Origin of the sequence: Bradyrhizobium xenonodulans (assembly GCF_027594865.1) — a bacterium.
Taxonomy (GTDB): domain Bacteria; phylum Pseudomonadota; class Alphaproteobacteria; order Rhizobiales; family Xanthobacteraceae; genus Bradyrhizobium; species Bradyrhizobium xenonodulans.
In genome coordinates, this window is record NZ_CP089391.1 from 2,954,231 (window position 1) to 3,011,901 (window position 57,671).

At 61.9% G+C, this 57,671-nt stretch carries 48 protein-coding genes and 1 pseudogene (2 of these 49 running past the window's edge); 31 read left to right on the forward strand and 18 right to left on the reverse strand.

What is annotated here, in order from left to right:
• From I3J27_RS13610 to I3J27_RS13630, 5 genes are all read left to right on the forward strand, one after another.
• A protein-coding gene (locus I3J27_RS13610) for a carbon-nitrogen hydrolase family protein (RefSeq protein ID WP_270169964.1) crosses the window boundary here: on the forward strand, positions 1 to 964 show its 3' portion. Its footprint begins 53 nt before the window's first position; 964 of the gene's 1,017 nt are visible here — the last part of the coding sequence; its start codon lies beyond the left edge, outside the window; it ends in the stop codon at positions 962 to 964.
• Positions 965 to 1,221: 257 nt separating this feature from the next.
• On the forward strand, positions 1,222 to 2,328 hold the full coding sequence (locus tag I3J27_RS13615) for a cupin domain-containing protein (RefSeq protein WP_270169966.1): 1,107 nt from the start codon (positions 1,222 to 1,224) through the stop codon (positions 2,326 to 2,328).
• Between the two features lie 37 nt (positions 2,329 to 2,365).
• Positions 2,366 to 3,274: a fumarylacetoacetate hydrolase family protein gene (locus I3J27_RS13620; RefSeq protein ID WP_270169968.1), complete on the forward strand. Its 909-nt coding sequence runs from the start codon at positions 2,366 to 2,368 to the stop codon at positions 3,272 to 3,274.
• Positions 3,274 to 3,711 (forward strand): acyl-CoA thioesterase, encoded by a 438-nt coding sequence (locus tag I3J27_RS13625; RefSeq protein WP_270169970.1) that lies wholly within the window; start codon positions 3,274 to 3,276, stop codon positions 3,709 to 3,711. Before I3J27_RS13620 ends, I3J27_RS13625 begins: the two co-directional genes overlap by 1 nt.
• Entirely contained in the window at positions 3,708 to 4,415 is a 708-nt protein-coding gene (locus I3J27_RS13630) for an EthD family reductase (RefSeq protein WP_270169972.1), read from the forward strand. The genes I3J27_RS13625 and I3J27_RS13630 overlap by 4 nt, the downstream gene beginning before the upstream one ends.
• 221 nt (positions 4,416 to 4,636) lie before the next feature.
• On the opposite strand, the gene dapD is transcribed toward I3J27_RS13630, so the two are convergent.
• The 6 genes from dapD to I3J27_RS13660 all read right to left on the reverse strand — a co-directional run bounded on the left by dapD (position 4,637) and on the right by I3J27_RS13660 (position 11,072).
• Positions 4,637 to 5,608: a 2,3,4,5-tetrahydropyridine-2,6-dicarboxylate N-succinyltransferase gene (dapD, locus tag I3J27_RS13635; protein WP_270169974.1), complete on the reverse strand. Its 972-nt coding sequence runs from the start codon at positions 5,606 to 5,608 to the stop codon at positions 4,637 to 4,639.
• Between the two features lie 31 nt (positions 5,609 to 5,639).
• Entirely contained in the window at positions 5,640 to 6,068 is a 429-nt protein-coding gene (locus I3J27_RS13640) for a GNAT family N-acetyltransferase (RefSeq protein ID WP_270169977.1), read from the reverse strand.
• A 301-nt stretch (positions 6,069 to 6,369) separates the two neighbouring features.
• Complete coding sequence (locus I3J27_RS13645) at positions 6,370 to 7,083, reverse strand: ABC transporter ATP-binding protein (RefSeq protein WP_270169983.1); 714 nt, start codon at positions 7,081 to 7,083, stop codon at positions 6,370 to 6,372.
• Positions 7,080 to 8,849, reverse strand: a complete 1,770-nt coding sequence (locus tag I3J27_RS13650) for a branched-chain amino acid ABC transporter ATP-binding protein/permease (RefSeq protein WP_270169985.1) — start codon at positions 8,847 to 8,849, stop codon at positions 7,080 to 7,082. The genes I3J27_RS13645 and I3J27_RS13650 overlap by 4 nt, the downstream gene beginning before the upstream one ends.
• On the reverse strand, positions 8,846 to 9,889 hold the full coding sequence (locus I3J27_RS13655; RefSeq protein WP_270169987.1) for a branched-chain amino acid ABC transporter permease: 1,044 nt from the start codon (positions 9,887 to 9,889) through the stop codon (positions 8,846 to 8,848). The genes I3J27_RS13650 and I3J27_RS13655 overlap by 4 nt, the downstream gene beginning before the upstream one ends.
• Before the next feature lie 34 nt (positions 9,890 to 9,923).
• Positions 9,924 to 11,072 (reverse strand): ABC transporter substrate-binding protein, encoded by a 1,149-nt coding sequence (locus tag I3J27_RS13660; RefSeq protein ID WP_270169989.1) that lies wholly within the window; start codon positions 11,070 to 11,072, stop codon positions 9,924 to 9,926.
• A 392-nt stretch (positions 11,073 to 11,464) separates the two neighbouring features.
• Between I3J27_RS13660 and I3J27_RS13665 the strand changes: the two genes are divergently transcribed.
• From I3J27_RS13665 to I3J27_RS13700, 8 genes are all read left to right on the forward strand, one after another.
• Positions 11,465 to 11,692, forward strand: a complete 228-nt coding sequence (locus I3J27_RS13665) for a hypothetical protein (protein ID WP_270169991.1) — start codon at positions 11,465 to 11,467, stop codon at positions 11,690 to 11,692.
• The gene (locus tag I3J27_RS13670; protein WP_270169993.1) at positions 11,664 to 12,446 is read left to right on the forward strand and encodes an aspartate/glutamate racemase family protein; all 783 of its coding nucleotides are present in this window, start codon (positions 11,664 to 11,666) and stop codon (positions 12,444 to 12,446) included. The genes I3J27_RS13665 and I3J27_RS13670 overlap by 29 nt, the downstream gene beginning before the upstream one ends.
• 31 nt (positions 12,447 to 12,477) lie before the next feature.
• On the forward strand, positions 12,478 to 12,906 hold the full coding sequence (locus I3J27_RS13675; RefSeq protein ID WP_370691951.1) for an organic hydroperoxide resistance protein: 429 nt from the start codon (positions 12,478 to 12,480) through the stop codon (positions 12,904 to 12,906).
• A gap of 51 nt (positions 12,907 to 12,957) precedes the next feature.
• Positions 12,958 to 14,097, forward strand: a complete 1,140-nt coding sequence (locus I3J27_RS13680) for a thiolase family protein (protein ID WP_270172738.1) — start codon at positions 12,958 to 12,960, stop codon at positions 14,095 to 14,097.
• Positions 14,094 to 15,335: an SDR family NAD(P)-dependent oxidoreductase gene (locus I3J27_RS13685; RefSeq protein ID WP_270169995.1), complete on the forward strand. Its 1,242-nt coding sequence runs from the start codon at positions 14,094 to 14,096 to the stop codon at positions 15,333 to 15,335. Before I3J27_RS13680 ends, I3J27_RS13685 begins: the two co-directional genes overlap by 4 nt.
• 34 nt (positions 15,336 to 15,369) lie before the next feature.
• On the forward strand, positions 15,370 to 16,152 hold the full coding sequence (locus I3J27_RS13690) for a cyclase family protein (RefSeq protein WP_270169997.1): 783 nt from the start codon (positions 15,370 to 15,372) through the stop codon (positions 16,150 to 16,152).
• Between the two features lie 61 nt (positions 16,153 to 16,213).
• Positions 16,214 to 17,371: an ABC transporter substrate-binding protein gene (locus I3J27_RS13695; protein ID WP_270169999.1), complete on the forward strand. Its 1,158-nt coding sequence runs from the start codon at positions 16,214 to 16,216 to the stop codon at positions 17,369 to 17,371.
• An 11-nt stretch (positions 17,372 to 17,382) separates the two neighbouring features.
• A complete protein-coding gene (locus tag I3J27_RS13700; protein WP_270170003.1) occupies positions 17,383 to 19,029 on the forward strand; it encodes an ATP-dependent acyl-CoA ligase in 1,647 nt (548 codons plus the stop codon).
• 12 nt (positions 19,030 to 19,041) lie between these two features.
• Here the strand turns inward: I3J27_RS13700 and I3J27_RS13705 are convergent, their stop codons facing one another.
• Positions 19,042 to 19,548 carry a MarR family winged helix-turn-helix transcriptional regulator gene (locus tag I3J27_RS13705; protein ID WP_270170005.1) on the reverse strand — a complete coding sequence of 169 codons (507 nt, stop codon included), beginning with the start codon at positions 19,546 to 19,548 and terminating at the stop codon, positions 19,042 to 19,044.
• Positions 19,549 to 19,855: 307 nt separating this feature from the next.
• Between I3J27_RS13705 and I3J27_RS13710 the strand changes: the two genes are divergently transcribed.
• The 3 genes from I3J27_RS13710 to I3J27_RS13720 are packed head-to-tail and all read left to right on the forward strand — an operon-like array spanning position 19,856 to position 23,821.
• Entirely contained in the window at positions 19,856 to 22,174 is a 2,319-nt protein-coding gene (locus I3J27_RS13710; protein WP_270170007.1) for a bifunctional salicylyl-CoA 5-hydroxylase/oxidoreductase, read from the forward strand.
• Between the two features lie 16 nt (positions 22,175 to 22,190).
• Complete coding sequence (locus tag I3J27_RS13715; protein WP_270170009.1) at positions 22,191 to 23,369, forward strand: acyl-CoA dehydrogenase family protein; 1,179 nt, start codon at positions 22,191 to 22,193, stop codon at positions 23,367 to 23,369.
• 20 nt (positions 23,370 to 23,389) lie between these two features.
• A complete protein-coding gene (locus I3J27_RS13720; protein ID WP_270170012.1) occupies positions 23,390 to 23,821 on the forward strand; it encodes a RidA family protein in 432 nt (143 codons plus the stop codon).
• A gap of 293 nt (positions 23,822 to 24,114) precedes the next feature.
• On the opposite strand, the gene aptA is transcribed toward I3J27_RS13720, so the two are convergent.
• Together aptA and I3J27_RS13730 are read right to left on the reverse strand one after the other, a co-directional pair.
• Complete coding sequence (gene aptA, locus I3J27_RS13725) at positions 24,115 to 25,455, reverse strand: omega-aminotransferase AptA (RefSeq protein ID WP_370691978.1); 1,341 nt, start codon at positions 25,453 to 25,455, stop codon at positions 24,115 to 24,117.
• 24 nt (positions 25,456 to 25,479) lie between these two features.
• The gene (locus I3J27_RS13730) at positions 25,480 to 26,394 is read right to left on the reverse strand and encodes a GntR family transcriptional regulator (protein WP_270170021.1); all 915 of its coding nucleotides are present in this window, start codon (positions 26,392 to 26,394) and stop codon (positions 25,480 to 25,482) included.
• Between the two features lie 100 nt (positions 26,395 to 26,494).
• Here I3J27_RS13730 and I3J27_RS13735 point away from each other — a divergent pair, with 100 nt between their 5' ends.
• From I3J27_RS13735 to I3J27_RS13760, 6 genes and pseudogenes are all read left to right on the forward strand, one after another.
• Complete coding sequence (locus tag I3J27_RS13735) at positions 26,495 to 27,655, forward strand: C45 family autoproteolytic acyltransferase/hydrolase (protein WP_270170023.1); 1,161 nt, start codon at positions 26,495 to 26,497, stop codon at positions 27,653 to 27,655.
• Positions 27,655 to 29,220: an ABC transporter substrate-binding protein gene (locus I3J27_RS13740; protein WP_270170026.1), complete on the forward strand. Its 1,566-nt coding sequence runs from the start codon at positions 27,655 to 27,657 to the stop codon at positions 29,218 to 29,220. Before I3J27_RS13735 ends, I3J27_RS13740 begins: the two co-directional genes overlap by 1 nt.
• 9 nt (positions 29,221 to 29,229) lie before the next feature.
• Positions 29,230 to 30,174, forward strand: a complete 945-nt coding sequence (locus tag I3J27_RS13745; protein ID WP_270170028.1) for an ABC transporter permease — start codon at positions 29,230 to 29,232, stop codon at positions 30,172 to 30,174.
• The gene (locus I3J27_RS13750; RefSeq protein ID WP_270170030.1) at positions 30,171 to 30,983 is read left to right on the forward strand and encodes an ABC transporter permease; all 813 of its coding nucleotides are present in this window, start codon (positions 30,171 to 30,173) and stop codon (positions 30,981 to 30,983) included. The genes I3J27_RS13745 and I3J27_RS13750 overlap by 4 nt, the downstream gene beginning before the upstream one ends.
• A complete protein-coding gene (locus I3J27_RS13755; protein ID WP_270170032.1) occupies positions 30,980 to 32,587 on the forward strand; it encodes an ABC transporter ATP-binding protein in 1,608 nt (535 codons plus the stop codon). Before I3J27_RS13750 ends, I3J27_RS13755 begins: the two co-directional genes overlap by 4 nt.
• 84 nt (positions 32,588 to 32,671) lie before the next feature.
• Positions 32,672 to 32,898 (forward strand): annotated as a pseudogene (locus I3J27_RS13760) (SDR family oxidoreductase); the annotation flags it as partial.
• 204 nt (positions 32,899 to 33,102) lie between these two features.
• On the opposite strand, the gene I3J27_RS39185 reads toward I3J27_RS13760, so the two are convergent.
• From I3J27_RS39185 to I3J27_RS13785, 5 genes are all read right to left on the reverse strand, one after another.
• A complete protein-coding gene (locus I3J27_RS39185) occupies positions 33,103 to 33,630 on the reverse strand; it encodes a hypothetical protein (protein WP_270170034.1) in 528 nt (175 codons plus the stop codon).
• 726 nt (positions 33,631 to 34,356) lie between these two features.
• Positions 34,357 to 34,956, reverse strand: coding sequence for a DsrE family protein (locus tag I3J27_RS13770; protein ID WP_270170036.1), 600 nt, complete (start codon positions 34,954 to 34,956; stop codon positions 34,357 to 34,359).
• 36 nt (positions 34,957 to 34,992) lie between these two features.
• The gene (locus tag I3J27_RS13775; protein ID WP_270170038.1) at positions 34,993 to 35,601 is read right to left on the reverse strand and encodes a hypothetical protein; all 609 of its coding nucleotides are present in this window, start codon (positions 35,599 to 35,601) and stop codon (positions 34,993 to 34,995) included.
• An 8-nt stretch (positions 35,602 to 35,609) separates the two neighbouring features.
• Positions 35,610 to 36,653 (reverse strand): TAXI family TRAP transporter solute-binding subunit, encoded by a 1,044-nt coding sequence (locus tag I3J27_RS13780; RefSeq protein WP_270170040.1) that lies wholly within the window; start codon positions 36,651 to 36,653, stop codon positions 35,610 to 35,612.
• A gap of 91 nt (positions 36,654 to 36,744) precedes the next feature.
• On the reverse strand, positions 36,745 to 39,213 hold the full coding sequence (locus tag I3J27_RS13785; RefSeq protein ID WP_270170042.1) for a hypothetical protein: 2,469 nt from the start codon (positions 39,211 to 39,213) through the stop codon (positions 36,745 to 36,747).
• A gap of 985 nt (positions 39,214 to 40,198) precedes the next feature.
• Between I3J27_RS13785 and I3J27_RS13790 the strand changes: the two genes are divergently transcribed.
• A complete protein-coding gene (locus I3J27_RS13790) occupies positions 40,199 to 40,579 on the forward strand; it encodes a VanZ family protein (protein WP_370691952.1) in 381 nt (126 codons plus the stop codon).
• Between the two features lie 464 nt (positions 40,580 to 41,043).
• Here I3J27_RS13790 and galE (I3J27_RS13795) read toward each other — a convergent pair whose 3' ends face one another.
• The 3 genes from galE (I3J27_RS13795) to I3J27_RS13805 form a co-directional block, all read right to left on the reverse strand.
• Positions 41,044 to 42,102, reverse strand: a complete 1,059-nt coding sequence (gene galE, locus I3J27_RS13795; RefSeq protein ID WP_270172742.1) for a UDP-glucose 4-epimerase GalE — start codon at positions 42,100 to 42,102, stop codon at positions 41,044 to 41,046.
• Positions 42,103 to 42,196: 94 nt separating this feature from the next.
• Positions 42,197 to 43,234: a UDP-glucose 4-epimerase GalE gene (galE, locus tag I3J27_RS13800; protein WP_270170044.1), complete on the reverse strand. Its 1,038-nt coding sequence runs from the start codon at positions 43,232 to 43,234 to the stop codon at positions 42,197 to 42,199.
• 170 nt (positions 43,235 to 43,404) lie between these two features.
• Positions 43,405 to 44,817 carry a polysaccharide biosynthesis/export family protein gene (locus tag I3J27_RS13805; protein ID WP_270170047.1) on the reverse strand — a complete coding sequence of 471 codons (1,413 nt, stop codon included), beginning with the start codon at positions 44,815 to 44,817 and terminating at the stop codon, positions 43,405 to 43,407.
• A gap of 326 nt (positions 44,818 to 45,143) precedes the next feature.
• On the opposite strand from I3J27_RS13805, the gene I3J27_RS13810 reads away from it, so the two are divergent.
• From I3J27_RS13810 to I3J27_RS13845, 8 genes are all read left to right on the forward strand, one after another.
• The gene (locus I3J27_RS13810; protein ID WP_270170049.1) at positions 45,144 to 46,637 is read left to right on the forward strand and encodes an undecaprenyl-phosphate glucose phosphotransferase; all 1,494 of its coding nucleotides are present in this window, start codon (positions 45,144 to 45,146) and stop codon (positions 46,635 to 46,637) included.
• Between the two features lie 245 nt (positions 46,638 to 46,882).
• On the forward strand, positions 46,883 to 47,914 hold the full coding sequence (locus I3J27_RS13815; RefSeq protein WP_270170051.1) for a Wzz/FepE/Etk N-terminal domain-containing protein: 1,032 nt from the start codon (positions 46,883 to 46,885) through the stop codon (positions 47,912 to 47,914).
• Between the two features lie 253 nt (positions 47,915 to 48,167).
• Complete coding sequence (locus I3J27_RS13820; protein WP_270170053.1) at positions 48,168 to 49,391, forward strand: glycosyltransferase; 1,224 nt, start codon at positions 48,168 to 48,170, stop codon at positions 49,389 to 49,391.
• A gap of 399 nt (positions 49,392 to 49,790) precedes the next feature.
• A complete protein-coding gene (locus tag I3J27_RS13825) occupies positions 49,791 to 50,543 on the forward strand; it encodes an FkbM family methyltransferase (RefSeq protein WP_270170055.1) in 753 nt (250 codons plus the stop codon).
• A gap of 347 nt (positions 50,544 to 50,890) precedes the next feature.
• On the forward strand, positions 50,891 to 52,453 hold the full coding sequence (locus I3J27_RS13830; protein WP_270170058.1) for a lipopolysaccharide biosynthesis protein: 1,563 nt from the start codon (positions 50,891 to 50,893) through the stop codon (positions 52,451 to 52,453).
• Positions 52,450 to 53,406: a hypothetical protein gene (locus I3J27_RS13835; RefSeq protein WP_270170060.1), complete on the forward strand. Its 957-nt coding sequence runs from the start codon at positions 52,450 to 52,452 to the stop codon at positions 53,404 to 53,406. The genes I3J27_RS13830 and I3J27_RS13835 overlap by 4 nt, the downstream gene beginning before the upstream one ends.
• A gap of 373 nt (positions 53,407 to 53,779) precedes the next feature.
• Positions 53,780 to 54,940, forward strand: coding sequence for a glycosyltransferase family 4 protein (locus I3J27_RS13840; protein WP_270170062.1), 1,161 nt, complete (start codon positions 53,780 to 53,782; stop codon positions 54,938 to 54,940).
• A gap of 53 nt (positions 54,941 to 54,993) precedes the next feature.
• Positions 54,994 to 56,355 carry an O-antigen ligase family protein gene (locus tag I3J27_RS13845; protein WP_270170064.1) on the forward strand — a complete coding sequence of 454 codons (1,362 nt, stop codon included), beginning with the start codon at positions 54,994 to 54,996 and terminating at the stop codon, positions 56,353 to 56,355.
• Positions 56,356 to 56,982: 627 nt separating this feature from the next.
• On the opposite strand, the gene I3J27_RS13850 is transcribed toward I3J27_RS13845, so the two are convergent.
• A protein-coding gene (locus I3J27_RS13850) for a polysaccharide lyase family 20 protein (RefSeq protein WP_270170066.1) crosses the window boundary here: on the reverse strand, positions 56,983 to 57,671 show its 3' portion. The gene runs 151 nt beyond the window's last position; the window shows 689 of its 840 coding nt (coding positions 152-840); its start codon lies beyond the right edge, outside the window — the gene reads right to left on this strand; its stop codon occupies positions 56,983 to 56,985.

The window sequence follows — 57,671 nt, forward strand, 5'->3', positions numbered from 1 at the left end:
TCTCAACCCGAGCGCGACCGCCGACAAGGCGGCTTCACTGGTCCGTGAGGCAGCCGGCAACGGTGCCAAGCTCGTCGCGTTCCCCGAGGTGTTCGTTCCCGGCTATCCCTATTGGAACTGGATCACCGATCCCGTCACGGGCAGCGCGTGGTTCGAAAAGCTTGCCAAGGCGTCGGTGCTGGTGCCGGGTCCGGAGATCGACATCGTCCGGAAGGCCGCGCGCGATGCCCGCTGCCATGTCGTGCTCGGTGTCAACGAGCGCAGCCCGGTCTCGCTCGGCGCGATCTACAACACGCTGGTCTTCATCGGCCCGGATGGCGCGCTGCTCGGCAAGCATCGCAAGCTGGTGCCGACCTGGGCGGAGAAGCTGACCTGGACCGGCGGTGACGGATCGAGCCTGCGCGTCTATGATACCGGGATCGGACCTCTCGGCGCGCTGGCCTGCGGTGAGAACACCAACACGCTGGCGCGCTTTGCGCTGCTCGGCCAGGGTGAGCTCGTGCATGTCGCCAGCTACATCTCGCTTCCCGTCGCGCCTCCCGACTACGACATGGCGGAGGCGATCAAGCTGCGCGCGATCGCCCATTCCTTTGAAGGCAAGATTTTTACGGTCGTCTCCTGCTCGACCGTGTCAGAGGAGATCATCGCGGCGATGGAGACCGTGGTTCCCGATGCGCGGGCGCGCCTGCAGCGCAAGTCGAGCGCGTTCTCCGGCATCATCGGGCCTGATGGCCGCGTGGTCGGGGAGTCCCTGATCGACGACGAGGGCATCGTCTATGCCGATATCGACCTCGAGCGCTGCATCCAGCCGAAGCAGATGCATGACATCGTCGGGCACTACAACCGGTTCGACATTTTCGACCTCCGGGTCAACCGCCGGCCGCTGACGCCGCTGGACCTCGCGGACGGTGAGGGCGATGCTGCGGGGCAGGGCTTCACGCCGATCCCGCTGAGATCGGAATGATGATTTGGGATGCAAGCCGCAAAGAAGGCGCGCTCCCTCCCCCGCTCGCGGGGGAGGGTTGGGGAGAGGGTGTCTCCGCAATCGAGAACTCCCTAGAAGAGAAAGCCCTCACCCGGCGCGCGGGACGATGCTTCGCATCGCCCGGAACGCGCCGACCTCTCCCGCAAGCGAGAGAGGTGAAGCACCCGCGGGCCAATCCATTCAACCAACTCACTTTGCTCTAGCTGAAGCGACAAGATAAAACTTTGGAGGACAGCATGCGTGAGAACGTGATCGGCCGGGCCAATGTCGAGGACACCCCCGAGCTCAAGGCCTATTACAAGGATCTCGAGAAGTACGAAGCCGGCGCGCTCTGGACCGTCGCCAACAAGATCGAGCCGTGGGCGCCGCAATCGGCATCGGTTCCCGTGCTCTGGCGCTACAAGGATCTGCGCGAGCACGTGCTGCGTTCGGTCGAGCTGGTGTCGCCGGAAAAGGCGGGACGGCGGGTGATCTATTTGAACAATCCCGGCCGCCGCGAGGTGTCGGCCGCGGTGGGCTGGCTCTATTCGGGGCTCCAGGTGATGCATCCCGGTGAAGTCGCCACCGCGCACGCGCACTCGGCCTCCGCGCTCCGCTTCATCATGGAAGGCGCTGGCGCCTACACCATCGTCGACGGTCACAAGATGACACTCGGGGCGCGCGATTTCGTGCTCACGCCGAACGGCACCTGGCATGAGCACGGTGTCGACGGCGACGGCTCGGTCTGCATCTGGCAGGACGGGCTCGACATTCCGCTCGTCAATGCGCTGGAGGCCAATTTTTTCGCGGTCCACCCGAAGATCCAGCAGGAGGAGTCCGGCTACCCCGTGGACGGCACGACCAAGACCTGGGGCAATCCCGGTCTGCGGCCGGCCGGTTCGAAATGGTCGAAGGGCTATTCACCCATGTTCAAATATGAGTGGGAGCCGACCTACGAGTCCTTGCAGAAATATGCCGCAGCGACCGACGGCTCGCCCTACGACGGCATTCTCATGAACTATGTCAATCCGGTCACCGGCGGGCACGTGATGCAGACCATTGGCGCCAGCATGCAGCTGCTGCGGCCGGGCGAGACGACGAAGTCGCACCGGCACACCGGCAGCTTCCTCTACCAGGTCGCCAAGGGCCGGGGTTATTCGATCATCGCCGGCAAGCGTCTGGATTGGGAGGAGCGCGACATCTTCTGCGTGCCGTCCTGGGCCTGGCACGAGCACGGCAATGCGTCTGCGAGCGAGGATGCCTGCCTGTTCTGCTTCAACGATCTCCCCGTCATCGAAGGCCTCGGCTTCTACCGGGAGGAGGCCTATGGCGACAATGCTGGCCACCAGCCGGTGGCCGCCTGACATTTTCACAGAACCGAAAGAGCCGGATAAAGCTGCCATGCGTCTTGTCACCTACATCACGGGCTCCAGCGGGCCCCGTCTCGGGGTTCTCGTCAGCGGATTGGTCGTCGACATCGAGCGCCTCGGCGCGTCGCATGGCCTTGCCTGGCCGGGCGACATGCTGTCGTTCATCGACAACAGCGTGACCTTGCTGCCGGCGCTGCGAGACTGTCTGGAGAGCGCCAACGACCGCCTGCCGACCGGCTCCGCCGTTCCGGTCGAGGATGTGAAGCTGCAGGCGCCGATCCCGCGCCCGCGCAAGAACATTTTTGGTATCGGGCTGAACTACCGTGAGCATATCGCGGAATCCGCCAAGAGCCTGGATACCAGCAAGGAGCTGCCGAAGCAGCCGGTGGTGTTCTCGAAGCCGCCGACGTCGGTGATCGGCCCGGGCGCCGCAATTCATCATAACGCGAAGATGACGCAACAGCTCGACTGGGAGGTCGAGCTCGCCGTCATCATCGGCAAGACCGCGACGCGCATCCCGGTGGAGAAGGCGATGGACCACGTCTTCGGCTATTCGGTGATGATCGACATCTCCGCGCGCGACAATCGCCGCGCCGGCCAGTGGATCTTCTCCAAGGGCATGGACACCTACGCGCCGTTCGGCCCCTGCATCGTCACCGCGGACGAGATTCCCGATCCGCATGACCTCCGGCTGTGGCTGACCAAGAACGGCGTCATGAAGCAGGACTCCAACACCAAATACATGATCTTCGATATCCCGGTCCTGATTGCCGACATCTCGTCGGGAATGACGCTGGAGCCCGGCGACATCATCGCGACAGGGACGCCCGAAGGCGTCGGCGCCGGGATGAGCCCGCAGGAATGGCTGTGGCCGGGCGACGTCGTCGAAGCCGGCGTCGATGGTGTCGGTGTCATCAGGCACCCGGTCGTCGCGATCTGATGACGAGTTTCTCGTTCGATCGCGAGCTCAGGTTCGGAGACTGCGACCCCTCCGGGATCGCGTATTTCCCGTCGTACCTGAACATCCTCAATGGTGTCGTCGAGGATTTCTGGGCAGGCATCGGTTTTCCCTGGCCGGAATTGATCACGGTCCGGAAGATCGGGACGCCCACGGTACACCTCACATGCGACTTCTCCCGGCCGTCGATGTTCGGCGATCTCCTGACGTTCAGCTTGCGCATCGTCCGGGTCGGCGGATCGTCCCTCCATCTGGAGCATGTCATTTCGGCTGCGAATGGCCCGCGCTGGCGCGCGCGCCAGATCCTTGCCGCGACATCGCTGGTGGATCACCATGCGATCCCCTGGCCCGATGACATCAGAGCCGCCCTGATGGCGCATGTGAGCGTAGGCGAGGGCGCCGAGGCAGCGCCAGCATGATCTCGCTCTTCATGACATTCTCCGATTCCACAGGCGAACGGCGCATTCTTCCCGACGAAGTCGGCGCCGTCGCAGAGCTGGTCGGATCGATCCCGGATATGACCGAGGGCTTGCTGTTCACGCCGCTCGAACAGTCGGTCGACCATCCCTACAAGGCCGATGGCTCCGGGCCCGTGTTTGCGCTCCAGCTGCGGTTTCCCGACCTGTTCGCCTGCGAGGCCGCGATGGACCGCGGCAGTGTCCTTGCCAACCTCGCGACCGGTACCGGACTATCCGGCCTCACTGGCCGCGACGTCACGCACCAGGTGATGCTGACGCGCGCATTTCCCGTCGATGTCGCAGATGATCCGGCAGGAACGACTACGCCGTGCAGTTACCTCGTCCACTATCCCGGTCCGGCCGAAGACATGAACGCCTGGAACCTGCATTATCTGGAGCACCATCCGTCGATCATGCGGACCTTCCCGAATGTCCGCGGAATCGAGATCTACACCCGCATCGACTGGGTCGACCGGCTGCCGTCGCAGCGCGTCGAGTACATGCAGCGCAACAAGCTGGTGTTCGACAGCCCGCAGGCCCTCGCGCACGCGCTCGCCTCCGACGTGATCAAGCACATGCGCGCGGACTTCGTGAAGTTTCCGCCGTTTGCAGGCGGCAACAAGCATTTTCCGATGCTAACGCGGGTAGTGCGAGCTGGGGCCTAAAGCGGAGTGGTTTTCGGTTGAATCGAGCGGCCGCGGGGTCGTTCACCTCTCCCGCTTGCGGGAGAGGTCGGCGCGTTCCGGGCGATGCGAAGCATCGTCCCGCGCGCCGGGTGAGGGCCATCTCCTCTGGAAGATTGTCCCAGACACCCTCTACTCGCCCGCGCAAGCGGGGAAGGGAGCGCACCCGTCGTTGCAGCATTCGAACCTGATCTCATCATGCTCTAGTCATGAAGTTGCGAGTTGAGGCCGTCCCAATTCGATCTACGTCTGGTTGCCTCGAGAGCGCCGCTCTGGGAATTACGACGAAAAAGAAGACCGTTCCGTCCCGAGAGTTCCTTCGCTTTCAACACTCGTCCATCTTCCAAAAGGATGCGCGCGCCTGCCGTGACATAACAGCCTGCTTCGACGACACAATCGTCACCCAATGAAATTCCGATACCGGCGTTGGCTCCGATCAGGCAGCGCTCACCGACCGCAATCCTCTCTTTCCCTCCGCCCGACAGAGTGCCCATGATCGACGCTCCGCCACCGACGTCGCTGCCGCTTCCCACAACCACACCGGCGCTGATCCGGCCTTCGACCATGCAGGGCCCGAGCGTCCCCGCATTGAAATTGCAAAAGCCTTCATGCATGACGGTCGTGCCCGGAGCCAGATAGGCTCCGAGCCGGACGCGATCCGCATCTGCAATTCTCACGTCCGCAGGCGTCACGTAATCGGTCATGCGCGGAAACTTGTCCATGCCTGTCACCTCAAACGCCAGGCCGCGCCTTCGCGCGACCATTCGCGCTTCCTGGACACGCGAGCATTCACAGGGACCAGGGGTCGTCCAGGCCACGTTGGGCAACAGATTGAAAATGCCTTCGAGGTTCAGGCAATTAGGCTGGACCAGCCGGTGGCTCAGGAGATGGAGTCGAAGATACGCGTCGTGCACATCCGTCGGCGCAGATGCAAGGGAGCCGACTTCAGTGCGAATGGAAACGATATCGACATTGCGGACGTCGTCGTGTCGCGCATATCCGGCTGCCGACTCGCCCAACGATCTGACGATCTCGTCGCTCGTCAGCCGTACCGTTGCCGCCTTGTCGGCTTCCGCAACCAAGCTTAGCCGAAGAAACCAGGAATCCAGCACGCGACCGTCTGCGGCAATCGTCGCAAATCCCTCGCCTCTCGCGCCCCTCAACTCAATCACCATTTGAACTTCTCCCACGACGGCTCTACATGGCTCAAGGCCGAAGTTTCTTGCGCATCATCACGTGCGATATGCCAGCATCGTCGAAGACCGCTCCTTCCTCGATGTACCCAAGTCGCCTGTAAAACTCGCGTGCGGTGAATTGCGCTGCGAGAATGATCTCCTGGGCACCGTCGCGGGAGACCGCGGTCGCGGCGAACTCCATCAACTCTCGACCGAGCCCGGCTTTCCGTGAATGCGCCGATACCGCCATCCTGCCGATCTTCGCCGTGCGGTCATGGCGCACAATGCGTAGCGTCCCGACGACGTGGCCGTCGGAAAGAGCGGCAAGATGCGCGGCGACGTTGTCGTACTCATCGACTTCAAGTTCTTCCGGGACGCCTTGCTCAATGACGAACACTTCCCGTCGCAAGGCGTATACCGCCGACATAAGCGGATCTGTAGCCCGGATCTCAACTATCATCGTCAACTTCCGGGTCCTCTTATCCGCCTGCTTTAGCGACCTATCATCGACCACTGCAATTTTTGTGGACACTGTCTCCCTGGTCCGCCCAGTCGGCAGTAGCGAGGCGGACCGGATACAAGTGGCGGCGCAGGCGAGGCCCACACGGGCGATGATGACATCATGCCACTGTTTTGCCCGACGGGTCAAACCAAGTTCGAAAAATCCGTAGGTGCAGCGCCGAGGCCGCCAAGCCATTGATATCGCTATCGCCGGCTACTGTGCATGGGGTTGTTTCGATGGTTTTGTCGTTCGGCTTGTCTCAGTGTCCGCCAAGATAAGCGGTGATCAGCCTGGGATCGTGGATGAGGTCTTTCGCGGGACCCGACTGCACGACCTCGCCGGTCTCCAGCACATAGCCGTAATCGGCCGTCTCCAGCGCGGCGCGTGCGTTCTGCTCGACCAGCAGGATCGAGACGCCGAGATCGCGCAAGGAGGCGATGGTGCGGAAGATCTCGCGCACGATCAGCGGTGCGAGGCCAAGGCTCGGCTCGTCGAGCATCAGCAGTTTCGGCTTGGCCATCAGCGCGCGCCCAAGTGCGAGCATCTGACGCTCACCGCCGGAGAGCGTGCCGGCGGCCTGGCGCTGCCGCTCCTTCAGGCGCGGGAAGCGGTCATAGACCTCGTCGAGCGTTGTCTGCACGCCCGAGCGGTCGCGCAGGCTGTAGGAGCCGAGCAGAAGGTTGTCGGCGACCGTCATGTCGGAAAACAGCTCGCGCTTTTCCGGGACGAGGCAGAGCCGGCGCTCGACGCGGTCCTCGACCGACATCCTGCCGATGTCGCTGCCTTGGAAGGCCATGCGGCCGCGCGAGGCGAGCAGGCCGATCGCCGCCATCAGCAGCGTGGTCTGGCCGGCGCCGTTCGGGCCGATGACGGTGACGATCTGGCCTTCCTCGACCGACAGCGAGACGTTGCGGACCGCTTCGACATTGTCATAGCAGACGGTGACGTCAGTCATGGAAAACATCTCGCTCACGCGACGCCTCCGAGATAGGCCTCTTGGACGCGCTCGTCGCTGCGGATCGCCGCCGGCGCTCCCTCGCAGAGCTTCGAGCCGAAATCGAGCACGACGATGCGGTCGACCAGCGACATCACGAACTCCATGTCATGCTCGACGATCAGGATGGTCAGATGGTCCGCGCGCAGCGACCTCAAGAGCTCGGCCAGCCGCAGCTTCTCCTGGCGGCGCAGGCCCGCGGCCGGCTCGTCCAGCACCAGCAGCGTCGGGTCCGCTGCCAGCGCACGCGCGATCTCCAGGATACGCTGATTGCCGAGCGGCAGATTGCCGGCGAGCTCGAACGGCTTGTCGCCGAGCCCGACGCGTTCGAGCTGCATCAAGGCCTCGTGCCGGGCACTGGCTTCCTCGCGCTGGTTGAGGCGGAACGCACCGGCGAGCAGGCCCGCACCGGTGCGGGCGTAGGTGCCGAGCATGACGTTTTCCAGGAGGCTCATGCGCGGCCTGAGCTTCACATGCTGGAAGGTCCGCGCGATGCCGGCCTTGGCGATGCGCGATTGCGCATCGCGCGTGATCGGCCGTCCCGCAAAGACGATCTCGCCCTTGTTGACCCGGAGCGCGCCGGTCAGGCAGTTGAACATTGTGCTCTTGCCGGCGCCGTTGGGGCCGATCACAGCGAGGATCTCGCCCGACCGCACCTCGAAGCTGACCTTGTTCACCGCAATGAGGCCGCCGAAGCGGCGCTCGGCGCCGTCGACCTTCAGCAGCAGTTCACCCGGCGTCGGCTGCGCGCGGCGGGGAAGGGGCGGTGCGGGCTGCGGGCGCTCGCGCTGGATCTTCGGCAGATAGCGCGCGACGAACGGCACGATGCCCTGCCGCGCCCATTGCAGGAACAGGATGAACAGCGCGGAGAAGGCGACGATCTCGAGCTGCCCCGACGCGCCCTTCGCGATCAGCGGCAGATAGTCCTGCACGCTGTTCTTGAGCAAGGTGACGATGGCGGCGCCCACGACGCCGCCGAGCAGGCTGCCGGCGCCGCCGACCATCGACATCATCAGATATTCGATGCCCATGCCGGCATCGAACGGACCTGGGCTGATGAAGCGGCTCATATGGGCGTAGAGCCAGCCCGAGAGCGAGGCGAGGAAGGCCGCGATCACGAAGGTCACGAGCTTGATCCGGAAGGCATTGATGCCAAGGCTCTCGACCAGCGTGTTGCCGCCGCGCAGCGCGCGCATGGCGCGGCCGATCCTGGAGTCCAGGAGGTTGTAGCCAAGGAACAGAACCGCAGCGACGATGCCCCAGATCAGGAAATAGATCTGCGCACTCGAGACCAGCGCGAACGAGCCGATGCTGATCGGCGGGATCGACGAGATGCCGTTGAAACGGCCAAGCCCCTCGACGTTGCCGAACAGGAAGCCGATGGCAAGGCCCCAGGCGACCGTCGAGAGCGAGAGGAAGTGCCCCTGAAGCCGCAGGGTGACGACGCCGAGGATCGCGGCGACACCGCAGGTCAGCACCACGCCGAACAGAAGGCCAAGCCACGGCGAATAGCCGTTGAGGGCCGACACCCAGGCCGTCGCATAGGCCGCGACGCCGACGAAGGCGGCCTGTCCGAACGACACGATGCCGCCGACACCGGTGAGGAGAGCAAGGCCGATGGCGACGAGCGAATAGATGCCGATATAGTTCATCAGCGTGATGCTGAACGGGCTGAGCACGAAGGGCGCCAGCGCCAGGCACGCTACCGCAGCCAGCGCAGCAAGCTGAACATGAAGTCGCGTCATTCCTCGATCTCCTCCTCGGAATGCAACGAGGCGAGGGATCGCCAGATCAAGATCGGAATCAGGAGTGAGAACACGATGACGTCCTTCAGCGCGCTGCTCTCGAACGACGCGAAGCTCTCGAGGATGCCGACGCCGACGGCGCCGATCGCCGCGCCGGGATAGCTGGTCATGCCGCCGACGATGGCACCGACGAACGCCTTGAGGCCGATCAGGAAGCCGGAATCGTAAAACACCGTATTGACGGGCGCGATCAGGATGCCGGAGACGCCGGCCATCAGCGATCCCAGCAGATAGGCGATCGTGCCGGCACGCGCGGGGCGGATTCCCATCAGCCGCGATCCGGTGCGGTTGACGGCGGTGGCGCGCAGGGATTTGCCGACCAGCGTGAAGTCGAAGAAGAGGTAGAGCAGACCGCTGAAGACGAGGGCTGCGATCACGATCAGCATGGTCTGGCCCGAGATCAGCACGCCGGCGAATTCGGTCGAGAGCGACGTCAGCGGCTCGGTTCGGACGCCTTCGGGTCCGAAGAACAAGAGGCCGAGACCGACCAGTGCGAAGTGCAAGGCCACCGAGACCGTCAGCAGCAGCAGCACGGTGCCGTCGGCGATCGGGCGGAAGACGATCCGATCGAGGAGTGGGGCGATCGGCGTGATCAGCATCAAGGCGAGCACGAGCCGGATGGCGAGGGGCGGATCGACACGCATGGCAAGCCAGGCGGCGCCGACCACGGCGAGGGGAAGCACGAGGTAGAAGAGCAGCGCGCGCGGCAGCAGGCGAAGCTCCCCATTGCGCAGGAGCGAGATGATTTCGATCACCGTCGCAAGGCAGGCCAGGATCACGACCAGCGCGCCCGTGCCCGGAAAGCGCTTGGCGTCGAGCGCGGCCAGCGTCAGCGCCGTGAATGCGGCGATGTCGCCAAAGGGGATGAAGATGACCCGCGTCACCGTGAAGATGAGGACGGTTCCGATCGCCACCAGCGCATAGACTGCGCCGGTGGCGATCCCGTCGATCGCAAGGATGGCTGCGATGTCGCTCGTCATTGAGACGCCGTTCCCCCGTTCTGATGGTCTGCGCTTACGGCGTGTACTTCCAGGCGCCTCCGGTGAGGCGCACCACGACCAGCGCGCGCTCGTCGACGCCGGTCACCGCGCCCGGCTTGAAATTGTAGATGGCATGCACGCCCGGCAGCTCCTTGGTGCTGAGGATCGCATCGCGGAGCGCCGTGCGGAATTCGGCCGTGCCGGGCTTTGCGGTCTTCAGCGCGCGCTCGGCGGCATTGGCGAAGATCAGCCAGGCGTCGAAGGAGTAGGCGGAGAAGCCGTCGGTGGTCGGGATGTTGTGGGTCTTCTGGTAGACCGCGCGGAAATCCAGCGCGATCTTCTTGGCGAAGTGCTCGTCGGGAAGCTGCTCGGCCACGATCACCGGGCCGGCGGAGACCTGGATGCCGTCCGCCGCCTTGCCGCCGACATTGACGAAATCCGGATTGACCAGCGCCACCGTGCCGTAGGTGTTTCCCTTGAAGCCGCGCTCGGCGAGGCTGAGCAGCGGCAGCGCGCCCTGCGTGCCCGACCCGCCGTCCAGCACGGCATCGGGACGCGCGGCCATGACCTTGAGAATTTGCGCGGTCACCGAGGTGTCGGTGCGGGCGTAGCGCTCGTTGGTCTGGATCTTGATGTCGCCGGCTGCTTCAGCCGCCTTGGCGCCGTTATAGACGAGATCGCCCCAAGCGTCCGAGAAGCCGATATAGCCGATGTTCTTCATGCCGTCGCGCTTCATGCGGTCGGCGATGATCTTGACCAGGAGCGAGGCCGGCTGCGGCACCGAGATCACCCACTGCTCGGGCGTTTCAGGCAGCTTGCCGATCGGCGAGACCGCGATCATCGGCACCTTCAATTCGCTCGCCACCGCGGCCATGGCGATGGTCGACGGCGCGGTGGCGGTCCCGATCAGCAGGTCCACCTTCTCTTCTTCCACCAGCTTGCGCGCGTTGCGGGTCGCGGCCGAGGGATCGGAGCCGTCGTCGAGCTGGATCAGGCGGATGGTCTCGCCGTTGATCGTCTTCTTGTATTCATAGGCGGCGTTGATGCCCCGGCCATAGGGAATGCCGATCGAGGAGCCGTTACCGCTCAGCGACGTGACGAAGCCGATGGTGATGTCGGCCTGCGCGGCCGGCGCCGCCAGGACGCCGGCAGCGAGTGCGAGGAAGCTCAGAGTCTTTCGCATGTGCGTTCTCCTCCGTTGATGCTGGATACGACAAACCGATTGAAAGCAATGCTGCAGCGCCAAAGGCCGGGCGCGGCCGAAAAGAGTTCGCTCGGCCGGGCGTCAGCAACCATGGCGACGCGTGCCGCTCAAATCGCGGGCCCATCGGCGGAAACCGGCGGGCGCCTCTCGATGCGATGGGAATTGACTGCCGCAGTCGCGATGCGCGACCGGCGATGCTGCTGCTGCGGGCTGTTCAAGCCCGACGACTGTCCACGCGATCGAGTCTCTCAAAAGCGGTGCCCTGCAACATCATTGTCTTGGCCATCGGCCGCGACCGATGGAGGATTACTTAAAGCCTAAAGTATTCCCGGCGGGGCCGTCAACACGTGTCACGGCACCGTCAGAAAAAAATGTTGTTGCATACAATTCCATCAGACTTCGCCATTTCCTTGATCTCTTTGTCCCGCGAAAGGGGCCTCCTCGCCGCGTTGCGCGAGCGCCTTGCGCTCATGCCGCTGCGCACATTTGACGGCTCAATTAGTTTATGGTTGAAATATATCGTGGCAGCCGACGGCCGATCCTGCGACGGATCGCTCGAGGAGAAGGACGATGCGCATCTTCTGGCAGAGCTTCGTTGATGCGAGCGTGAATGCGCCCTACATGGCGCTGCTGTCGGAATACCTCAACGCGATCGCAGCGCCCGGGACGACGGTCCACGTCGAAGGCATTTCGCCGCCGGACCGTGAGTTCGGACGGCTCGCCGAACTGCGCTGTGCCGTCCAGGCCATCGACAACGGCATCGCGGCAGAGGAGGCGGGATTCGACGCCTTCGTCATGGGACACTTCCAGGATCCCGGCCTCTACGAGCTTCGCTCGGCGCTCGCCATTCCCGTGATCGGGACCGGCGAAGCGACGCTGCTTGCGGCATCGCAACTCGGCCGGCGCCTGGGTCTTGTCACGCTCGATCCCGTTTTCGAAGTTTGGCACCTTGAGCAGGCGGAACGTTACGGCCTCGGTGACCGCATCGCTCACGTGACCGGCATGGGCTGCAAGCCCGAGGATTTTGCCGATGCGTTCGCAGGCGACGAGGCGGCCCAGGCCCGCATGATCAAGGATTTCGTCGCCTGCGCGCTGCCGCTGACGGAGCGCGGCGCCGATGTGGTGATCCCTGCCGGTGTTCTTCCCGGTCTCTTGATCGGACGGGAGCATGGCCTGAGGGTCGGGCACGCGCCTGTCGTCAATTGCGCGGCCGTTGCGCTCAAGAGCGCCGAGATGTGGGTGCAGCTCAGGCGCCTCAACGGCACCGAGCCCAGCCGCGGCCCGAGCTTCAGTCGCGCCAGCGATCTGGCCCGCAGCGATTTTCGCGCAATGCTCGCCCGCAACAAGCGTTAGGACGGCAGCGCCGAACTTTGGAGATCGAGACATGATGACCCCCGAAAAGATCCTGTACGAGACCGAGGTGACGGCCACCGGTGGCCGCGACGGCAAGGCCGCCAGCGCGGACGGTCTCCTGTCGGTCTCGCTGTCCTTGCCGAAATCGATGGGCGGTCCCGGCGGCGAGGGGACCAATCCGGAGCAGCTGTTTGCGGCCGGCTATGCCGCGTGCTTTCTCGGCGCGGTCAAGCTGGTGGCGCGCACGCGGAAGATGGTGCCGTCCGCCGAACCGTCGGTGACGGCGAAGGTCGCTATGGGGCCAGTCCCCGTCGGCTATGCGCTCGCCGTCGAGTTGAAGGTCAACCTGCCCGGGATCGAGAGGGCCGTCGCCGAGGAGGTCGTCGCCGGTGCGCACGAGCGTTGTCCCTATTCGAACGCGACACGCGGCAATATCGAGGTCAGGCTGACGGTGATCTGAGGCGCGCGACCAGTGAACAAATTCCAGCGCACACCCTACGACGGCATCGTGATGGCGGCTCCCGTCACGATTCCCTATGTGCGCTATTCCATCGAGAGCGCGCAATGGTGGATCGGTCGTGCCCTCGGTGCGCTGGTCGCGCAGGCCGGCATCAAGGCGTCCGATATCGACGGCCTCTGCGTCTCCAGTTTCACCATGGGCACCGACAGCGGCATCGGGCTGACGCAACACTTCGGGCTCTGCGTCCGGTGGCTGGATACGATCCCGCTTGGCGGAGCCAGCGCCATTGCAGGCTTGCGGAAGGCCGCGCGCGCGGTCCAGGCCGGCGACGCCGACATCGTCGCCTGCGTGGCGGGCGACACCAATCACGTCGATTCCTTCCGCCTGACGCTCGAGAATTTCTCGCGCTTCAACCAGGACGCCGTCTATCCCTATGGCGCGGGCGGCGCCAATGCGAGCTTCGCGCTGATTGCGCGCAACTACATGCGGGCCTTCGGCGTCACGCGCGAGGACGTCGGCAGGATCGCGGTCGCCCAGCGCGCCAATGCGCTGCGCAATCCGCATGCCCTGATGAAGGCGCCGCTGACGCTGGAGCAATATCTGGCGGCCCGACCGATTTCCGATCCGATCCACCTTTTTGATTGCGTGATGCCCTGCGCCGGTGCCGAAGCCTTTCTGGTGATGCGCGAAGAGACCGCCGCATCGCTCGGACTACCCGCCGCGCGGCTGCTCTCGACGATCGAGCGGCACAACGCCTTTGCCGACGACCCGATGCAGGTGCGCGGCGGCTGGGCGATGGACATCGATGAGCTCTATGCCATGGCGGGCGTGAGAGCTGACGACCTCGATATCGTGCAGACCTATGACGACTATCCCATCATCACCATGATGCAGTTCGAGGACCTCGGCTTCTGCAGCAAGGGTGAGGGCGCCGAATTCGTCCGTGCGCACGATCTCACCATTGACGGCGACTTCCCGCACAACACCTCTGGCGGCCAGCTCTCCGTCGGGCAAGCGGGCGCTGCCGGCGCCTATCTTGGTCTCGTCGAGGGACTGCGGCAGGTCCTGGGAACCGCGGGCCCCACGCAAGTCAGCAATGCGCGCCTCGGCTTGGCTTCGGGGTTCGGTATGATCAACTATGACCGCGGCCTCGCCTCGGGTGCCGCGATCTTTGCAGGGCCTTCACGATGATCGATCCGATCAAGCCGCCCCGCCGCAAGAACCCGCTGCTGCGGACGCCGCTTCCGGCGTCGCCCCCGAGGCCGCGCAGCCGGACATCACATGGGTTTACGCGGGCGGCTGCCGAGGGGCGCTTCATGCTGCAGCGCTGCGAGGCCTGCGGCGCTTTCGCTTATCCGGCGCGGGACGCTTGCCCGTCCTGCCTGTCGCCGAACCTCGCATTCACTGACGCGCCACGCCAAGGCGCGCTTCTCGCCGAGACGACGGCGCGCGTTCCGAGCGACGTCTATTTCCGCGAACGGGTGCCCTGGCGGATCGGTCTCGTCAAGATGGATTGCGGCCCGACGATCGTTGCGCATCTCCATGCCGACTGCGCCGAGGGCGCGCCGGTCCGCATGTCGTTTCAGCTCGACAAGAGCGGTCAGGCGGTGGCGTTTGCCCGACCCGAGGGGGAGACTCCCAACATGGCAGACGACAGGCAGTGGCGGGAAATGACGGCCGATCCGAAATTCCGGCGGGTGCTCGTCACCAACGGCCGCAGCGTGATCGGTCAGGAGGCCGTCGTGGCGTTGAAGGCTGCGGGCGCCAAGACCGTGTTCGTTGGCGTGGCCGAACCCTGGCGGCCGTTTTCCGGCGAGGATCTGCTGCGCCGGCAGGAGGGCGTTGAGGTCGTCACGCTCGACGCAGCCGACGAGAAATCTGCTGCCGACCTTGCCGCCGACATCGGCGGCAAGGTGGATATCCTCGTCAATACGACGGAGTATGTGCGCGCGGGTGGCCTGCTTGATCGCAAGGGGACGAGCATCGCGCGGGACGAGATCGACCAGGCCTATCTCGGCTTCATCAATCTCGCACAGGCCTTCGGGCCCGCGATGCGGATGCGCGGCGCCGACGGCATCAACAACAGCGTCGCCTGGGTCAACATCCTGTCGGTCTACGCGCTGGCGAACTGGCCCGCCTTTGGCGCCTACTCGGCCTCGCAGGCGGCCTGCCTGTCGTTGTCGCACTGCCTTCGCGCGGAGTTGCGGCCGGGCGGCATCAAGGTCATGAATCTCTTCACCGGGCCGGTCGATACCGAATGGTTCCAGACCGTGCCGCCGCCGAAGGTCGCGCCGCGCGCAATCGCACAGGCGATTGTGTCGGGGCTCAGGGGCGGCCTTGAAGAGACGTATGTCGGGGACGTCGCCGAAGAAATTCGGCAGCGTCTCGCGGCCAATCCGAAAGCGCTCGAGCGCGAGCTCGACAAATGACGGGCGGATTTCAACCAAGCCGGAGGACGTGACAATGCAAAGCAAAAATCTCCTGGAGCTGGCCGGTGCGATTTCCTCCGGCGCGGTGCGCGTCGTCGATCTGACCTTCACGCTCAGTCCGGATTTTCCGGTCATCGTGCTGCCGCCGGAGTTCGGCCAAGCGGCGCCGGTCCGTATCCAGGAAATCTCGCGATATGATGGTCGCGGCCCGGCCTGGTATTGGAATAACGTGACGTTCGGCGAGCACACCGGCACGCATTTCGACGCGCCGATCCACTGGTTCACAGGCAAGGACCTGCCGAACAATGCCGTCGACACGATGCCGGCCAAGGACATGATCGCTCCAGCCTGCGTCATCGACTGCTCCGCGGAGGCCGCGCAGGATCCCGACTTCGTGCTGACGGTGCCGATCGTCGAGGCCTGGGAAGCGAAGCATGGCCGCATCCCCGCGCGTCACTGGGTGTTGCTGCGGACCGACTGGTCCAAGAAGGGCTGGCGCGACTATTCCAATTTGCGGGATGACGGCGCGCACACGCCGGGGCCGAACCCGGCCGTCATGAAGTGGCTGGTGGAGGAGCGCGGCATCATCGGCTTCGGCACCGAGACCATCGGCACCGATGCCGGCCAGGCCGGACATTTCGAGCCGCCATATCCCGCGCATCACTTCCTTCATGCTGCAGGCCGCTACGGCCTGCAATGCCTTTGCAATGTGGATCAGCTGCCGGCCACCGGCGCCGTCATCGTGGCTTCACCCCTGAAAATCCAGAACGGTTCCGGCAGTCCGCTCCGGGTCATCGCACTGGTCGGGTCGAACTGACCAGGGCATGGCGCTTGCCGAACGAGACAACAGAAGAAACCACTCACGAAAGACAGGTGCCATGAATTTGATGAAGAGCCTGCTGGCTTCCACCGTGTTGCTCATGGCCGTGCCAGAGATCGCGCAGGCGGAGATTCTCGTTGGCTTCGTGACCGGCCTCAGCGGGCCGGTGTCGTCGATCGGAATTCCGAACGGGAAGGGGATCGCGGCGGGCCAGGCCTATGTCGGTGAGGTCGGCGGCGAGAAGCTTCGCATCATTCAACTCGACGACGGCTCCGATCCGACGGCGTCGGCGCGCAACGCACGCAAGCTCGTCGAGCAGGAGAAGGTTGACATCCTCATCGGCACGTCGGGCGCGCCTCAGACGCTCGCCATGGCAACCGCGGCGATCGAGATGAAAATCCCGATGATCGCGGTATCCCCGATTGCGCCGGTGCCACCAGGCGATGGCGGTCCCTGGGTCGTGCAGACACCGCAGCCGACACCGCTCCTCGTGCAGGGCATCGTCGATCACATGAAGGCGCGGGGCCTCAAGACCGTCGCATTCATCGGCTTCTCCGACGCGTTCGGCGACCTCATGTACAATTCGCTCGAGCAAGGTGCGAAGGCGGCCGACATCAAGGTTATCGCGAACGAACGATACGCGCGATCCGACTCGTCGGTGACCGCCCAGGTGCTGCGAGCGCTCGCCGCACGCCCGGACGCCATCATGGTCGGCGGCACCGGCACGCCCGGTGCGTTGCCAGTCATCGCCCTGTCCGAGCGCGGGTATAAGGGACCGCTCTACGGCAATCACGGGCTCATCAGCGCCGATTTCCTGCGCCTCGCCGGAAAGGCCGCCAACGGCATCATCTGTCCGACCGGGCCGGTGACCGCGGCCGAGCAGCTTCCTGCCAGCAATCCGATCCAGAAGGTGTCGCTGGATTTCCGGGTCGCCTTCGAAAAGGCGAATGGCGAGGCCCCGACGGATTCGTTCTCGTCATACTCCTTCGACGGCTGGCTGGTGTTCGTCGACGCGGCCAAGCGCGCGATGGCGACCGGCGCCAAGGCGGGGACGCCGGAATTCCGCACGGCGCTGCGCGAGGCACTGTTCACGACCAAGGAGGTCGTTGGGACGCAGGGCGTCTATACTTACGCGCCGGCGGATCGGCACGGTGTCGATGGTCGTTCGCGCATCCTGGTCCAGATTGAGGACGGCAAGTACAAGCTGCTGCCGTGAGCGAGGCGCCGATGGCGAAGCCCAGCGCGATGTCGGGGGGCGGGGAGGCGGCTGCGGCGCCGGCCTGGGCTCGCGCAGTCGAGCTGTTTCCATCGTCCGACCGGATCCTTTCCACCATCCTGACGCGGCAGGCCGAGCGCTACGGCGATCGCGTTCTGTTTGTCTCCGGGCAGACGCGCTGGACCTACGCGCAGACTGCGGCGATGGCCGCCGCATCAGCGCAGACGCTTGTCGACGCCGGAATCAAGCCCGGCGACCGGGTCGCGCTGATGTGCTCCAACCGGCCGGAGTTTCTTCAGATCTATCTTGGTTGCGCCTGGCTCGGTGCGATCGTGGTGCCGATCAACACGGCGCTGCGCGGCTTCCAGCTCTCCCACATCTTCCGCAATTCGCTGCCCTCTCTCCTGGTCGTCGAGGAGCCGTTCCTTGCCGCGATCGACACCGTCGGGGCGGACGTCGAGTTGCCCTCTCTGGCCTGGACGATCGGGACCGACGCCGAGACTAGCAGCGCGAAGATTTCGCCAGTCCCGCTGCCGGCTCTCGGGGACCAAGCGGCCGCCAGCCTCGTGCGGCCCGGCGACACTGTGGCCATTCTCTACACATCAGGCACCACGGGCCCCGCCAAGGGCGTGTGCTGTCCGCAGGCGCAATTGTTCTGGTGGGGCATCTATTCGGCGCGGGCGCTCGGCATCCGCGAAGGCGATGTGCTGTTCACGACGCTGCCGCTGTTCCACACCAACGCGCTGAATGCGTTCTATCAGGCCGTCCTGAACGGATGCACTTACGTGCTGGAGCCGAAATTCTCGGCCTCTGGCTTCTGGGCCGCCGCGCGACGGCGCAACGCGACCGTCGGCTATCTGCTCGGCGCCATGGCATCGATACTGCTGGCGCAGCCGAGGACAGAAGACGATGGGGCCCATCGACTTCGCGTCGCACTCGGCGGCGGCGTGCCGCCGCAGATCCACGGACCGTTTCTTGAACGGTTCGGCGTGCCGCTGGTCGACGGCTACGGATCGACGGAGACCAATTTCGTGTTCGCGGGCGCAATTCCGTCCGACCGCCCGGGAACGATGGGATATCTCGCCGGGGGCATCGAAGCCCGGATCGTCGATGCCGATGATGCGGAGCTTCCCGATGGGCAGGCTGGAGAGCTGCTGCTGCGCGCGAACGAGCCCTTTGCATTCGCGACCGGCTATTTCGGCATGCCGCAGAAGACCGTCGAGGCCTGGCGAAATCTCTGGTTTCACTCCGGTGATCGCGTGGTCCGCGATTCCGACGGGCATTATCGCTTCATCGATCGCATGAAGGATTCGATCCGCAGGCGCGGCGAGAATGTGTCTTCATGGGAGGTGGAGCAGGCCATCCAGTCTCATCCCGCGGTCGCGGCCTGCGCGATCTATCCGCTGCCTTCGGAATTGGGCGAGGACGAGGTTGCCGCCGCGATCCTGCCGGAGCCCGGCCAATCGCTCGCGCCGGTCGACATCATCCGTCACTGCGAAGGCAGGATCGCCTATTTCGCCATTCCCCGTTATGTGCGGATCGTGAAAGAGATGCCGCTAACGGAGAACGGCAAGATCAAGAAGGGCGTGCTGCGCGACGCCGGCGTGACGGCGGATATGTGGGACCGCGAGGCGGCCGGGGTCAAAGTGCAACGCTAGCGCCTCGAGCCTTCACGGCTTTTCCAGCGAATCCCTGACAGCGCCCTTGAGCTTGTCCAGCTCACCGATCAATCCGTCGAGTTTGTCGGCCGGGAATTCCGCCAGCAGCTCCGCGAGCCAGGAGCCATGGCTCTTCGCCATGCGCCTGAAAGCTTTTCGGCCCTCGACCGTCATGCAGACGATCTGCACGCGGCGATCCAGGGTCGAGGGCGTGCGTGTGATGTAGCCGTCCTCGACCAGGCGGTCCACGATCGGCGTCAGGTTCCCGGCGGAGACCATCAGGCGCTTGGGCAGCTCGCCCAGCACCAAGCCGCTCGGCTCGCGGTCGAGCTGAGCCAGAACGTCGAAGCGGGGCATGGTGAAATCGAATTCCTCGCGAAACCGGCGGCGCAGCTCGCCCTCGATCAGGGTCGTGCAGGCCAGCAGCCGGAGCCAAAGCCGTGTTTGAGCCCTGTACTCGGCCTCCTGGTCGGCCCCATTCTTGGACGAAACAGGCGGGGACTCCTTCGCGAGTGCCAAATCGAATCTCCTGGGAGCGTCTTGTCTGTCGAAAACGGACGGCGTCGTAAACATCTCGCAAGATAGTTCGTGCCAAAAGTAAATTCAAGGCTTGGCCCGATCCTCGTCGTGCCGGTCCGGCCTTGCGGGGAATCTGCAGCCAGTCACAAGATTGTAGCGATATGCAGGGGCGGCCTCGAAAGCCTCCGACAAGCGCCTTGACAATCCATGCGCCGTCGAAATATTTTATACTTAAAATAATTTGCAGGTCGACATTCCCGGAAGGGTGCAGCCCGGCAAATGGCGCGGCGCGCGAAAGCGAGGGATCATGCGCATAGTCTGTATCGGCGGCGGCCCGGCCGGTCTTTATCTGGGCCTGCTGATGAAGCGCCGTCACCCGGAGCACAGCATCACCGTCGTCGAGCGCAACAAGCCCTACGATACGTTCGGCTGGGGCGTCGTGTTCTCGGACGCAATGATGCAGGCGATGCGCACTGCCGATCCCGAAAGTGCGACCGAGATCGAGGACGCCTTCAATCACTGGGACGATATCGAGCTCGTCTTCAAGGGAACGCGCCAGCGCACGACCGGACACGGCTTCATCGGCATCGGCCGCAAGCACCTCTTGAACATCCTGCAACGGCGCTGCGAGGCGCTGGGGGTCGAGCTCGTGTTCGAGCGCGACGTCGAATCCGATCTCGAATTTCCCGAGGCCGACCTGATCGTCGCCTGCGACGGCGTCAATTCCAGGATCCGCGCCCGCTATGCCGAGCAGTTCCAGCCCGACATGGTGATCCGTCCCAACCGCTACATCTGGCTCGGGACCAAGAGGGCGTTCGACGCCTTCACGTTCGACTTCCAGAAGACCGAGCACGGCTGGTTCCAGGCGCATATCTACAAGTTCGATGCCGAGACCTCGACCTTCATCGTCGAGACCACGGAAGAGGCCTATAACGCCCATGGCCTCGGCGAGCTCGATCAGCAAGCCTCGATCGAGTTCTGCGAGAAAATCTTCGCCGAAACGCTCGATGGCGCGAAGCTCCTGACCAATGCCCGCCATCTGCGGGGCTCGGCCTGGCTCAATTTCAGCCGTTTGATCTGCGGCAAATGGAGCGTGTTCAACGGCCGCTCCCACGTCGTGCTGATGGGAGACGCCGCGCACACGGCGCATTTCGCGATCGGCTCGGGCACCAAGCTCGCGCTCGACGATGCCATCGAACTCGCCAACCAGTTCGATCGTCATGGCCACAGCGACGACAACATCGGGACGGTGCTGGAGGCCTATGAGGAAGTGCGCCGCGTCGATGTCGCGCGCATCCAGAACGCCGCGCGCAATGCCATGGAATGGTTCGAGGTGGTCGGCCATCGCTATGCCGACACGCTGGAGCCGCCGCAATTCTTCTATTCGATGCTGACGCGCTCGCAGCGCATCAGCCACGAGAATCTGCGCCTGCGCGATCGTACCTGGCTGGAAGGTTTTGAGCGCTGGTTCGCTGCGCGCGCGGGAATCGCCGTCAGGGACGGCGAACGCGTGCCGCCGCCGATGCTGACGCCGCACCGCGTGCGCGGCCTGAGCCTGGCCAACCGCATCATGGTCTCGCCGATGGCGATGTATTCAGCGCAGGACGGGCTCATCGACGATTTCCACATCGCCCATCTCGGTGCGCGCGCCATGGGCGGCGCCGCACTGATCTTCGCCGAGATGACCTGTGTCTCGCCGGACGCGCGGATCACGCCGGGCTGTCTCGGGCTCTGGAACGACGCGCAAGCGGCGCAATGGCGCCGGCTGGTCGAGCTGATCCACAGCCTCGGACACGCCAAGGTCGGCATCCAGCTCGGCCATGCCGGGCGGAAGGGATCGACCAGGCTTGCATGGGAGGGCATCGATCAGCCGCTCGAGACAGGCAATTGGCCGCTGATCTCGGCCTCGGCCTTGCCCTATCTGCCCCACAGCCAGGTGCCGCGTGCGATGGATCGCAGCGACATGGACCGTGTGCGCGATGATTTCGTCGCGGCAACGCGCCGCGCGGCCGAGGCTGGCGTCGAGTGGCTCGAACTCCATTGTGCACACGGCTATTTGCTGTCGAGCTTCCTGTCGCCGCTGACCAACCGGCGGACTGACGAATACGGCGGCAGCCACGAAAACCGTGCGCGCTTTCCGCTGGAGGTGTTCAAGGCCGTGCGCGCCGCGTGGCCGTCCGACCGGCCGATGTCGGTGCGTCTGTCTTGCCACGACTGGACCGAGGGCGGCAACACGCCCGCCGATGCGGCGATCTTCGCTGCGATGTTCAAGCAGGCTGGTGCCGACGTGATCGACTGTTCGTCGGGACAAGTCTGGAAGGAGGAGCGGCCGATCTACGGTCGCCTGTTCCAGACGCCGTTCGCCGATCGCATTCGCAACGAGGTCGGCATCGAGACCATCGCGGTCGGCGCGATCTCCGAGGCCGACCACGCCAACTCGATCCTCGCGGCCGGCCGCGCCGACCTCTGCGCGATCGCGCGGCCGCATCTTGCCGATCCCGCCTGGACGCTGCACGAGGCCGCACGCATCGGCGTCACCGCGGTCAGCTGGCCGAAGCAATATCTGTCCGCCAAGGGACAGTACGAGACCAATCTGGCGCGCGCCGCGGCCGCTAGCGCGCAGTGAGCGGAGGAGGGATCAGATGAGCTTCGTTGCAAAGGTCATCCGGCGCGAATGGCTCGACTGGCCGTTCTTCGAGCCGCGTCATCATACGATCGGTGCGGCGCTCGACCGCTTCGTGCAGTCGGGCGTTCTCGACAAGATCGACCACAACGATGTCGACGACGCTTGTCGCAAGCTGGTGCGCGCGATGGGCGAGGCGGGGGTGCTCGATTGCGCGGTCGCAGCGCCCGACGGTGATGCGACCACGATCGATTCCCGCTCGATCTGCCTGTCACGGGAGTCGCTCGCCTATGCCGACGGCCTCGCCGATTTCGCCTTCGCCATGCAGGGGCTGGGCTCCGGCGCGATTGCGCTCGGCGGCTCAGTGGAGCTGCGCAAGGCGGTGCTGCCGAAGGTTCGCTCCGGCGAATGGCTCGCGGCTTTCGCGCTGTCCGAGAAGGAGGCGGGATCGGACGTCGCGGCGATGTCCTGCGCGGCACGGGCCGACGGCGACGACTATATCATCGACGGCGAGAAAACCTGGATCTCCAACGGCGGCATTGCCGACGTCTACACGCTGTTTGCGCGAACCGGCGAGGCGCCGGGCGCGCGCGGCATCTCGGCCTTCGTCGTTTTTCCCGATGATCCCGGCTTCAGCATTGCCGAGCGGATCGATGTCGTCGCCCCGCATCCGCTGGCGACGCTGCGCTTCACGGGCTGCCGGATTCCGGCGAGCCGCCGCCTCGGCGCGCCCGGCGGCGGGTTCAAGCTCGCGATGCAGACACTGGACATCTTTCGTGCGTCGGTCGCTGCGGCCGCCCTCGGCTTTGCACGTCGGGCGCTCGACGAGGCGCTGTGGCATGCAAAGAGCCGGCACATGTTCGGGGCGACTTTGGGCGATCTCCAGCTGACCCAGGCCGCACTTGGCGACATGGCGACCGAGACCGACGCGGCCGCACTCCTGACCTACCGCGCCGCCTGGCGCCGCGATGTCCAGAAGCTCCCGACGACGCGTGAAGCCGCCATGGCGAAGCTGACCGCGACCGAGACCGCACAGCGCGTCATCGACCGTGCCGTGCAAATGTTCGGTGGTCGTGGCGTGCGCAAGGGTGAGATCGTCGAAAGCCTCTACCGCGAAATCCGCGCGCTTCGCATCTACGAGGGCGCGACCGAGGTCCAGAAGCTGATCGTGGCGCGTGAGCTGCTGAAGCCGCGCTGATTGCAGAGAGTTTTGGCACAATGAAGCAAGAAAAGCTCACACCGCTTGCGGCCACCGATGGTCTGCGGGTGCTTCAGCCCAGCGGCTGGCCGCAGCCGAAGGGATATGCGAACGGCATCATGGCCGAGGGACGCCTTGTCGTAACGGGCGGCGTCGTCGGCTGGGACGTTGCCGGTCAATTTGCCGACGGCTTTGTCGCGCAGGTCCGGCAGGCGCTCGAAAACATCGTGGCGATCCTGGCGGAGGGCGGGGCGGCACCCGAACATCTCGTGCGCCTGACTTGGTATGTCGTGGACATGGACGAATACGTCTCCAATCTCAAGGCGCTCGGCAAGGCCTATCGCGACGTCATTGGTGCCCACTACCCGAGCATGGCGCTGGTCCAGGTCGTACGCCTTGTCGAGCCGGCAGCGCGCGTCGAGATCGAAGCGACTGCCGTTGTGCCACGTTGACGAGCACGAGTATCGGTTCGAAATTCGCCGTTGCGACAAATGTCGCCGCGTATATTTGGTTCGATCAGCCGCGTCTTGAACTTCGTCCAATGTGAAACCGCGGTTCACACTCTGTTGGCGTGTTGGATGAGCCACGCCGAAGCAGGATCCAGATTGTCGTGGTGGCCCCACGTCTCATTACCGCAACCGCACCTGCGTAGGTCAATCTGTCAGGTGCTGTTGCGATTGGAAGAGAGAGCATCGCTTGATTGCCTCAACTATCCTGCGGCGATCACCACGCTGGAGGTTAGCCGTCAGCTGATGGTGATCAATGCACGGCGAATGGCGGCAAAGATCTCGTCGATCTGTTCCTCGGCGATGATCAGAGGTGGGGAGATGAGTAGCGTATCGCCGCTGCTGCGGATCAGGATGCCGGCGTCATAGCAGCGGGTAGCGCATTCGACTCCGCGTGCACCGGGCTCGCCGTCGCGTGCCTTCAGGTCGATCGCGGCCAACAAGCCGATGTTGCGAATGTCGACGACGTGAGGAAGGTCCCGCAGGGCATGCGCGCGCTCTTCCCATAAGGGCGCGAGGCGGCGCGCGCGCTCGAACAGGCCGAGATCCTGATAGACGTCGAGCGCGGCAAGACCCGCCGCGCAGGCGAGCGGATGGGCCGAATAGGTGTAGCCGTGGAACAGCTCGATCGCGTTGTCCGGCCCCTGCATCAGCGCGTCGTAGACCTTGCCGCTGACGATGACGCCGCCCATCGGAACGGCGGCGTTGGTCATGCCCTTGGCGCAGGTGATGAGATCGGGCGTCACGCCGAAGGCGTTGGCGCCGAACGCCGCGCCGAGCCGGCCGAAGCCCGTGATCACCTCGTCGAAGATCAGGAGAATGCCGTGCTGGTCGCAGATTTGTCGCAGCCGCTCGAGATAGCCGACCGGCGGCGGCAGCACGCCGCCGGAGCCCGTCACGGGCTCGACGATGACAGCGGCAATGGTCGAGGGATCGTGCACAAGCAGCAGCTTTGCAAGCTCGTCGGCGAGATGCGCACCCCATTGCGGCTGCCCGCGCGAGAACGCCGCGTGCTCGGGATCATGCGTATGCGGGAGGTGATCGACCTCCGGCAGCAGTGGACCGAAATCCCGGCGGTGGCGGACGATGCCGCTCACCGACAGGCCGCCCCAGCCCATGCCGTGATAGGCCTTGGCGCGCGAGATGAAGCGGATGCGGCTGGCTTCGCCGCGGGCGCGATGATAGCCGCGCGCGATCTTCAAGGCGGTATCGACCGATTCCGAGCCCGAATTGGTGAAGAAGACGTGATCGAGGCCGGCGGGAGCGATCTCGGTGATGCGTCTGGCGAGCTCGAAGGCGGCCGGATGGCTCATCTGGAAGGAGGAGACGAAGTCGAGCTTCGCTGCCTGCGCCTGGATCGCCTCGACGATGCGCTTCTGCGCATGTCCCGCGTTCACGCACCACAATCCCGCCATGCCGTCGAGAATCCGCCTGTTGTCATCGGTGACGTAATGCATGCCTTCGGCGCCGACGAAGATGCGCGGCTTCGACTTGAACTGGCGGTTCGGCGTCATCGGCAGCCAGAACGGCTCCATGGCCTCGCGGGTGAGGGGGCTGTTGGACGAGGCGAACGCATTCATGGTCATGGCAACTCTTGCAAATTGTTAGGCGGTCTTTGATGGAGCGGCGGAATTGGCAGGGCTGCGTTTGAGCCTAGCGGCCCCCTCGAGATGCCGGCGCAGCAGGGCCGCAGCAGCCTCGTTCTGGCCGGCTTCGAGCTGGTCGAGGATGGCGAGATGCTCGCGGCAGTTCACGATCACGCGCGCATGACCGAAGGTCCAGTCGTAATTGCCGAAGCGCCGCAGCCGGTTCTGCTGCTGAACCGCGACCAGCAGATAGCGGTTGCCCGAGGCTGCGGCGAGGCCTTCGTGGAAGGCTGCATTCATCTCGTAGAGCGCGATGCTGACCGTGTCGCTCCACGGCATCGCCAGCATCTCCTGGTGCCGGCGGCGCATCTCGGCGGCCCAGGCCGGATCGAGCTGGAAGCCCGGTTCGAGCAGGCCGGCCGGCTCGATCAGCAGGCGATATCGGTAACTTTCGTCGCGCGCCTGCGTATCGGCAAGCGTCGGCTGAAATCGCCAGCCATGTCCCGGCTTGCGCTGGACGGCGGCAACTTCGGCAAGCTTGGTCAGCACGCGCTGCACGATGGGTCGCGTCGCATCATAGCGCCGCATCAGGTCGCGCTCGGATACCTCGTCGGGCAGCCGGCCGGCGCGGCGATCGCGCGCGATCGCGAGGAACAGCCGGTCGGTATCGTCGGGGCTCGGCTTCGGCGGCGCCTTGTGCGGAGCAGGGGCGGTCTCGGCGACGAAATAACCGCGGCTTTCGCCGGCATGCACAAGCTTGCGTCGCGCCAAAAGCTTCAGCGCTGCGCGCACCGGCGTGCGCGAGACCTGGAGGCGCTCGGCCAGCGCGACCTCGGCAAGCCTTGTTCCGGGCGCGAGCCCTTCGCTCCGGATCAGGTCGATGATCCCGGCGGACAATTCGCGCTGGAGCCGGCTCGGGGGCGCTTTTTCCAAGGCCAATTTCGCGGCAGAAGATTTTTGTTTCATGTCATCACAAAATACATTAGGCTTCACGAGAAAGCAAAAGGAACTTCAAGAAGGAATTTGCCGTCCCATGGTCGAACCCTTTCCCCTCATCGAAATCTCCGGCCCCCCGCGCGAGCGTGGCCGTCAGTACGGGCAGAAGGCGGCGGGCCGTATCAAGAAGGGGACGACCCACTATTTCGCGCAGTTGAAGGAGCTCTCACTCGATGCGAACGGCGTCGCCGCGCTGGTGCGAGATTATCTGCCGGTCATCGAAGCTTTCGAGCCGAGCTATATCGAGGAGATGCGCGGCATCGCCGAAGGCGCCGACATTCCATTCGAGGATATCGTCCTGCTCAACGCCCGCACCGAAATCATCAAGCTGGCGAACCCGGCGATCCGTGCGCGCCTGAAAACGCCGGAGGATCCGGACGGTTGCACCGGCGTCGTCGTGATGCCGCAGGCGACGGCCAATGACCGGCTGATCCACGCCCAGAACTGGGACTGGAAGCGTGAATGCGCCGAAACGGCGGTGGTGCTGAAGGTGCGACGCGACGACGGCCCCGACCTCATGACCTTTACCGAAGCCGGCGCGCTCGGCCGCTGCGGCTTCAATGCCGTCGGCATCGCGATCACCGCCAATTATCTCGAAAGCGACCGCGACTACCGCCGGGTTGGCGTGCCGCTGGCACTGATCCGCCGCAAGGTTCTCGAGAACGAGCATCTCGCGCTGGCCATGCGCACCGTCTACTGCACCCAGAAATCCGCGGCCAACAACATGATCGTCAGCCATCGCGAGGGTGTGGCGATCGATTTCGAGTGCGCTCCCGACGAGACGTTCCAGGTGCATCCGCAGAACGGCCTGCTGGTCCACGCCAATCACTTCGTCAGCCCGGTCGCGCTCGGCAAGCTCAAGGACACCGGCATCTTCAACACGCCGGATAGTCTCTACCGCGATATCCGCGTCCGCGATCTGCTTCAGCCGCATATCGGCAGCATCACCTTCGACACGGTCAAGAACGCCCTGTTCGACGAGTTCGCCTATCCCTGGTCGGTCTGCCGTCCGCCGCGCCGCAATCTCAGCAACAATCTCAGCGCTTCCGTCGCGATGATCCTGATGGAGCCGGCGAGCGGTGTGATGCAGGCGGTGCCGCTGCCGGCGCTCAACCGCGAGTTCACCACCTACAAGCTCGAGATCGACGAGATCGGGCGTGCCGCGTTCGAGCGGTCGGCTGCGGCGGGGGCGGCGTGATGCGGCGGCGTCGACCATCGCCGCCATGGGCGCTCGGTCTGGCCGCATTGGCCCTGCTGGCGACGCTGGGGAAGGCCGGCGCCGAGACCTTGCTGCGGACGCGGCTCAACGCCGACATCCGCTCGACCGATCCCGGCACCAATCGCGACGCCAATACGGACGCGGTGGTCGCGCACATCGTGGAAGGGCTGGTCGCCTTCCGCGACGATACCTCGATCGGTCCGATGCTGGCCGAGAGCTGGGCCGTTTCGAACGAAGGCAAGACCTACACGTTCCGGCTGCGCCAGGGCGTCAAGTTCCACAACGGCGCGGCCATGACCGCGGATGACGTGGTCTGGTCGCTGAAGCGCTGGCTCGACCCGGCGACGCAATGGCGCTGCTTGTCCGAGTTCAGCGCCACCGGCATCGCGCGGATCGAGAAGATCGAGGCGCCGGATGCGCAGACCGTCGCCATTACGCTGGATCAGCCGACAGCCCTGTTTCTCCCGACCCTGGCGCGCCCCGACTGCGGCCAGACCGCGATCATCCACCGCGATTCCGTCGGCCCCGATGGCAAGTGGATCACCCCTGTTGGCACCGGCCCGTTCAAGCTCGGTGAGTGGAAGCGGGGGCAGTATATGGATCTGATCCGTTTCGACGGCTACGTCTCGCGTAGCGAGCCGCGCACCGGCTACACCGGCGCCAAGGACGTCAAAGTCGATCGCGTGCGCTTCAATGTGATCCCGGACAGTTCGGCGGCGAAAGCGGGACTGCTCAGCGGCTCGCTCGACGTCATCATGAGCCTGTCGATCCCCGATCTCGAAGAGCTCAAGTCGCGTCCCGAGGTGCAGCTCAGCATCACGCCCGCGCTCGGCCTCACCGGCATCCTGTTCCAGACCAGGGATCCCCTGCTGAAGGACGTACGGATCCGCCGCGCGATTGCGCTCTCCATCGACACCGCGCAGATCGTCGACGCCGTGATGATGGGCACCGCGCGCCCCAACAATTCCGCGCTGCCGCTCGGCAGCCCGTTCTACAGCGAGGCGCAGTCGCACGGCTACACGCAGAACATCGCGGAAGCCAAGAAGCTGCTGCTGGAAGCCGGCTATCGCGGCCAGCCGATCAAGATGATCACCAACAAGCGCTACAGCTTCGTGTTCGATTCCTCCGTGCTGGTGCAGGCGATGGCACAGGCCGTCGGCATCAATATCGAGCTGGAGGTGATGGATTGGGCAGCGCAGCTCGACCGCTACAACCGCGGCGATTACCAGTCGATGGCCTTCGTCTATTCGGCGCGGCTCGATCCGTCCCTGAGCTTCGAGATGCTGACCGGACCGAAGGCGTCGCAGCCGCGCAAGGTCTGGGACAATCCGGAAGGGCAGGAGATGTTGCGCCAGTCGATGATGATCGACGATACCGCGAAGCGGCAGGCGCTGTTTGACGAGATGCACAAGCGCTTCATCGCCGACGTGCCGATGATCGCGCTGTTCAATGGCGCCGAGCTGACGGCGCTGCGCAAGAGCATCAAGGGCTATGCCGGCTGGCTCTATCCGGAGCCGCGGTTCTGGGGCGTCATGGTCGAGTAGGACGGCGTCATGTTGGGTTACCTCGCAAGACGGCTGGCAATGACTGTCCCGACACTGCTGCTGGTCGCGATCGGGGTCTTCGCGCTGGTCCGGCTCATCCCCGGCGATCCCGTGCAGGTGATGCTGGGCGATGCCGCCGATCCCGCGCAGGCGGCGCAGCTTCGTGCCCAACTTGGGCTCGACCAGCCGATGCCTGTGCAGTTCATGCACTGGATCGGCAAGCTGGCGGCCGGCGATTTCGGGCATTCCATCACCAACAACCTCGCGGTGCTGCCGCTGATCCTCGACCGCTTCCAGGTCAGCGCCGTCATCGTGCTGGTGGCGGTCGCGGCGGCCGCGTGCATCGCGGTCCCGGCCGGCCTCGTCGCTGCCTGGAAGCAGAACAGCCTGCTCGATCTCTCCGTCGTCGGCGGCGCTACGCTGCTGCTGTCGATCCCGAGCTTCTGGCTCGGCCTGCTGCTTCTGCTCCTGTTCGGGCTCAAGCTGAAATGGCTGCCGGTAATCGGCTATGTGCCGTTCGCCGAAAATGTCTGGCAGGCGGCGACCTTCATCGTGCTGCCGATCGCCACGCTCACCATGGTGGAGATCGGCGTGCTCACGCGCATGGCGCGCGCCGCATCCATCGAGGTGCTCAGGCTCGAATATGTCACGCATGCGCGCGCCAAGGGCGTGCCGGAATGGCGCGTGCTCGCCCGCCACGTGCTGCCGAACGCCTTTGCACCGACCTGGACGCTGATCGGCCTCGTGCTCGGCCATCTGCTCGGCGGGATCGCCGTGATCGAGACCGTGTTCACATTGCCCGGTCTCGGGCGGCTGCTCGTCGATTCGATCTTCGCGCGGGACTATCCGGTGGTGCAGGGCTGCCTGTTGTTCACGGCGGTGATCTACGTGCTGGTCAACCTCATCGTCGACCTCTGCTATCCGCTGTTCGATCCGAGAGTGACGGTTGCATGAGGATGCGCGCCAACACCGCGATCGGCGGCGTCCTGATTGCGCTCCTGCTTGGTGCGGCCGTCACTGGCGCCTTCTGGACGCCGTTCGACCCGCTCCGCATCAATTTGCGGGCACGGCTTCAGGCGCCATCGTCGTTGCACTGGCTCGGCACGGATGAATTCGGCCGTGATGTGCTCAGCCGCATCATGGTAGGGGCCGGCGCCAGCGTCGTCATCGCCTTTGTCACCGTGCTGCTTGCCGTTGCGGCCGGCATGGTGATCGGCTGCGCCGCCGGTTACGTCCGCGGCTGGGCGGATCGTATCATCATGGCGATCAACGATGCACTGCTCGCGTTCCCTGGCATCCTGCTGGCGCTGGCCGTGATGATCGTGGTCGGCGCCAACAAGGTCGGGCTGATCCTGGCGCTCGGTCTCGCCTACATCCCCTCGGTCGTCCGCGTGGGGCGCGGCACCGTGCTGTCGATCCGCGAGAAGGAATATGTCGAGGCCTCGCGCGTCATCGGAAACTCCGAGGTCTATTCGATGCTCCGCCACGTGATGCCGAATGCGATCGCGCCGTTGGCGGTGCTCGCGACCAGCATGTTCGGCTGGGTGCTGCTGGCCGAAAGCGCGCTGAGCTTCCTCGGCCTCGGCGTGCCGCCGCCAGCGCCGACCTGGGGCAACATGCTGGCGGCGAGCCGTCCGTTCATGGAGACGGCATCCTGGCTCTCGATTGCGCCGGGCCTCTGTATCGCGCTGACACTGCTCGGCATCAATCTGCTCGGCGATTCCCTGCGCGATCGCCTCGACCCCAGGATGGCGCACGGATGACGCTGCTGTCGGTCGAAAATCTGCGTATCGAAGTCTCGGCCAGCAAAGCCGTGATCATTGACGACATCTCCTTCGCCGTCGAGCGCGGCGAGTTTCTCGCCGTCGTCGGCGAATCCGGCAGCGGCAAGACGGCGGCGGCGCGCGCCGTGCTCGGCCTGTTGCCGCCCGGACTGCGGAAAGCAGGCGGCCGCATCGTGCTCGACGGTGTCGATCTCGCAAACGTCTCCGCGCGCCAGATGCGGACGCTACGCGGGCCCATCGTCGGGATGGTGTTCCAGGAGCCGATGGTCTCGCTCAATCCCGCCATCAGCGTCGGCGCGCAGATGGCGGAAGGGCTCGGTCTGCACGAGCGGCTTGGAAAGCGCGAGATCAAGCGTCGCTGTCTCGACATGCTGGAGCGGGTGCAGATCCGCGATCCCGAACGGACCTTTGATGCCTATCCGCACGAATTCTCCGGCGGCATGCGCCAGCGGATCATGCTGGCCTCGGTGATGCTGCTGAAGCCGAAACTGCTGATCGCGGACGAGCCGACCACGGCGCTGGATACCCTGACCCAGCGCGAGGTGCTCGACCTCATGGTTGGGCTGGCGCGCGACCACGGTACGTCGGTGATGCTGATCACCCACAATCTTGGCCTCGTCTCGCGCTACGCGCAGCGCGCACTGGTGCTGCGCCAGGGCAAGATGGTCGAAACGGGTACGACGCGGCAGATCCTGTTCTCGCCGCGCGAGGCCTATACCAGGCGTCTGGTCGAGGCCCTGCCGCGGCGCGGTGCCACGACCAAGGCGCGACAGGGCGGTGAGCCGCTCGTCAGCGTGCGTGATCTCAAGGTCGGCTTTGCCGGGCGGCAGCGGCTGTTCCGCCGTGATACCGGCGTCTCCGCCGTCAATGGCGTCGATCTCGACATCGCCGCGGGCGAGACGGTTGCCGTCGTCGGCGGCAGCGGCTCCGGCAAGACCACGCTTGGCCGGGCCATGCTGCGGCTGATTCCGACGTCGCGTGGCGAGATCAGGTTCCGGGGCAGGGACGTCACGGCGACGATCGATCGTGACTTCCGTCTCGCCTCGCAGCTCGTATTCCAGGATCCTTACTCCTCGCTCGATCCGCGCATGCGCCTCGGCGAGATCGTCGCCGAGCCGCTGCGCCATGTGCCTGGGTTGACGGCAGGCGAGCGCGACAGGCGCGTCGAGGCGATGCTGGAGGAGGTCGGGCTGACCGGTCTCCGCAAGCGCTGGCCGCATGAATTGTCCGGCGGGCAGCGGCAGCGGATCGCGATCGCGCGCGCCATCGTGCGCGCGCCGGCCTTCGTCGTGGCGGACGAGCCGGTCTCGGCGCTCGACATGACCATCCAGGCGCAGGTGCTGAAACTGTTCGAGCGGCTCCAGGCGCAATACGGCTTTGCCTGCCTGTTCATTAGCCATGATCTCGCGGCCGTCGAGCAGGTCGCCGACCGCGTCGTGGTGATGCAAAGCGGCAAGATCGTCGAGCAGGGCTCGCGTGACGACGTCTTCGATCACCCCCAGCATGATTACACCAAGGCGCTGCTCGCAGCCGCGCCCGTGCTGGACTTTGCGGGTGCGGCGGAGACGCGCGCCTCGGGCTAGACAGGATCTTTGCGTATGAAGCGGCTTGTCGTTGCGTTGTGCCTGATGCTTGCGTCGCTGTCTGCGGTCCATGCCGAGAGCGTCCTGCGCAGCATGAACGCGGCCATGCCGTATGGAGAAGAGCGCGGCCGGCGCAATCGTCACCATCTCCAGCGTCTCCGGGCGCGAGGTCGATTTCGCCGCGGGTCCTTACGGCATCTTCAAGGCTGCGATCATCCACTACACCCAGGGGCTCGCCAATCAGCTCGCCGGCAAGGGCATTCGCGTCAACACGGTCTCGCCGGGCAATACCTATCTCGAGGGCGGGGGCACTCGGCGTGTCTCCTGGCTGGCGGCCGCCGATGAGCCGCCAGCATCACTAGCCAAGTCGCCCGCGAACCGACGTGGGCGTTGAGCCTGCGAGGTATATCGACCAAGCTAATCGGAGCGACTTAGCCGTGAGAACGTGCCTTCGCTCGGTCCCGGCGGAAGCATCCGGTGCTAGGCAGGTGTGTCATCGATTTGAAAGACCGTATTCAAATCTGCGTACCGCGCGGATTCACAACTGTGTACCCTCTCAATGAACGCGCGTGCATTCTCGTTGCGTGTCCACCTGAGTTGGCGTCGTATGCCATCCAAACGTCGCCCCCGACATGCTGCTCCAGGACGAAAACGTGCCCGCGCCTTGCCGCGACCATCCCTGGTGCCGGCGATGTACGGGGAAATCGCAGCCAATTTGCCGCGAGGTTCAATTCCGGCACGATACGACCAAACACACGCAGGGCGGCGCCGCAACCGCAGAACGCAAAGGGACAACCCGCGGGGCGGCCGCCAACGACTCGTTGGCTAATGAGAGTATCGAGCGCGGCGGGCTGCTCTAACCGGTGTGTCCGCAGCGAGTGCCGCAACTCCGTTCGCTGCTTCAAGGCTTGCGAGTAGTATGAGAAATCGCACGGCATGGTGACATTGCATTCGGTGGCGCGTTCTATTCGATATGGCCGTGCTTCCGAATTGAGCGAGGTGACTACAACCAAGCAATACGCAAAAACAATTTGCTTGAGCATCGCAGGCTCCGGGTTGAAGGATCCTGCCCCGAGCAATGAACAATCAACAACAGATGGCTGAAATCGGCCCAAAAAGCGGCCTGACTCGGGATGAGACGCCGCCTATACCTCTGAGGTACCTCCGGGCGTGTCGTTCGCTGACGATAATCTCTCCTGCTTGCAAGTGGGCCGTGGATGCGGCCCATTCAATTGTCGATCATCGCCAGGTACATCATATGAAGAGTGATGGGGCCCTTCGATCCGTCCAAGATCACGCGGAGACTCTTGGTGTAGTATCCGGCGCCAATCACGGTCCCGGTCTTTCCAGCCAAGCGAGGACCGGCGGTTGGCTTTACCTGAATTCGGGAGCCCGGTGGAAACTTGAGCTCGATTTCGGCCGATCCCGACATCGTGTCCCCGGCAGCGAATGACCTAATTCTGCTCGAACTCGAAAGCCCGTGGCACGGTGAACGAACGTGCACATTGGACGAGGGGCATATTCAATTGGGCGTCAGTCAACGAGCTCTTCAACATTGGCGCTGAGGAAGCAACCACAGCCCAGCGCCTAGGACAGAATTCTCTCTAATTTCGCAAGCTCCCTCGGCAACGAAATCAATTTCGGTGTCTCGATACTGATCAATTGCGAAGTCGGTCCGTAGTGAACTCCAATGTCTTCGGAACGGCTCGCCCTCGCGCCCCGCCTGGATGTTGTTCGCTCTTTTGGAAACGGATGGCCGGCCCTCCGGCTTACGGCTTGACGTAGGTCCAGCCCATCTCTTGCAATTCCATCACGCGCACGACGCCCGACTTTACGACCTCCGCCTGCCGAACAATCGGTATGTCCTTATTCTCGGCCTTGTGCATTTTCTCCTGGGTGTTGCCGCAGGCTTTGAACGAAACCTCAGGCGTGCTCAGGGCCATCTCCTCGATCCGCGGCTTTACCGGCGATGTGTCTTCACGCAGCATGTGCAGGCCGGGCCCGAACGTGACAACCTCGATCTTCACCTTCTCGCCAGCGTCTTTGTAATATTGTGCCACGTTGGTTGCGTTGTTGAGCGCGAGATTCATCGCCGCGGTATCGTTGGTATTCACCTGCAGGATCAGGTGATGTTCGTTCTTCTTCGTCGCGGCCGGATCGTCCATACGGGCAAACGCGGACTGCTTTCGCGTCGCCGTTGTCTGCTTCACCCTGTGCTGCTTGGCGTGGCTCGCTCTATGCAGGACAGGTTGCCCGTCTGCCGGCGTCCAGTATTTTCCGCCCTGTTCCGCTGCCGCAAAGGATGTGGAAACCAGAACGGCGATCGCGCCCATCGCGACCGCTTTGGCGAAGTGATGAAACCTGGTCATTATACGCCTCCATCGAAGAAGATCATTTGCATGCCGTCAATGATTTGGTGTCGCGATCGCACGCGGCCATTTGCACGTCGTGGCCATTTTTGCTCGCGTCGCGTCCAGCCCGGCGAGGGAGAACGCTCCGTCATGGGCCGCCCCGCCCCGTGGTGAGAAGAGGACAATAAGGTCTCCGCTGTCCGGAAGCGACTGCACCAATCGAACAACGTCCCCGGCAAACGCGACGCCAGGACCGAATGCCGGCACGGCTGCTGCGACCTGCACCGCCGGATTATCATTGACGCGATAGAAAATTGTATCATCACCGCCTCCGCGAGAGATGCCGGGTCCCGCGAGCACCAACTCCGTCCGACCGCCGCGACAGCGAATGGATAACTGCATCACGGACTCGCCGGTCCCGTTGCGCGAAGATGTCGTAGCGGTCGCGATCGGTGAGTAGTCGATTGGAGAGGTCGTCTGGCTGACGATCCAGTCGTCATCGCGCGTCAGGCGATGCTGAGGTGCGACGGTACGCGTCAATTTATTCAGACACGCCAGGCGTTCCGCGTGTTCCTTCTGAAGGCAGGAACGGAGCTGCGTCATGGGATCCTGGGCCAACGCCATGCCGCCTGTACCCCCGAATGCAATAAGAAGAAGGATCACGGCGCGTGTCATTGCGATGCTTGCGTTGCGCGGGGTTGGCGATCCAGCCACGCCTGAGCCGCTGGGACGCGCGTAAGACCCGGAACTGTCGCGGCGAGGTTGATGGATTTCCACTTCGGATCGAAACCGGGCGCCTGCAATCTGTCGATCCGGGAGAACAGGTGGTCGATGAAGCGTGAGACGCGCTCGGAGCGATTTGACTTGGTCGGCCAGTTGAAGGCGACCAGAGCGGTCGGCACGGCGATCGTTGAAACCCGTTCGCCTGGTTTGATCAGACCAGGATAGTCGGCTTCACCGAGGGCAGCGGGAAGATAGTAGTCCTCGAACCTGCCGTCGTAGGGGAGGGGCAGGAACTTGAATCCCGGCTCCCAGCGCCCTCGCACGAAGGCATCCACCGGCTTCGACGTAATGAAGACAACGGCTGCTATCTCGCCCTTGCGCATCTGCTCAAGCGCGACCTGGTGCGGAATGAACGTCTTCTCGACCTCGAGATTGAGGCGGCTGAAGATCAGCGGCCCCGAATAGGCCGCTGCGGTACCCTGCGTATTGAAATTGACCCTCTTGCCGGCGAGATCGCTCAAGCTCTGAATCTCCGGCCGAACGAAGATATGTAGCTCGGACGGGAATAGATTCAGGACATACGCAATTCGTCGCTGGATGTCCGGCACCTGGCTCTTGTACTCCTCGAGCGCGTCGGAGTTGATGATTGCCGCATCGATGCCCCGCAAATAGAGCAGGGAGTTCACGTTTTCAGTGGCCCCGCGGGTGACCACCGGCAGGACATGGAGGTTATCCCCATCGTCGACCACACGCGCGATCTCCGCCGCCAGGCGGATCGGCGCGCCCTCGAGGAGACCTCCGGCCAAGCCGATCGTCCAGGCGTTCATAGAGGTCACCTCAGGCCTTGGCTGCGGCGGCTCGGGCCGTACCAGACGGACCTTGTGAGGCCGAATGTCTTGCGGCCGCGCATCCGCCCGGGGTTGAATGGCCAGGAGCAATGATGCGAGCGCCACGAGCAACAGCAGCCGGTGCAATTCTATGATTCTTTTCATCAACAAACTCCTCTACGCACGCCGCATCCGTGTCTGCGCTCCGATCCCTGATGGCGCACGTCGGCTGGGAAAATCGCCTCATAAGTCCGTGCTATCGGCGCAACGCTTCGAATCGCGTCTTCGCTTCCCTGATTCCTCCAGCTTCGGCCCGCGCATAAAGATTTTGCGCTCTAGTGGGATCGCCTTGCGTTCCATATGTTCCGAAATTCGGAAGGATCAGCGGATCGTAGGTTTCTGCGAGCACGAAGCTTGCTCGAGCGCTGCCCATCTCAGCGGCACGTTCCAGCACGATCCGCGCCGCGCCGATGTTTCCCTGTTCAAGCAGTACGCTCGCGCGCGCAATCAATTTCGCGGCTTGCACCCCTTCGTTAGGATTAGCCTGAGCATCGCCCTGGCTGCGCGCCGCTATCTCCTGCTCTTGGACTGGCTTGTCTCTGGCCGCCGGTTTGTCTTGGACTGGTTTGTCTTGGACTGGTTTGTCCTGGACGGGCCGATTCTGGGTTGGCCGTGCGGGCGCTGACAGCGGCTCCTCGCGCGCGGCCTTGCCGGTGGTAGCCGGAGGAGACGCAGCGGAGGGAATCTTCGCTGCAAGCGCGCCGTTGTCTCGATGCGCCGATGCGAGATCCCTTTCCAGTCCCTCGGCCCGCTCGCGTTCACGCAGCAACAAGCTGCGCAGTCCGGCCGAGTCGTGCTCTCCGGCCTGCCTGATCCTAGCGGTTTCCTCGGTTGCCTTGGACGCGCGCTCGGTCTGTGCGTCGAGATCGCGGCTTGCTTTCGCGAGATCCCGGGCCAGTTGGTCAGCCCGCAGGCGCTCGCGTTCCGATTGCGCCAAGGAGGCGGAATTGTTCGCCTCAGCCTGTTTTAGCTGTGCTGCTTCCTCGCTGGCTTTGGCCGCTTGAGCCTCGTATGCGTAAATCATGCTCCGTGCCATCGAGAGATCCTGCGCCAGCGCTTCGGCTCTCGCGTGCTCTTTCTGCATCGACCGTCTCTGCTCCGTGGCGCCAGCCTCTGCTGCTTGCGTTAGCCTGGCGACTTCGTCGCTGGCATTTGCAGCCAGCGCCGTCTGCACACCAATATCTCGTCGCGTAGCCGCAAGCTCCTGCTCCAGCTGGCCGGTCCGATCCCGCTCCTGTTGCAGGGAGTTCTGCAACTCCACCGCATCGCCTCCTGCTGCCGCCTTCGGCAGGGACGGGCCTTCGCTGGCTTTCGCCAACAGCGCTGTTTGCGCTTGATACGCATAAATAGCGCTTCGCGTCAGGGAGAAATCCTGCGAAAGCTTGTCGGCCCTTTCGCGCTCCTTCTGCAACGATTGCCTCAAGTCCTCGGCACTGGCCTTCGCCGCCCGACTTCGCTGCGAAAGGTCCTCGTTCACGTTTGCCGCTAGCGTAGCCTTGGCTTCGACATCGCGCCGTGCGGCTGCGAGATCCTGCTCCAGCCACGCCGACCGTTCGCGCTCCTGGTGCAGCGTCTTCTGCAACTCCGTAGCGACGCTATTCCCCGCTTGTTTCAGCGAGGCTGCTTCCTCACCCGATTTCGTCGCCAGCGCAGTTTGGGTTTCGACATCGCGCCGCGCGGCTGCGAGATCCTGCTCCAGCCGCGCCGACCGTTCACGCTCTTGCTGCAGCGTCTTCTGCAGTTCCGTAGCGACGGGCTCTCCCGCCTGCTTCAGCGAGGATATTTCCTCACCTGATTTCGTCGCCAGCGCGGTTTGGGTTTCGACATCGCGCCGCGCGGCTGCGAGATCCTGCTCCAGCCGCGCCGACCGTTCACGCTCTTGCTGCAGCGTCTTCTGCAGTTCCGTAGCGACGGGCTCTCCCGCCTGCTTCAGCGAGGATATTTCCTCACCTGATTTCGTCGCCAGCGCGGTTTGGGTTTCGACATCGCGCCGCGCGGCTGCGAGATCCTGCTCCAGCCGCGCCGACCGTTCACGCTCTTGCTGCAGCGTCTTCTGCAGTTCCGTAGCGACGGGCTCTCCCGCCTGCTTCAGCGAGGATATTTCCTCACCTGATTTCGTCGCCAGCGCGGTTTGGGTTTCGACATCGCGCCGCGCGGCCGCGAGATCCTGCTCCAGCCGCCCTGATCGCTCGCGCTCCTCCTGCAGGATTGCCTGCAGCTCAGCCGCGCCACTCTCGACCGCTTGATTCGGCCGGGAAGCTTCTTTCGATCGGGAAACTTCCTCGACGGCCTTCGCCGCCAAGGCCTTTTGCGTTTCGACCTCGCGCCGCGCATCGTCAAGTGCCTGCACCAACGACTCGACCCGATCATGCTCCTGCTCGAGATGTTGCAGTAACTCTATGTCGCGCCTTGCTAAAGCCAATTCGCGCGACAGCGACTCTGCCCAGTCGCGTTGCTGTTTCGGAGCCTGCTGCAGGGCCCCAGCGTCACTAGTCGTCGCTTGCGCAACCTGTATCGATCTGTCGCTGCCACCCGGGCGCGGCAGCAACGTCTTGAACTCCTCAGAAACGCAATCGCGCGCGGTCGTCGCCTGTTGCGCGTCTGCGAGGTGCCGCGCTTGATCCTGGGAAGCCTCCGTTTCCGCCGCCCAAATCATAGCGAGCATGACCGCCATCCACAGGGGGGCGCATCTTCTCCGCGTCCCCCGCGCGAGGGAGATCTTCACGTCCCCGTTGAGCATGACCGTGCGAGCCATCTGTAATCACCTGTCGCGTGGCGATACGATATCGTTCAGATGCCCCCAGATGCCTCATTATGCGCTCCATCTTTACGCGAGTCATATAGCTCGAATGGAGGACCCTCCCCACCACTTTTGGGTTAGGCTACGGACTGTGCCCGGTCATCCAAGCCATGAACAATGAGACGGCCCCAGCGGCTGGAGCCTGGGGCCGTCCGTTCCTGCGCCTGCAGGTAGCGTCTTCCTAGACCCGCCATTGCGCTGCCCCCAATCCTGCAATCCTGAGAAAGGCGGAGGCTATTGTTGCCAACAAACAGCGCTTATGAGCGGCCATGGATCGATATTCCATGTGAGGACCAACCTGTATCAACCGCCATTTGAAATTGTATGTCGAGCGTCGCTGTGCTGATCCAGGGCAAGCGCGCAAGCCCGCATCGCCGAGTCGTTGCACGGAGCGACTTCCCGATTGTGGTTCAGTGTCCAATCCTTTTGGAGTACTCTCCTTTCGTTCATGTACATCAGGAATCCTGCACTCATATATCAGGAGCAGTGGTAACGATTGATCTGATACCGCTCAGGTGGCGCATGAAACTTGGTCGAAAGAATATCCGCAGCAGACAACGGGATCGCTCCAGAGCAAACAACGCCGCTACCTACCGCCGTTGCAGACGAACACACCCTGCTACAGTCCCATCAGCTCAGCGTGGAACTGGCAGGTTGATCTGACTCGAACTGGGAGCGCTGCAGCCGAATGGATCGTTCGAGGTTCGCGGCTCGGCGCAGCGTGCAAGGATACCGGCTGAAGGGCGCGACTATTGAGGCTGCCGTTTTCGGTGAGGGGAGGGAGCATGTTCTCGAAATCGAGTCTCGGAAGTGAAGAGCCCCGGGCGGGGCTGCCAATCGAGGCCCTTTAGTGGCTATCATCGCGCTTCTTCGGCTTATCGCGTGGCTGCTCGCGGCCGCTGTCACCATTGTAACGCTCGGACCTCAGGACGTTCGGCCTCACCCCTTTCTCGGACAACAAGGCGATCACGCGGTCGCCTTCCTTCTGATCGGGATTGTCTTCGGTCTTGCCTATCCACAGCGGCGCTTGACTGCTTCAGCGCTCGCCGTCGGCCTGATCGGCCTGCTTGAGATCACGCAGCTGTGGATGCCGGGACGGCACGCGAGATTCGAGGATTTTATGGTCGATGCGTTCTCGGCCTGCGTCGGCTTCGCGCTTTCCGCGGCGGCGGGCTGGGTGATGAAGCAATTGGGCCAAGATCCCGACGCGATGACGCGCCAACGTCCTTAGTGAGCGTACTGATATGGCTTGCACCGGGGCTGCGGGAGTTGAACGCGAGACGAAGCGCACCATCAATCGAGCTCAGTGCACTGGTGCACGGACACTGCGCCGCCGTTTGGATCGGTGCTGCGGATCGTCGAATTTGAGTTCGGCAACCAGTCGCCAAAGCTGAACCTCGTGGCCATCCGCCAACTGCCCGGCCCGCTTGGTTGCGGACGCGTCGTCAGGGCAGTGAAGGTTGACCACGCTTCCCAATTTGCCGTGCTCGTCCAGAACGTACACACGATAGTGTGGCATCGCAAATCCCCATGCGCGCCGGCATCTTACCTGCAGCCTTGCTCCGCGGTGAGGAGATTTTGGGTCATTACGAGCTACCTCTCACGGGCGGCATATACGCTGCCGCCGTTCGCCCCGAACCCCACTCTTGCGGTCAGACCCTCCGGTGCGCATTCCAACACCTCGGACTCGCGCACTCAGGCATGACGACGAAGATGCCTGGACCGCTCCCGAACCTTCGGAAGCCCGCTGCCCTGATAGCCATTGGGGTTCTGCAATTGCCAGCGCCAATGGTCCGCACACATTTGTTCCAACGCTCGCGTCGACGCCCAGCCCAACGTGTCCTTCGCAAACGTCGGGTCGGCATAGCAGGCGGCGACATCACCGGCTCGGCGCTCCCCGATTTCATAGGGAATTGATCGCCCGCACACAGATTCAAACGTGCGGACGATGTCCAGAACGCTGCTGCCGCGGCCCGTTCCAAGATTGACCGTGATCAGACCGGGTTGCCTGAGCCGGCGCAAGGCACTCAAATGCCCGGATGCGAGATCGACCACATGAATGAAGTCGCGGATTCCGGTGCCATCAGGCGTGTCATAGTCGTTTCCCCAGATCTGCAGCTTCTCCCGCCGTCCAATCGCCACCTGCGCCACAAACGGTAAGAGGTTGCTGGGAACGCCCAGCGGGTCTTCCCCGACGAGCCCGCTTTCGTGCGCGCCAACCGGATTGAAGTAGCGCAGATTGCCGATCCGCCAACCCTCGTCGGACCTGCAGAGGTCCTTCAGCATCTCTTCGATGACGAGCTTTGTGCGGCCGTATGGATTGGTCGGGCCGAGCGGATGCTTTTCGTCGAGCGGAAGATATCGAGGTACACCGTAGACCGTCGCGGATGAGCTGAAGACGAGGGTCTTGACCTCCGCCCTGTTCATGGCCGACACGAGCCGCATCGTTCCCAGAACGTTGTTCTCGTAGTAACTCATGGGCCATACGTTGGAATCGCCGACGGCCTTCAGTCCCGCGAGGTGAATGACCGCAGTCACTCCGCAGGTACGAATGAGGTCGTAGACCACCTCTTCATTGCGGATATCCGCGTTCCGAAAGACGAGCGAACGTCCGCAGACGGACTGCACCCGCTCGAGCGAGGATTGGTTGCTGTTGCAGAGATTATCGAGCGCGACGACATCGAGCCCGGCATCGAGCAATGCTATACAGACGTGAGACCCAATGTAGCCGGCACCTCCGGTCACTAAGATCATCTCGGACACCTTCCGCTTTCGCTCAACCAGCCTCGGTGCAATGCGCAATCACATTACTTGCAAGTCGCGCCCGTGAGGCGCGGAGATTTGGGCTTTACGAGCTACCTCTGACGGATTTGGCCGCGGGCGGCGGCGCTCGCCCCGGGACCGGCCATCGAGCGCTCACGATTGTCGCATCATCCAGTTCCAAGCGTGGCGGATCTGAACCTCCAGGTAAGACCGATCTGACTTCCAGCCGAAGAGGGTTCGTGCCTTTTCTTGCGCCGATCAGGACTGCGGGATCGCCAGGCCGTCTCGGCACGAGCTTGACCTGGATTGATTTGCCCGTAACCCGCTCAGCTGTCGAGACGACTTCCAGTATCGAGTAACCCCGCTCATTGGGCAGGTTGACCGCGCAAGTGGCTCCGCCTTCGATGAGATACTTGAGTGCCCTCACATGCGCGTCAGCGATATCAAGCACATGTACGTAATCGCGGATGCAAGTTCCGTCAGCCGTGTCGTAATCGTTCCCGAACATCTCGATCGCGGTGCCGTCACGGGCGGCTGCGAGGACCAATGGGATCAAATGGGTTTCCGGCTCGTGAGCTTCGCCGATTTCCGCTTCGGGATCGGCGCCCGCAGCATTGAAGTAGCGGAGCGAGACCGAACGAAGATTGTGAGACGCATCGAGATCTCTAAGCATCCGCTCGACAACAAGGGTCGAGTAGCCGCAAGGATTGATTGGTCGTTGTGGATGATCCTCCGAGATCGGGATCTGATCGGCTGCGCCATAGGTGGCGCAGCTTGAGGAGAACACCACCGGCGTTGGCGCGAAACCGATCAGAGACTGAAGCAGCGAGGCGGTTTCGCCGATGTTGTTGCGATAATAGAGCAAGGGGTTTGCGACAGATTCGCCAACATAGGCATAGCCGGCGAAATGCATCAGTGCCGATGGACGATACTTTTCGAGCACCGAGCGAACCCGAGCGGCGTCACCGATGTCACCCAATTCGAATATGCCGTATTTCGCGGTGCAACGATTTCCGCGGGACAGGTTGTCGTAGACAACCGGCTCGAACCCATGGCGCGCCAATACCTTGCAGGTGTGGCTTCCGATATAGCCGGCGCCGCCCGCTACTAGGATCTTCACCACGTTCTATATCGCCTCGACTCCAGCACTGCGAAAAATACCCCCGGCGACGGGACAGATCGACTGTTTGCGACGGTTACAAGATATCCCTCGTGCTTGCGCGGTCGGCGTACCTGGTCGCCGACCTGACCAGGCGACGGCTATCTCTCGTTGGGGAATTGGAATGGCGCTCGTTACTTCTGCCCGACGCGCACCGACTCGCCTGCGGTCGCATCGGTCCGACTTGTTCCTGACGGAATATCCGAACTGCTTAGCCTTCGGGCAGGGACGACAGGACCGTCCTGGTATTGTAGGCTGACTTCGACGGCGTCACCCGGCTGCAGTTCGGTATCTTCGCTTGCGATGATCCGTTCCGGCCCCGTATCGCTCTTCCTGATGATGGCAATCTCCGCGTTGTTGCCGGCTCCTCGCACCAGTTGTGATCGAACCATGGCAGTGTATTGAAGCTTCTCGCCGACGCTCTGCAGCTTCTCGCGAATCTGATTGAGTTTTACGCTGGTATCTTGCAGCTCACGGAGCAGGTCGAGCCTCCGCTGATCATCTAGTTTCGCCAGCTTCCTGACGAACTCGTCCTGCTGCTTCTTGACCTGCAGCAGTTGTGCGGAGGTTTGCAGCTTCCGGGTCGCTGACAGCAGTACGGCGCGACGCGCATCCGTGACGCGAGGGCTGATCAAGGAGCCCTTGCTGAAGAGGTCGGTCGTTTTCTGCAGATCGTCAAGATCTGCCTGAAGTCCCTCTTCATCCTTCTTCTGCTGCTCTGACAGCACGCGGACCTCGTCGTCTCCCTGTCGAATTCCGCGCTGGAGGTACGTCTTTTCCTGCTGATAATCACTCTGCTTGGTCTTCAGATATTCCGTTTCTGCATTAACGATGTCCGAGATCGCCGATCGAGCTAAGGGCGCGTCCATCAGAGCGCCTGAACTGATCTGGGCTCCCTCTCCAAGTTCGGTCTTGATGCGCCACATACGTGCTTGTTCTTTGGCCAGCTCTGTCCAGAGCGAACCATACTCGCTTCTCAGGGTTATCGACTCAAGATACGGGTCGCTCATTCTGTTGCGCATGATGTCGTAGCCTGCCGCCACGGCGACGAGTTGGCGTACGGTGGTGGCGAGACGATAAGGGTACTCGCCCGGCTTCGACACATCGCCGTTGATGTAGACCGGCCTGTACTCCGCCACGATCGTCGTGACCTCACCCGCGTCGATCACGATCACGGACTCGCGACCATCCGCAGACCTCTGTCGAAACACCTTGCTTGCCAGTGCGGCGCCGATTTGGGCTCGGATTTGCGGCAAGGGCAGTCCGGCTACTGGAAGCATTCCGACCAGTGGCAACGAAATACTCCCGTCCATTTGGACTGGAGCGCGATGCCGTAGCTCCGGCACGCCCGCCACCCCGATCTCTAGGACGTCTCCGACGCCGATTCGATATTCAGCGTTTGCTTGAGTGACAGGAGCCGTCAGGCCGAAGGCCACCAAGCCCCATTTGATGCAGCGGCCCAGGTTGCGGCCAAACACATCGATAGGGAAACGATTGTGCAACATCGAGTGCGATAAGACGGCTACTCTCTGCACCAACCTGCTCATCCGGTGAAATCCTTCGTCATCCGGTGAAATCCTTCAAGTCCGTCCGCCGACAGCAGCGCGCCGACATCGCTGCTGTCGAAGAACCGCCGACGGACGACCGCAAACTCACCGTTCTAATTCCTCAATGGCGATGAAACGTTCAGTGCGGTCTTCGCCATGATCGTTTGATCCGTCTTCTAGTGCCGACAATTTAGTCCCGGAGCGGCGCAGCTCAATCGACCATCGTAGGTACTCCTCCCGGTACCCATTTATAGGCAATTTTCACCCAGTGGTCGGAATGGTACTGACTTTGGAAATTGAAGTAATTGGTTGGGTGGCTGAGTACTATGACTTATGCGTCCTTTTCCAATTGGCCCGCCTCGATCAAGCCTCCGGCACGTTCCATCGATGCCGGAAGCGCGATCCCAGCGGGCGTTGGAAGGCGCCGGTTGGTCGCCCTATTAGCCTTGGCAGCGAGTACGGAATTCTTACTAGTAGCCGTGGCGGCGTATTCCGCAGCCGTCCTTTATCATTTGATCATGCAGGACTCGCCTGACGCCCCCAAGTACGTGCAGGAATCGCTTCTGATCGCCACATTGCAGTTGCTTGCTTCCCTGGGGCTCCGGCAATATTCCCGGATTCAGACACAGCCCCGGCACGTATTTCTATGGAGCGGCGCCAGCAGCGTCTTCTTCGTGTTCTCCTTCTTCATCGCGACGATATTCCTTCTGAAAATCTCAGAAGGCTACTCGCGTGCGACCATTGTCGCGCAGTCCGTGAGCGTCCTATTTACGGTGCTCTGCACACGGGCAATATGGTTCTCGCTGCTTCAGCCTGCGATTGCATCAGGGTTGATCGACGCCCGGCGCATCATACTCGTAGGGGACCCGACGCACTGCTCCCAATTTTCCGCTCGAGCAGGTGCCACCGGAATTCGGACCATCCGTTCGTTCGACTTTCCGGCGGCTCGCGCTGGCACCTCAGTCGTGGCCCGTCCCACCGCGGTCGAGGTGCAATCCGATACTCGCCAACTGGTCGCAAATTGCCGGCCCCTCCGTGCGGACGACATTGTCATTTTGACGTCGGAGCGGGATGTTCCGACTGCTCTCGCGCTTGCCGGCGCTCTATCGGACCTGCCGGTCGACGTTCACGTCGTCCCCGTTGGATCCATCGACCTCATGGCCGTGTCGCGGATCACTCAGTTCGGCAACATCGTGACAATGCGGATCTTCCAATGCCCGCTCACTCCTTTCAACCGCGCAATCAAGCGAGCATTCGACATTGCCGCTGCAATTGCTGGCCTCATTATCGCTAGTCCCCTTTTCGTCATCGTTCCGCTCGCGATCAAGCTAGACTCCCGCGGGCCGGTGCTGTTCCGTCAGACGCGGCACGGCTACAATAACGAGTGCATTCGTGTCCTGAAATTCCGAACGATGACGGTGATGGAGGACGGTGACAACTTCAAACCTGTCGTCAAACACGATCCACGAGTGACTCGTCTGGGACATTTCTTGCGCCGTACTAATATCGATGAGCTTCCGCAGCTGTTCAATGTCCTGGCGGGTGACATGTCGCTCGTCGGGCCCCGTCCACACGCGACCTCGCAAAACGACGTGTTCGCTGAGCTCATTTTGTCGTTCTCCCGTCGACACAACGTCAAGCCGGGCATTACCGGCTGGGCGCAGGTCAACGGCCACCGTGGCGACACCGATACCCTCGAGAAGATGCAGCGGCGTGTGGAGCACGACCTGTACTATATCGACAACTGGTCAATTCTTCTCGATCTCAAGATCATGGTCATGACCCTTCTTTCAAGAAAGGCGTATTGGAATGCCTATTGACGCCTTTGCGTCTGCTGCGCACCTCCTACCAATCGGCCTTTCGTGTGGATCGTTAGCCGCTGCGGAATCGTCCAGGGATGCCTATGATAATTTCGCCACGTGCTGCGTAAGTTGGAAGCCACGCGACTTGTCACGCGTGTTTGAGCGTACACCATCAGGCTGATAGGAAAATGTTGCAAAAAAGCAGGACCGATAGTTGGACAAATCGCGACGATAGGCGGCCTGAATATCGTCCAGAGCCGGTAGTGTCGCTGGCGGAAGTCCTGGCCGTGCTGGCATTCATACGACGCCATGTACCGATCATATCGCTGACAGGTCTCGCGGCGCTTTGCGTTGCCGTACTTTACCTCATTACCGCGGTACCGACGTTCACCGCCAAGGCCCTATTGATCGTAAACTCGAAAGGCAACCTTGTAGACGCCGCGGCGACGTCGACGGTCGTGGAAAGCCAGATCGGAATCATGAAGTCCGAGGCCATCGCTAGCGCCGTGATCGAGAAGCTCGGCCTTGCTCAAGACCCGGAATTTGCGACTGGCCAAAGTAGCGGCACGATATCCCGGCTGCTCGGATGGACCAAGCCGGAGACGGAAGCTAGCGCCGTGCGGTACGCCGTGGAACGGTTCGAACGCAGACTCTCGGCCAAGCGTGTCGGCCCTACGTATCTTGTGGAGATTACCTTCGAGTCCAGAGATCCTGATCGAGCGGCGCAGATCCTAAACGCCGTTGCGGAAAAATACATTACCCGTCAATTGGACACGGCCAGCCTGCAGGACGAGAGATGGGTTAAGGATCGACTGAACGAATTGAGCGCTCGAGCATTAGCTGCCCAAACGGCATTGGCGGATTATCGTAAGAATCCGAAAGAGCCCGCGGACTCAGCTGCGACCATCGACGAATTGGTCGCCGCTGCGGAAACGACAAGAAGCGCCTATGATAATTTTCGCCGCGTGCTGCGTAAGACAGAAGCGACGCAACAACAATCATCGCCCGTTTTTGAGGCGAGTCTCGTCACCGGAGCGTTGCCTCCTTTGAGGGCGAGCTGGCCAAGACCTAGAAACGTGCTTGGAATAGCGCTCGGTGGCGGACTGCTTCTTGGCATCATTGTCGCCGTGCTGCGCGACCTCTTTGATGGACGCATCCGCGCGAGCAGGCTGGAACAGCGTCTAAGCGTGGAGGAGGGCAGGACTGAGCGACCGCTGCCGGACGCGGTTCGACCCGATCATCAATCTGAAGCATCAGCAAACGTTACGCCGGTACGTCTCACGGGTTCAGGGTGAAGGTCGACGGCCAGCGCCGGCGTGGTCGCAACACGAAGGCGTCCGGAAGCGACAGGGTGGGGACCACGCGCAGTGCCATCCTCGGCTAGGAGAGGACGAGAGTTGTCGCGGCGAGCGAAACGCTGCGATACACTGGGGGAGCGCGCCTCCCGTTGCTTCAACGAGCCAGCCGGGCGTCGGTCAAAGCAGGCCGAGCCAAAGGTCTGGTCAGCGAGCATCGTGATGCCGCTCAATCGACAGTCAATGAGTTCTCATGATGCGCATCCTCGTGATCACCCATAAACGGCTCGCTAATCTGCGTAACGGCCATGATCTTCGTGTGTGGCACCTGTGCCGTGAGCTAGCGAAGCGGCATGAGCTGTACCTTTTGACGGTCAATCTCAGTTCGCTCGATAAGTTCAATGACCGCATAGTCGGTTTGGCCGATGTCTTTAAAGAGATGAACGACGCGCCAAGTCTCCCTGCAACAAGGCCCTCGCTGAAGAGGCACTTCCGTCGAAATGATTCAAACTACTATTCGCTTTCCTACCCGCATCACTTTTCAGAGGTTACCAATGCCATAGCTGACATTTGTGAACAGAACAGTATCAGCCATATAATTGTCTTTAGCCTCTTTCTGGCGGAGTTCGTCAGGCCGTTTTCGAGCAACAAGAAGATACTGTTCGATCTCATGGACAGTGAAGTTCTAACGTTGACCAGGGAAGTACAATTTCTACCACCGTGGCCCCTTCAACTGAAAACACGTCTAAAATCGCATTTGATGCACGCGCGCCTTGCCAGGGCGGAAGCGTGTTTGCCTCATTGGTTCAATCATGTAACGACAATCAATGATGCGGATTCTCATACAGTTTGTAGATTGTCCGGTAAAAGTTCAAACATCAGCACAATACCGAACGGAGTTTCGACCGAATTTGCGGAGACATTTGACGCAAATGGTGTTGTCGCTAAACGCAGGGGGGTGGCCTTTTGGGGAAATCTTTCCTTCAAGCCGAATAGCGACGCCGTTCGTTTCTTCTACGAGAATGTCTATCGCCCTTACTTGGCACCCGCCGGAATTGAATGGTGCGTGGTCGGCAAGGATGCGGAGCGTTGGCTTGTAGAGGCGGCAAAGCGAGACCACGGTATTCGCCTCACGGGGTTCGTCGACGATATTTGCTCAGTCCTGGATGAATACCCCGTCATGGTGAATCCCATGCGAATTGGCAGTGGATTGAAGAATAAAGTGCTTGAGGCGTTTGCCATGGGGTTGGCTGTCGTTTCAACCGGGCTAGGAATTGAAGCCGTTAGCATGGCACGGGAAGGCATCGACTACATGCGAGCTGATGAACCCGAGAAGATAGCGGTTGCAATCAAATTACTCATCGAAGATGAACGCCTTCGGCTCTCTATAATCGAGAGTGCTCGAAGGGTCGTGTTAGAGCACTACACTTGGAGCAAGGTTGCGGGCGATTTGGATGCGCTTTTGCGCTCATTGTGAGTTCCGCACGAGGCGGCTGGCACCCTTTCACGTGACACCGCGCGGCTTTGCCGGGGGAGGGCCTGTCGACACCAAGTCGGCACCCGTGCGGCGGAATGCAGCCGCTTTGTCGGCTTATCGAGCGTCAGAACCTAGGCGCCGAGGCGGCTGCACGACACCACGGGGCGTCACCATTTCTTCCCAAGATATACTTCAAGGATGCGTTGTTCGGCATGGCGTTGCAAAAAGGTCGCTCTGGTCCTTGCCTCTGGCCAGAGCGAACTTTAAACCGGATTAGACCCAATGGGCAAGGTGAAGAGGCCTGAACCTGGATTACGATGGAACGCCGCGTCCTGGTGCAAAGGCGTCGACATGAGGAGCAGGGTGTCCCAGACGACGATTTGGAACGGAGAAACACAGATGCGTACGGTTTTCGATATCGGCATGTACGACGGAGCGGACAGCGCGTACTACCTGCAGTCCGGATATCGGGTAGTCGCGGTGGAGGCCAATCCCGCACTGGCGCAACGCGCCACCGAAACGTTCGCTGCCGAGATCGCGTCGGGACAAATGATATGCGTCAATGCAGCGATCTCGACGAGCCGCGATCCCGTTGAGCTGCTGCTGAGCGGCAGCGACCTGGGCTCGAGTTCCGTGTTCAGCGACCGGGTGGCGCAGAAGCGCCCGATCGGTTCAGTCACGGTGCCTAGCATGACAATGCAGAACCTGCTCTCCCGTTATGGTGCGCCGTTCTATGTCAAGGTCGATATCGAAGGGGCGGATCGGATATGCGTGCTCGCCCTCAATTCGGAGAACCGCCCAGAATACCTGTCATTCGAAGTCGGAGACGACGTCGAAGAATTGGTCGATTACGCGAAAAAAGTCGGTTTCGGCAAGTTCAAGATCGTCAGTCAGACGTCATTCCGCGAGCTCGCCAAACAGGACTGTCTCTACGACCGGATCATACAGCGCTTCGTGCGAGAGCTCGGCCATGCCGACTGCCGCCAAATCAGGCGCGCCGGGCGTTTTTTCGTCTCCGGACACAGTTCCGGACCCGGACCCTGGGAGAGTGACGGCAAGTGGTACTCTGCGGATGAGAGTCTATCGCGGTGGCGGCGGGCGAAGGCGACTGGCGCCTTGTCCGGTTGGTACGACATACACGCCACGCTTTGATAGCGACGCAACAGCGCCGGGCAGCCTCGCGTGCAGAAACGAAGACTGCCATGTCAGGTGCAGCGTTCGAGAATTAGCGCCTTACGGAGTACTTACTATTAGGTAGTCACTCAGCCACCTGTGAGTTTGATCGAGTGCTTCTTGTTCCCAACCTTTTTGCTTACACTTGCTCGAATTTCGCCCTCGGCGATGGTCACGACAACGCGTGAGTGTTTAGGTTGTTTGGTGCCAGAATGAGTACGGCCAGTTTAGACCTTCTTTGCGGACGAGCCTTGCAGCGGGCCGACGGTCCCGCCAACTTCGTTTTCGCCGGCACCATCGCCGTTAGCGTCTAGGTTGCGGATTTCATGGCATCAATATCACGTCAAGGCATTGCACTCTCCGCCGCTCGCTATATCGAACAGGCTGTCATGCTGTTGACGCCGGTGGTTCTCGTGCGAACCATCGACCCCGGAGCGTTCGGTGAGTATCGGCTGTTCTGGCTACTTGTAAATACCGTGGCTCTATTGTTCGCCTTTGATCTGCCTCGCAGTCTGCTTTTCTTCTTTGTCCGTTTGGATTCAGAGGGACGCCGGCTTTACGTCGGGCAGACGGTGCTGTTCTTGCTTGCCCTAACGATGATTGCGTCGGTTCTGATTTTTGTCTTTGGTGGCTCCGTACCCTCGGCCATGAGAGACCTGCTGCGCCAGTATGGGCTCTTGATCGCGGTTTTCCTGCTTGCCTCGAATTTGGGCTTGTTACTCGACGTGTTGCCCAACGCCTCAGGGAAAATTCGATGGCAGGCACAAGCTATCGTGGCCACATCCGTGCTTAGGGCCGCGCTCATTATCTCCGCAGCAGTAATTTTTCGGCGGCTTGAAGAGGTGTTGGTTGCCGCATCACTTGCTGCCTGCATCCGACTCGGGCTTTTGGCTTATTTCATCGGACGCTATTGCGGCATTCGACTATTCCCGCTGGATAGGCAGCAATTCCGGACACAGCTTCGCTATGCTCTTCCATTTGGCGTGGCTGGCTTGCTCTGGAACATGCGGAAACAAGCCGAGCAATGGATTGTGGCCACGGTGTTTTCATCAGGAGTGTTCGGCATATTTTCAATTGCAACTACGCTCCTTTTGCCCTTTGAAGTCCTGAGAGGCGTATTGGCGAATTTGCTCTTGCCCAAGATGAGCCATCTTCATTCAGTTGGCCGCCACGAAGAGCTATTGCGGCTGAACAACCAAGGCAATGTGATCATTAGCGCGATTATGTTTCCCGCTATTGCGGCATTATTCGCCTTTTCTTACGAAGTCATCGAGCTTCTATTTACAAAGGAGTACGTGAGCGGATCGCCAGTATTGCGCATTTATCTGATTCAGACGTTGATCTCGGCTGAAATTACCACGCTGCTGAGCGTGTTCGGACAAGGGTCAGCCAACATGCGTTATGAAGCCGCAATTTTGCCCTTTGCCGTAATAACCAGCTTGGTCGGCGTTTGGTTTTACGGCTTGCCCGGCGCAGCCGTGGGATCGGTGTTGGCCACCTTTGTCGCGTACGCGCTCTGCCTTAGAAGGCTTTCAAAAGTGATGAGCGTTCCGATCGCAAGAGTGCAGGATTGGAGGAATCTAGGAATAATCTTGAGCGTATCCGCGGTGTGCGCAATCGTAATGCGTTTGTCGGCCGACGCGCTGGAAGTGTCGGCGCCAGTTATTGCGATGCTCGGGCCTGCTGCCGTGTTGGCATCTTATGCTGCTGTTTTGTTTGTGACAGGGTATTATCGAACACTTGCCGAGATGCGAAGAGAAGGAAACGCGCTAGCTAATACGTCTCGTCCCGTCGGGGAGGCGGCCTTCGGGATATCGAGGGACGATGCGCGAGCAAAACACCTTGGCATTGTTTCACGGCACATTGCGAGATTTTGGAGGCCGGCGTGAGTTTCAGTGCAAGGAGTTTTTCGACAGCAGGTGATACGTTTACGCAAGAGCAGGAGGCGGCATTCTTTGCTTCAATCCGTCTGCGCAACGGCACCTTCAAGACGACCGACCACCATCGGCTCGATGATCTCAATACGCTGGTTATCGGCGAGTGGCAGAAACTCGACCGTAAGCCGCGCGAGATCATGGACGTAGGCGCGTCCTCGGGGATTTCCTCGCTCGAATGGGCGGATGCTCTAGCCCGCGCTGGCATCGATGCGGAAATTCTCGCGACGGACCTGTGCTTGCGCGGAAGCCTCGTGCGCCTATTGCCGAGATATGAGGTACTTCTCGATCGCGACGGCAAGGTGATTCAACACATTCTCGGCAATCGTCCGGTACGATGGTCCTTGGATGGGCCGCGGGATTTGTTCAGAGGTGCCGGTTTCCTAATCGCCGCGCTCAACGCGTTTGCAAACACGCTATTGCTGTTGACCAATGGGAGGCGAGGGGGGAAGGACGTCCTGCTGGTGAACCCGGATGCGCGCGACTACGCCCGGCTGAGTTTTGCCGAGGACGATATACTGGCGCCGAACCCGGAGCATCTACGCGGCCGTTTCGACGCGATCCGCGTGGCAAATCTTCTCAATCGTGGCTATTTCGACGAGGCGCAGTTGCGCCGCGCCGTGGACAATCTCAAGGATCGGCTAAGGGGCGCCGGTTCGTTCCTGATTGTGAACCGAACGCACGCAGACGGTAACAATAACGGCACGGTGTTCCGGCTTAGCGAGGCGAACAAATTCGAGATCATGGCCAGGATGCGGGACGGCAGCGAGATTGAGGATATCGTGTTGCCGGCTGACGCGGAGGACCGCAATGCGAGCGGCAAACCGAAGCTGCTCGCTCTCAACGCCCAGTCGTCACAAGTGCGAGATTTATTGCGAGATGATCGCACCAATCAAAGGATGCTTTAGCTTCCTTGTTGGAGATATGGCTGCGCCGGCGACATTCAACCTATTCGATCGCGTGAACGGACTGCATTCCCGAGGGCGCTCAGCGTGGCCGCCCGATCGTGTTCCTTGGTGAACACGCGACTCGGCGCGACCTGTGGCGCCGCTCGGCGAAGAACCACTTCCCTGGCTCGGCGATCCAAAGCTCCTCCATTCCGGTTGACCTGCCAGTTAGCGCTTAGCGCATTTGGCGGTCTGCTGGTCCGGGCTTCTCCTGTGATCGAAAATGGGTAATCCGGAAGGGTCGAGCCGCGGACGGGTTCAAAATACTATGGTGCCGGGGTGTGAGCTTAGGCGCCATGTCGATATTGCGGTCCGATTAGGCTCGGGGTGTCAGGTGCGAATCCTCTCGATAGATTTTTCCATTCCCTATCTCCTGAAGGATGATGACCATCCGATCGGCGGCTGGGCTGTCCAACTGTCGATATGGCTTCGCGCGCTTGACAGCGCGGGTCACGACGCCGCTCTCCTTACCTGGAAGGGTGCCTTGGCCCATGTTGGTTCGGGCCAGCAAATCAAGCTTATCGAAACCTATGATCCGGCGCACGGTGTGCGCGTCGCGAAGTACTTCTACTCATACATCCCAAAAATATTGGAAGCCGCGCGCGCTTATCGTCCAGATATCATGATCCAAGGCGTGTGTGGGGTTCATACCGCAATCATGGCGTTCGTCGCGGGCCAACTCGGGATTCCCTTCGTTCACCGTGTCGTCAACGACAAGGACGTCGATGAGCGATGCAAGATCGGTCTTCGATCTTATGAATGGCTGGCGTATTCTTGGGCTCGGAGCCGAACAACCGCATTTCTCTGTCAAAATGAGTATCAGCGCGAAAAATTGGCAGCGCTGTTTCCAAGCAAGCCTGTTCACATCGTTCATAATGCCGTTGTCGTAACAGAGGACGCGACCGCACCGTTGCCTCGCTCAGAACGAAAATACGTCGCCTGGCTTGGCGTTTTCCGCTATGGAAAGAACCTGCCATTGCTTTTCCGGATCGCCCAGGAACTGCCGACCGTCACATTCCGCGTGGCAGGGATGCCAGACCGAGTTGTTGATCAAGCGACGCTGGACGCCGTGGATGGCCTGCGTCATCTGCCGAACGTGGAGCTGATTGGCTATATCCGGCGGGCAGACGTTCAACGATTCCTGTCAGAAGCGACGGCGCTTCTCTGCACATCTGATTTCGAGGGCTTTTCGAACGTGTTCCTCGAGGCTTTTGCCGTGGGCACGCCCGTCGTGACGCGCCGGCAAGTCGATCCGGACGCGATCATCATGCGTCATACCCTTGGCGCATCGGCCGAGGATGAGTTGGCACTTACAAAATCCGTGAAGTCATTCTGGGGCATGGACGCGAATGAATACAACGCGCTCACTCGACGATGTCAGACCTATGTTAAGGAGAATCACTCGCCGACGGCGAAAGCTCGCGAGTTGATTGCTGCTTTGACCCCTCTTGTCGCTGAGTCAAAACACCACGTTTCCTCACGGCGATCTGACTAGATTGGCGAGACGATCAAGCGACGGTTAGAGTAGATCCCACTTTCGATTGAGCGATGAATGCATCTTTGAGCCATGGCGATCGAGCGCCTTTCCATCTCACGGTACCGTATTCGGTCGCGCGAGCTAGCACCCTTTTCTTTCTCTTGTTCGTCTTCATGTTGCCCTTCCAGCGAATGACGGACAATTTGTTCGGCATCCAAGGGCTTAAGCCGTTCAACTTGGTATCAGCAGTGGTCCTGGCTTATGTGGTGTTCCAGACTGCGCCCCTGCACGCGACCGACAAACTCGAACGAACATCCCTCAGACTGTTTCTTCTGTACCTCGCCATTTTTGCGATCGCCCTCATTAGAGCGATTCCAAACGCGCCACTTTTGCACAGCCGCTTCCCTGATTCATTTCCAGAATCCTACTTTGACTTTTTACTATCGTGCATTGTGCCAGGCTTTTACCTTCTACCCTTCCTCTTCATCCTTAAGCGCATGTGCTCCTTTCATGAGCTCGAGAGGATCACGACGGTCATCTGTCTTTCGATACTTTTGCTGTCAGTTGCGTTCGTCGCTCTCGTTCTGATGAATCCGGCCGTTCTGCTTGCAGGCGAGCGAGCCGGAATGGATGACCTTGTTCCAGCTAGCCGAAACGAAATGGCCGAGTTCTGCGTCACGTATTTTGGGGTCCATTACAATACAATCGGGACCATATACATTTGTACGATTCCGCTGTTGCTCTATAGAGTTCTTAAGCGGGGCGCGTTTTGGATCGTACCGCTCGGTCTAGCGCTCGTAGCAATTCTCCTTCTCCAGTCACGCAGCGCACTTGTCATAGTAGCAGCGTCGTGTTCCCTATTGCTGATCCTGCGGCGCAGGTTTGTCATTTTGGCCGTCGGCGCTGCGGCGGCGGGCCTCACTTCGCTCCTGTGGATCGGGCCAACCGTCCAAGCTCTTCTTTCAATCGGGTTTGATAGCGGCTCCGACGTTTCGGCCGATGCCTTGTTCACGGGCCGTGTCGAATCGGTTTGGGTTCCGCTGTTATATGAATGGACGAGCGATATCGGCCTCTTCCTGTTCGGGGCTGGTCGCTATGGAACGGGGGCGAGCCTACTTTGGGCCTCAGGAACCCTGATGCCGGTGACCCATGCGCACAATGGAATTATCAACTTCTTTCTTGATTGCGGAGTGATCTTAACCGGGGTGCTGGTAGTTTTCCTCGTCGTTGGAACAGCTACTGCATGGCGAGTTGGGCGAAGGCTGAATAATGATCTATATTGGGCTTTGTTCGCGTGCATGTTTAGTTGCGGAATTAGCATGGCGACTGAGTGTGACATCCTGCCAGCAATTGAAAACATGTATGCATTTCCGATCATTGCAATGATGATCAACTTGGCGCGGTTGCACCATCTGGATGCCCGTCACAGTTGATCCAGTTCAAACAATTGTCCGGGGCGATCTCCAAGACGATTAACGAGCCTCGAGAGACCATTGCAGAGTATGCGTGTATGTCGTGCCATCCGACCGCGCTCCACGAGCTTAATCCGGTTTGAAGCTCGCTCTGGCTCACGACGAGGCGACGAGGACCAGAGCATGAAGCGCAGTCGTTTTGCGGAAGAGCAGTCATCGGGATCTTGAGGGAGCGCGAGGCCTGGCTTTCGGTCGCCGATCTGTGCCGCAGCCGCCGCATCAGCGACGCAGGCATCGATGCGGAAGGACCTCTTGGGAAAGAACTGGTGCTGTCCGGGAATTTGGGAACCCCGCACGTCGAAACATCTGCCAAAGTAGTGCAGGGCGTGTCCTCGTAACAAGGCAACGAGACGCGATGTTCGGCCTACGTGGATTGGTCAAAATCTGCTGACGTAGGACATTAATCCATGTCCGTGGCGTTACGACGCAAGGTTCAGGGCAATCAGCGGGATCAGCCTGAGTGCTCAAAATGTGAAAGTCCCGCCGGATGCTTAGGTAGGCGTCTCACCTCACATGGCGGCCTCTCAGAGGAGGGATCAGTCTGGCAATCGTGATCTTTCCGACTGCGAAAAGCCCACCAATCACAGCCTATCGCTCAACAACACGGTCAGTCGGCGCCGTCAAAACCTCCCGCGCAAAAACGTCTGTAATGTAAATCTCCCTGGTCCCAATTTTAGGAGGTTCACTTAAGCCGACCCAAGCAGGAGTATAGGCGCCAAATTTAAGGTAGGGAGCCAATAAATTGTCGTAGCAGTTCGCGCCCCGCCTCTGAAAAACTGCATGACCGTCTTTTTCGACCTCGATAATTCCATCGTCATCAAGCGACCACTTGGTACGAAAGGTCCAGGTGGTCCACTTTCCCCGTTCAAACGGTTGCGACCATGGCATGTCATGACGAGTGTCGCCTTTGGGGTGGAGCCATGTTGGAGCTCGCCCCCAAGCTGTCCGGATAACCCAGCTGTCATTGGCCAGGCTCAATTCGAGCGGAGGCTGGAGCCCCGGCTCACCTCTCCAATTGTCTGGCACGTTGTGCATCTGCGTCACTATGACCTGATTGTTATCGGACTGCCAATCAGGTGGCACGAAGATCTTCAATCCATACTCGTAAAGCCGGTGAAATTCTGTCGCCTTCAATCGGAATTCGGATCGATGACTCCCCTTAACGAGGGGATCATGGAAGTCTATCGTGAATTTCACGGCGCTCTTGGATTTCCAGTTAGGTGCGTCAAGAACCGTAGCGGAATCATTGCAGCAAATTTGTCTTGCCAAGCGGCTCC

What these genes read in the sequence shown, in the direction of transcription:
- I3J27_RS13655 (WP_270169987.1), bottom strand. Translation starts at nt 9,889, where the DNA reads ATGACGAGCGACATCGCAGCCATCCTTGCGATCGACGGGATCGCCACC.
- I3J27_RS13755 (WP_270170032.1), top strand. Translation starts at nt 30,980, where the DNA reads ATGACGCTGCTGTCGGTCGAAAATCTGCGTATCGAAGTCTCGGCCAGC.
- I3J27_RS13660 (WP_270169989.1), bottom strand. Translation starts at nt 11,072, where the DNA reads ATGCGAAAGACTCTGAGCTTCCTCGCACTCGCTGCCGGCGTCCTGGCG.
- I3J27_RS13700 (WP_270170003.1), top strand. Translation starts at nt 17,383, where the DNA reads ATGGCGAAGCCCAGCGCGATGTCGGGGGGCGGGGAGGCGGCTGCGGCG.
- I3J27_RS13770 (WP_270170036.1), bottom strand. Translation starts at nt 34,956, where the DNA reads ATGACCAGGTTTCATCACTTCGCCAAAGCGGTCGCGATGGGCGCGATC.
- I3J27_RS13665 (WP_270169991.1), top strand. Translation starts at nt 11,465, where the DNA reads ATGTTGTTGCATACAATTCCATCAGACTTCGCCATTTCCTTGATCTCT.
- I3J27_RS13715 (WP_270170009.1), top strand. Translation starts at nt 22,191, where the DNA reads ATGAGCTTCGTTGCAAAGGTCATCCGGCGCGAATGGCTCGACTGGCCG.
- I3J27_RS13615 (WP_270169966.1), top strand. Translation starts at nt 1,222, where the DNA reads ATGCGTGAGAACGTGATCGGCCGGGCCAATGTCGAGGACACCCCCGAG.
- I3J27_RS13820 (WP_270170053.1), top strand. Translation starts at nt 48,168, where the DNA reads ATGATGCGCATCCTCGTGATCACCCATAAACGGCTCGCTAATCTGCGT.
- I3J27_RS13640 (WP_270169977.1), bottom strand. Translation starts at nt 6,068, where the DNA reads ATGATAGTTGAGATCCGGGCTACAGATCCGCTTATGTCGGCGGTATAC.
- I3J27_RS13845 (WP_270170064.1), top strand. Translation starts at nt 54,994, where the DNA reads ATGAATGCATCTTTGAGCCATGGCGATCGAGCGCCTTTCCATCTCACG.
- I3J27_RS13675 (WP_370691951.1), top strand. Translation starts at nt 12,478, where the DNA reads ATGATGACCCCCGAAAAGATCCTGTACGAGACCGAGGTGACGGCCACC.
- I3J27_RS13650 (WP_270169985.1), bottom strand. Translation starts at nt 8,849, where the DNA reads ATGACGCGACTTCATGTTCAGCTTGCTGCGCTGGCTGCGGTAGCGTGC.
- I3J27_RS13680 (WP_270172738.1), top strand. Translation starts at nt 12,958, where the DNA reads ATGGCGGCTCCCGTCACGATTCCCTATGTGCGCTATTCCATCGAGAGC.
- I3J27_RS13785 (WP_270170042.1), bottom strand. Translation starts at nt 39,213, where the DNA reads ATGCTCGCTATGATTTGGGCGGCGGAAACGGAGGCTTCCCAGGATCAA.
- I3J27_RS13710 (WP_270170007.1), top strand. Translation starts at nt 19,856, where the DNA reads ATGCGCATAGTCTGTATCGGCGGCGGCCCGGCCGGTCTTTATCTGGGC.
- I3J27_RS39185 (WP_270170034.1), bottom strand. Translation starts at nt 33,630, where the DNA reads ATGCTCAAGCAAATTGTTTTTGCGTATTGCTTGGTTGTAGTCACCTCG.
- I3J27_RS13805 (WP_270170047.1), bottom strand. Translation starts at nt 44,817, where the DNA reads ATGAGCAGGTTGGTGCAGAGAGTAGCCGTCTTATCGCACTCGATGTTG.
- I3J27_RS13780 (WP_270170040.1), bottom strand. Translation starts at nt 36,653, where the DNA reads ATGAAAAGAATCATAGAATTGCACCGGCTGCTGTTGCTCGTGGCGCTC.
- I3J27_RS13695 (WP_270169999.1), top strand. Translation starts at nt 16,214, where the DNA reads ATGAATTTGATGAAGAGCCTGCTGGCTTCCACCGTGTTGCTCATGGCC.
- I3J27_RS13690 (WP_270169997.1), top strand. Translation starts at nt 15,370, where the DNA reads ATGCAAAGCAAAAATCTCCTGGAGCTGGCCGGTGCGATTTCCTCCGGC.
- I3J27_RS13720 (WP_270170012.1), top strand. Translation starts at nt 23,390, where the DNA reads ATGAAGCAAGAAAAGCTCACACCGCTTGCGGCCACCGATGGTCTGCGG.
- I3J27_RS13670 (WP_270169993.1), top strand. Translation starts at nt 11,664, where the DNA reads ATGCGCATCTTCTGGCAGAGCTTCGTTGATGCGAGCGTGAATGCGCCC.
- I3J27_RS13625 (WP_270169970.1), top strand. Translation starts at nt 3,274, where the DNA reads ATGACGAGTTTCTCGTTCGATCGCGAGCTCAGGTTCGGAGACTGCGAC.
- I3J27_RS13685 (WP_270169995.1), top strand. Translation starts at nt 14,094, where the DNA reads ATGATCGATCCGATCAAGCCGCCCCGCCGCAAGAACCCGCTGCTGCGG.
- I3J27_RS13810 (WP_270170049.1), top strand. Translation starts at nt 45,144, where the DNA reads ATGACTTATGCGTCCTTTTCCAATTGGCCCGCCTCGATCAAGCCTCCG.
- galE (WP_270172742.1), bottom strand. Translation starts at nt 42,102, where the DNA reads ATGATCTTAGTGACCGGAGGTGCCGGCTACATTGGGTCTCACGTCTGT.
- I3J27_RS13825 (WP_270170055.1), top strand. Translation starts at nt 49,791, where the DNA reads ATGCGTACGGTTTTCGATATCGGCATGTACGACGGAGCGGACAGCGCG.
- aptA (WP_370691978.1), bottom strand. Translation starts at nt 25,455, where the DNA reads ATGAATGCGTTCGCCTCGTCCAACAGCCCCCTCACCCGCGAGGCCATG.
- I3J27_RS13745 (WP_270170028.1), top strand. Translation starts at nt 29,230, where the DNA reads ATGTTGGGTTACCTCGCAAGACGGCTGGCAATGACTGTCCCGACACTG.
- I3J27_RS13830 (WP_270170058.1), top strand. Translation starts at nt 50,891, where the DNA reads ATGGCATCAATATCACGTCAAGGCATTGCACTCTCCGCCGCTCGCTAT.
- dapD (WP_270169974.1), bottom strand. Translation starts at nt 5,608, where the DNA reads ATGGTGATTGAGTTGAGGGGCGCGAGAGGCGAGGGATTTGCGACGATT.
- I3J27_RS13740 (WP_270170026.1), top strand. Translation starts at nt 27,655, where the DNA reads ATGCGGCGGCGTCGACCATCGCCGCCATGGGCGCTCGGTCTGGCCGCA.
- I3J27_RS13750 (WP_270170030.1), top strand. Translation starts at nt 30,171, where the DNA reads ATGAGGATGCGCGCCAACACCGCGATCGGCGGCGTCCTGATTGCGCTC.
- I3J27_RS13620 (WP_270169968.1), top strand. Translation starts at nt 2,366, where the DNA reads ATGCGTCTTGTCACCTACATCACGGGCTCCAGCGGGCCCCGTCTCGGG.
- I3J27_RS13630 (WP_270169972.1), top strand. Translation starts at nt 3,708, where the DNA reads ATGATCTCGCTCTTCATGACATTCTCCGATTCCACAGGCGAACGGCGC.
- I3J27_RS13735 (WP_270170023.1), top strand. Translation starts at nt 26,495, where the DNA reads ATGGTCGAACCCTTTCCCCTCATCGAAATCTCCGGCCCCCCGCGCGAG.